This window comes from Arthrobacter sp. HMSC08H08 (assembly GCF_001807575.1).
GTDB lineage: Bacteria > Actinomycetota > Actinomycetes > Actinomycetales > Micrococcaceae > Pseudoglutamicibacter > Pseudoglutamicibacter albus.
The window spans coordinates 1-57,671 of the sequence record NZ_KV789379.1; the positions used below are offsets into that span (position 1 = coordinate 1).

The window sequence follows — 57,671 nt, forward strand, 5'->3', positions numbered from 1 at the left end:
AAACCCAAAAACTCTAGAAATTTGAAATAAAGTTAAACGCAGTGTAATGGGTTCATTTCGTGCCGCAACTGGGATGGGAACTTATCTGGCGCAGCCACATCCTTCACCCGTTTGTCACGACATCCCCCGCGTGGAGACAAAGGTCTAACTGGTGCGGAGACGTAGCCCACGTTGAGGCGGGGCGGGGCAGAAGCTACCTGTCATAGCGGCCGCAAACAATAGATACAGATGAGGCGACACATCAACGCCCCGGAGCATAAAAAATGTCGGGACATCGTGTGAACGATGTCCCGACCACATTACAAACGTGCGCGGAGGGGTATTTGGTTTCACGACATCGTTCACCCCTCACCGCCTCAACCCACCCACAGATCTCTCACGACACCCTTCCAACCATGTCTCACGACATCCTTCACCCATGTGTCACGACATCGTTCCCACCACTGCATGACGCGACCGGTCTGCCGGCGTTATCCACGTCGAGACAGAGGTTGCGCAGAAATGCGCTTGTCCCGGCGGCCATGAGCCGCCACAACACCGGTGAACAGCAGCCGTAGCGGCAGCAGAATAGCCCCGGGAACACCGGGGAGCCGCCAGACGGCAGGTATGTTGCCGGGCCGCCTTGGCCGCATCAAAAAAGCGGAACGATGACCCGACACATCCACCAAAAAAGCGGAACGATGACCCGACACATCAAAGCCCCTGGACATAAAAAATGTCGGGACATCGTATGAACGATGTCCCGACACATTACAAACGTGCGCGGAGGGGTACTTGAACCCCCACCCTCTTATGCGAGGACTAGCACCTCAAGCTAGCGCGTCTACCTATTCCGCCACCCGCGCGAGCGGCTTTGGCCAGTCTATTGTGTTGCACTGGCCGAAGACAACAGGAAAGACTCTACACATGGATTTCGAGAATGCCAAAACGAGGGGGCCTCTATATGTCACGTGGATGGCCTGCCAGTTACCTCGCGTGAGCTGCTGGCTCTAGAATGAAAGCCGTTCCATGGGCTTATTTGCTGGCTTTAAGCGAGCTAGGTTCCGCTCGTGCCCCTGTTTGGTTTGTTCCCGTATTCCGCCTGGAGTGTGACTAAATGCACGTTGCTGTGATCAGTATGCACACCTCGCCGCGTGCAACAGCAGGTGGAGGGGACGCCGGTGGTCTCAATGTTTTCGTCGATCAAACGTCGCGTGCCCTCGCGGCCGCCGGCGTGAGGGTTGATGTTTTCACACGAGGTGAGACGGGAAGCATCGAGGTGACCCCTGGCTACCGTGTCCACACCCTACCGGCCGGGCCAGCCGGCGCATCGAAAGAAGACCTACCGCAGTACACGGATGAGTTCGCGCAACAGTTATCTCAGCATCCAGCTTTTATGGCCGCAGATGTGGTTCACGCCCACTATTGGCTCTCAGCCGACGCCGCCCTCAAAGCCGCTCACGGCAAGCCGGTTATCGCAACCTTTCACACCACCTCCGCGCGGAAGCGGCATCACGGCCACACCCGGACTGCCGTGGAAACCTTCCGTGAGCAGACGGAACAGCGCATCGCCGCCGAAGCGTACGGGCTCACAGCAAATACCGTGACAGACCGGGCGGAGCTCAGTGACGACCTACGGGTCCAGCTTGAGAAGATCACGATCGCCCGTCCCGGGATCGACCGCAGCGTGTTCCACCCAGAAGGGCCTACGGCTTCCTGGCCAGTAGAGCCCGGAGCACACCGGAGCGGGCTCAAGATGTTGTTCGCTGGCAGGTTCCAGGACTATAAGGGCCCGGATGTCGCGCTAGATACCCTGGCTGCGCTGAAAGATGCGGGGTGTGAAGCGAGCCTGGTCATGATCGGGGATCAGTCTGGGCCCGGTTCGATGGACCTAGCGGCACGGGCACGCGCGCGAGGCGTCGAGGATCGGGTTGCGTTCAAACCCCCGATGCCCCAGGAGCTTCTCGCGTTGATGTACAGGGCCGCTGACGTTGTTGTGGTGCCATCTCGCCACGAGACATTCGGTCTTGTAGCGGCCGAGGCACTGGCTTCCGGTACCCCTGTTGTAGGGCATGCCGCGGGTGGCTTACTTGATTTGATTGACGACGGCGTTGACGGCTTGCTGATTCACTCACGTGATCCACATGAGTGGGCGCAGGCGTTGGCTCCTTGGGCTAAGGGCGGTGTCCCCCACGAGGTAGCGCTCGCGGCCGCAGATCACGGCCGGCACTTCTCGTGGGAGTCCACCGCCTCAACGCTTCTGGGTCTCTACCGTCAGGCGGCTACACACCCAAGGGGCGCACGTACCCTGTGAAGTGGATCCGCGGCTTCTTCCGGGTACTGAATCCGGTGAAGCCAACAAGCCCCTCAACTTCCTCTCCCGTGTTTCCCTCACCAAAATCTGCGTTCTTCACCGCAGTCTGGTTGAAGCTGATGCGGGATGGGATCGGAACGGGCGCACCGAATTCGATGTGCCACTCATAGCCGCCGCAAGCAGTTGCATCAGCCGGTTCAACAGCAGCCAGCGCGTGTGCTGCGAGGTCCGCGCCGTGAACGATCGCGGTTTTCATGCCCAACAGTTTCGCGCTCACGTTGGAGAGGTGGATCGGGTTGTAATCCCCCAGGATCCCGGCCCACCTACGGCCCTCCCCCGGAGCAAAGCTCCATTGAGCGTTCATCTGTGGAAGGTCAGGCGCTTCCCGCTCAGGCCGTTCGGGCTTCTGCGCGTCCTCGAGGGTGACCCCCTTAGCGAGGAACACACCCGTCCCCGTCCAGACCACGTCGCCGCCGTCATCGAGCACACGCGTTTCGATTTCGCACGCCACACCGGCGTGATGCGCATCGAGTGAAAGCGGCCGGACCTCGAAAGTGAGCTTCTCCCCTGGCACGATGGTGCGGTGATGCTCAACCGTGTTGGTCAAGTGGATCATCCCGAGCATCGGCAACGGGAACTCCGGCTGCCGCATGAGCTCGATCAGTAATGGGAACGCTGTACCGAACACGACGATGCTCGGTACGGAATCTCTGGTGGGCGCCCCGACGTGACGGTTGACGGCGTTGACGGTTTCCCGGGAGATCGTGACCCCACGCACGCCGAGCCCATCACTCGGGAGGCTATCTGCAGAGACCTTCTTTGGCCGCTTCTTAAGCGCCTCGGTACCCGCTTGCGCATAGATCTTCCCCAGGCTTGGTAGCGCGTCGAGATAACGGATGGACATACTCACGCTCCGATCAGGCTCTGGCCACATACACGCAAGGTTTGGCCGTTGACACCACCCGCGCCGTCGGATGCGAGGAAGCTGATCGCTTCGGCAACATCCACGGGCAAGCCTCCCTGTTGAAGGCTTGGCATCACGAGCCGGCCCACCACACGCGGGCCGAGTGGGATCTTGGCTGTCATGTCAGTTTCGATGAAGCCCGGAGCGACCGCGTTGATCGAGCCACCGTGGGCCGCGAACCTCTCGGCTTCAGCCGCAACCATCGCGATCACGCCAGCTTTCGATGCTGCATAGTTAGTTTGGCCTCGGTTACCGGCAATACCGGAGGTTGAGGCGAGTGTCACTACACGCAGGCCATCGAGCCCCGCCTCCTGGAACTGCTTGTTCATGCGCAACTGGGATTCCAGGTTCACTGCCATGACGCTGTTCCACCGTGACTCATCCATGTTGGCCAGCAACTTATCGCGCGTGATGCCCGCGTTATGGATCACGATGTCGAGGCCGCCGTGTAGCTGGCGTGCATGCTCGATAATGCGCTCGCCAGCGTCTGCAGCCGTGACGTCGAGCTGGAGCGCGGTTCCCTTGATCTCGTTGGCCACTGTGGTGAGCGATTCGGATGCCCCTGGCATGTCGATCGCGATGACGCGTGCGCCGTCGCGAGCCAAAACCTTAGCGATCGCGGCGCCGATGCCACGGGCCGCACCGGTGACGGCTGCGACTTTACCTTCTAGTCGTTTCTCCGGGTTCTCTGGCAGTGTTCCAGCGGCACTGCTGACTTCGATGAATTGGCCGTCAACGTAAGCCGAGCGACCCGAAAGTAAGAAACGTAGCGCCGCCTGGACGCTCGTTGCATCCACATCGACGGAATTATCTAACACGATGCCGTTGCCGGTCGATCCCCAACGGAGCTCGCGAGCGAGCGAACGCATCATGCCGGTTACGGCGCCGCGGGCGCTAGCTTGGGCTGTGGATGTGGCTTGATCCGCTCGGCGCATGAGGGCCACAACACGGCCGGTGCGTGCGAGCTTCTTGACCAGCGGGGACGCGGTCATCGCTATGCTGCTCAGCTCTTCTGGGGTATTGATTTCTTCGGTGCACAGGATGATGGCACCGATCTCACCGCGCACAGAATCAGGGTGGGTTGTGGCGTTGACACCCCACGTTCCGAGTAGGTCGGCGATCCGTTGGACGCTTTTGCTCCGGGTTTCCAGTTGTGTTTCCACCCCGAGCACGACCGCCGTGCCAGGCACGAGCGGCGCACCTTCCTCAAAGCGGCGCAGCGTGGTTGGCCGGGGTAGCCCGAGCTTCTTGCTCAGGAATTTACCGAACCCTGCTTGGGTGAATTGCATGTACTGATCAGCCATATTAGAAAGCCTCCACGATAGCTACAGCGCCCTGGCCGCCTGCCGCGCACACGGATACGAGCGCGCGTGCCTTGCTGCCCTTGGCGTGAACCATCTTGGCGGCCGAGGCGATGATGCGCCCGCCGGTTGCTGCGAACGGGTGGCCGGCTGCCAGGGAGGATCCGTTGACGTTGAGCTTGGAACGGTCGATCGAACCGAGCGGGGCCTTCAAGCCGAGCTTGGTGGTGCAGAACTCTTCGTCTTCCCATGCCTTCAGGGTCGAGAGCACGGTACCGGCGAAGGCCTCATGGATCTCGTAGAAATCGAAGTCCTGAAGCGTGAGGCCGTTACGCTCGAGCATGCGTGGGACGGCGTAGGCAGGAGCCATGAGGAGGCCCTCTTCACCACCAACAAAATCCACGGCACCGAGCTCGTAGTCAACGAGCTTGGCCAGCTTCGGCAGGCCCTTCTCATCAGCGTATTCAACCGAGCTCAACAGAACAGCTGATGCGCCGTCGGTCAGAGGGGTCGAGTTACCGGCGGTCATCGTTGGTTCCGATTTCAGGCTCTTGCCGTAAACGGTCTTGAGCTTCGCGAGCTTCTCAACCGTGGAATCCGGGCGCATATTGTTATCGCGAGTGAGCCCCTGGAATCCGGTGATGAGGTCGTCGAAGAAGTTCTCGTCGTAAGCTTTCGCGAGGTTGCGGTGGCTTGCAGCGGCAAGCTCATCCTGGGCCTCGCGAGTAATTCCCCAGCGTTCGTTCGTGATCGCCTGGTGCTCACCCATCGACAAGCCGGTGCGAGGCTCGGCAGTGCCCGGCGCAACTGGCTTGAGGTGGGATGGTCGGATCGATGCGATCGCCGCGAGCTTCTGCTTGACGGTCTTCGCTGTCGTGAGGCGCACCAGGATCTTACGTAGCCCGTCCGTGACAACGACCGGAGCGTCGGAGATGCTGTCCACCCCGCCTGCCACGCCGACGTCGATGCGGCCGTGAGCGATCTTGTCGGCTACGGAGCCGACGGCTTCAACGCCGGTCGCGCACGCCATCTGAACATCGTGGGCAGGCGTTGCCGGGTCAAGCTGGGAGCCCAGAACGACCTCGCGGGTCAAGTTGAAGTCCTTTGGGTGCTTCAGTACGGCACCAGCGGCCACGGCGCCAAGCCGTTCCCCTTGCAAACCAAAGCGGGCAACGAGCCCATCGAGGGCGGCAAGCATCATGTCTTTCTCAGACACATCGGCGTATGCGGTGTAGGCGCGTGCGAACGGAATGCGGTTACCACCAACAATCGCAACCTCACGAGGCGCAGATACACCTGGGTTCTGCGGCTTAGGCTCAGCTTTACTTACTGCTTCTGCCTTGTTTGCCGGGGAGTTTTCTGGGGACTTGTTCACGGACTTGTGTCCTCTCTAGTGGAGTCTCTATTCGAGCTTGAAGCTAACAGTGCCTCATGTGATTCAACCAATACTCAGCGTACCTGATACGATCGGTATCGTGAAACACCTCACACAGTATTCAATGCGTTACAAGCGAGGCTGACCCATGCACAGCGATCAAGCCGAAGGCTCACTCGCCATACATGATGATGAGCACCGCACAATTGATGAACACCAAACTGATGAGCGCAGTGCTGACGAGCGCGAAGGCGACGGACGCGCAACACGTTGGGAGGACCACCGCAGGCAACGGCGCGAAGAACTCCTCATAGCCGCCCGCCGAGCCATCCACCACGGCGGCCCACAGCTATCGATGGACGAGATCGCAGCAGCCGCGCAAACATCCAAGTCCGTCTACTACCGATACTTCGGCGACAAAGACGGTCTACGTGCTGCGATTTCCCAAAAAATCATCACGCGTGTGAGGGCACACGTGATCGACGCTGGCCGCCGAGCCACCACACCCGAAGGCGGACTCACAGCGATGATCCGCGAATACCTCGACCAAGCACAAAGCTCCCCCGCGCTCTATGCGTTCGTGATGCACCCCGAAAACGCTGCCGGCGTCATGCCGACCAGCAGCTCAATCGAGACCGATGTAGCGGCCAAGGCCCGCAACGACATCACATCGCTCATGACGTCCGGGCTACGCCAAATCACCCCGCATCACAGCAGCGAGCTCTTTGACACCCTCTGGGCTGAATCCGCGCTCGGATTCATCCTCTCCGCAGTTGACCACTGGCTGACCCACCAAAACGAAAACAGCACCCCAGCTGCACAACTAGCTCAGGCAATCAGTACGTGGCTCACCCACGGGGTCCTCTCCCCCATCGACATGGACAACCAAACCGAAACACCCGCCGCAGCACTAGGAAAGGCACACTGACCATGAGTAGCACCAGCATCAACGTAGACCGCTTGAATCAGTACCTCTTGGGCAGCTTTGCCGAAGCACGCACTGAAGCACGCGAACGCGTCAAAGACACACGTCTGCACAAGATCGAGGGTCAGGTCCTAGCTGACCAGCGCCAGCACGTTTTCAACAACCTCAAGATCCTGGTTGAACAAGACGCGATCTCCCGCGCGTTCCCAACCGAGCTCGGCGGCCGTGACGACCACGGCGGCAACATCTCTGCTTTCGAGGAGCTCGTCATCGCTGACCCTTCGATGCAGATCAAAGCCGGCGTTCAGTGGGGCCTGTTCGGCTCAGCCGTGCTGCACCTTGGGACCGAGGAACACCATCGTAAGTGGATCCCACAGATCATCAGCCTTGAGCTCCCCGGTGCGTTCGCGATGACCGAGGCTGGCCACGGCTCAGACGTTGCAAGCATCGGCACCACCGCAACCTATGACGAAGATGCCGAAGAGTTCGTGATCCACACCCCGTTCCGGGCGGCTTGGAAGGACTACCTCGGTAACGCAGCTCTGCACGGCCGTGCAGCCACCGTCTTCGCTCAGCTAATCACCAAGGGTGTCAACCACGGTGTGCACTGTTTCATGGTTCCGATCCGCGATGAGGACGGCAACCTGCTTCCAGGCGTTGGCGCAGAAGACGATGGCGTCAAGGGTGGCCTCAACGGCATCGACAACGGCATGCTGCACTTCACGAACGTGCGCATTCCACGCACCAACTTGCTGAACCGTTACGGCGACGTCGCGGCTGACGGCACGTATTCTTCAAGCATCGATTCCCCGGGGCGCCGCTTCTTCACGATGATCTCAACCTTGGTTCAGGGCCGAGTGTCTCTCGATGGCGCTTCGATCGCCGCGTCCAAGGTCGGCTTGGGTATTGCGGTGACGTACGCGAATCAGCGCCGCCAGTTCGCTGCCGCCGGCAACCGCGAGCAGCTGCTGCTGGATTATGGCCGCCATCAGCGCCGCTTGATCCCTCTTCTGGCCAAGGCTTATGCCGGAACGTTCGCCCACGATGAGCTGCTACTCAAGTTCGATACGGTGTTCTCCGGCCGCGAAGACAACGACGAAGCCCGTCAGGACCTCGAAACGTTGGCTGCGGCGTTGAAACCGGTCAGCACATGGGATGCGATGGATACACTGCAAGAATGCCGCGAAGCATGCGGTGGCGCGGGGTTCATGGCCGAGAACCGATTGACCTCCCTGCGCGCAGACCTGGATGTTTACACGACATTCGAAGGCGATAACAACGTTCTGCTTCAGTTGGTGGGCAAGCGCCTACTGACCGAATTCGCCGGCCAGCTCAAGGGTATGGAGCCGCTGGGCTTGGCGACCTTCGCCGCGAAGTCTCTGGCGGAGAACTTCTATTCACATTCCGGTTTGCGCAACGTTGTTCAGGATGCCCTGGATACCGCATCAGAGCGCCGCACAGCTAAGAACCTCAAGGATCCGCAGGTTCAGCACGCATTGCTCTCAGCACGCGTTCGCATGGCTGTCGAAGAGATCGCGAAAGCGCTCAACGCGGTACGCAAAGCCTCCCCTGGCGATCAAGCCGATGTTTTCAACCAGCATCAGAACAGCCTCGTGCTTGCCTCCAAGGCTCACGCCCGCTTGCTTCAGTGGGAGGCATTCACTCGCGCGATCGAGGCGTTCGAAGAAAAACACGGCGAGTCGTGGGACGGCACCGCGCAGGTTCTGACGTGGGTACGCGATGTTTTCGCGCTCACCGTGATCGAGGAGGAGCTCGGCTGGTACATGATGCACGGCCTTATTTCTCCTCACCGCGGCCGCACCCTGACCGAGTACCTGGATCGTTTGATCACCCGTCTGCGCCCGCACGCTCAGGACCTGGTTGATGCGTTCGGTTACACACAAGAGCACTACCGCGCACCGATCTCTTCTGGCCGCGAGCAGGAACGTCAGGACGAAGCGCACGCCTACTACGAGAAGCTGCGCAAGGACCCGGACGCCCCGGTGTCAGAGAAAACGCTGCGCGCTAAAGAAAAAGCCGCCAAGTAAGACCACGCTGAGCCGAGCCAACTCAGCCAACTAACGCCGCGTATGGCCTGCGCCGATGGGTGCAGGCCATACGCGGTTATAGCTGGTTAAAGGTCTGCACGCTAATGATGTTTGAATATTCACATGAGTAATCTGCGTGCTTCCAACGAAAATCTGTCCCGCAACGACGCGCAGCAACGTTCGCGCACCGTGCAAGCCCACACGTACCAGTTGCATCTTGACTTCATGAGTGCGGTGAGTGAGAACCCCACACACTTTGGGCTCACAACCACCTTGCAGTTCACAGCAGTTGCCGGTTCCGAAACGTTCCTAGACTACGTCGACGGGATCGTTGAGCAGATTACCCTCAACGGCCGCGAGGTTCCGGTCAATGATGCTGTCGATGGGGCACGCATCTACCTGCGGGGCCTTGAAGCCGAGAACACGGTGACGATCCGTTCGAAATCCGCCTACTCACGCTCGGGTGAAGGCGTCCACTACTTCAAAGACCCAACCGATGGCCAGGTCTACCTGTACTCCCAGAATGAGCCAGCTGACTGCCGCCGCATCTATCCGTGCTTTGACCAGCCGGATCAGAAGGCCCGCTTCAGCGTATCCATCACCGCGCCAAGCGACTGGCATGTGGATGCTAACGGTTCGCTCGAGGCAACCGAGGATCACGGCGACGGTAGCGCGACCCGCTCCTTCACCACAACCGAGCCGATGTCGACCTACATCACGACGTTCCTCGCCGGGCCGTACGCGACCTGGCAGGACCACTACAACGGGACCACCGCATCGGGCGTTGAAGTCTCTGTTCCGTTGCAGTTGGCGTGCCGCGCGTCCATCGCTGAACACCTGGACCATGAGGAACTGTTCACGCTCACCAAGCAGGGGCTCGACTGGTTCCATACCCACTTCGACTACGCATACCCGTGGGGTGACTATCACCAGGTGTTCGTACCGGAATACAACCTCGGCGCGATGGAGAACCCGGGCCTGGTGACGTTCACGGAAGCCTATGTTTTCACCTCGGCGCCGACGCTGGCTCAGCACGAGGGACGCGCGAACACGATCATGCACGAGATGTCACACATGTGGTTCGGCGACCTCGTGACGATGACGTGGTGGGATGACCTGTGGCTCAAGGAATCCTTCGCGGACTACATCGGCACCCTCGTGGTCGATGAAGCAACCCGCTTCGCAACCGCCTGGACGACGTTCGCCTCGCGCCGCAAGGGCTGGGCCTACACACAGGACCAGTACCCGACGACCCACCCGATCATGGCCGACATCGTGGACCTTGAAGCCGCGGATCAGAACTTCGACGGCATCACGTACGCTAAGGGCGCCTCGGTCCTGAAGCAGCTCGCGGCTTACGTGGGTCAGGATGCGTTCCTGCAGGCATCGCGCACGTACTTCCAGCGCCACGCGTGGGGCAACACGACCCTCGACGATTTCCTCGTGATCCTTTCCGAGGCGTCCGGCCGCGACATGCAGGCGTGGGCTGAGGCGTGGCTCAACACGTCGGGCCCGTCAAGCCTGTGGGTTGAAACGGAAACGGATGCCGATGGGGTTGTCACCTCCGCTGTTGTGAAGCAGCAGGGAACGGACCCGGTGACGGGCAAGGAGGTGGTGCGTCCGCAGGTGCTCAAGGTTGGCTTGTTCGAGGCTGGCGACGCCGCTGATGCTGATGCGGTTGAGCAGGCTGCCGAACCTGCACGTCTGGTTGAGGCGTTCGAGGTTCGCCTTGAGGGTGAGTCCGCACCAGTTCCTGAGTTGGTGGGCCGCACCTTGGTTGCGGGCCGTAGCGCCGTGTTGCCGAACCAGGGTGACCTCACGTATGCGAAGGTCCGCCTGGAGGGCGCTTCGCTTGATGTCGCTTTGACGGTTGGTTTGGATTCCGAGCTGGACCGTGCAACCGCGCTTGCTGCCGCATGGAACATGACCCGTGACGGCGACCTACCTGCCGAGCGTTTCATCGATGGCGTAGTCGCTAACTCCGCGTTGATCGAGGACTCCGGCGTCTTGGCTACCGTACTGGGGCAGGCGGGTATCGCTGTTCGCGGCTACACGACCAAGGACCAGCGCGCCGAGATCGCACAGCGGTGGCTCACGTTCTTGCTGACTCAGGTTCTTGAAGAAGAGGTCGGCTCTGACCGCCGCCTCGTATTCACTCGTTCGCTGCTCTACACGGCTGCTCGGGTTTCCGAGCTTCCAGAGGGCCTGCTCGACGTGGTTGAGTCCTGGCTTCAGGACAAGGAGACCCTGGGCGAAGAGCTGACGTGGGCCTCGCTGACAGTGCTCGCCGCGCACGGCCGCGCTACCGCTGAAGACATCGAGGCTGAGCACCACCGCAAGCCAACTCAGGATGCTGCATGTGGTTTGCGTGAGGCGCTTGCCGCCCGCCCGGATGCTGAGGTCAAGAAGGAGATCCGCGCGAACGTGTACGTAGGCAAAGAATCCGACGGCACGGTTCTATCCAACGACTACCTGCAGGCCTACGCAGACGGTCTGGGCATCGACCCGGCCCACAAGGATCAACCTGAACCGGCCGAGTACTGGGAGCGGATCGAGAGCGTGTGGGCTTCGATGTCGCAGGGCCAGGCGACCCGCGTTGTTGAGGGCCTCTTCCCTGGCGCGGTTGAACTGGCCGACGGCGACCTCAAGTACAACCCTGAGATCATGCGTGCACGTAGGTGGCTTGATGGATCCAAGGACGCGCCAGCTGCGTTGCGTCGCCTCGTTCAAGAAGAGCTTGATGATGCTGAGCGTCGCCTAGCCGCGCAAGCAGCTAGCTCGAAGGCATAGAAAAACAGAGGCTTAGCACAGCCTCTCTCACATAAAATAGTGGGCACGTCACCAAGAGCTTGGCGACGTGCCCACTATTCTACTGCTTCCTTCACTGGCCGAAAATGCTTACTGGGTTCCTGGCTGGGTTCCCGACTGGTCGATTAGCTCGGAGCAATCTCCATCAAGGAGGCTTTCAAGCTCCTGGTCCGCTTGGAGTGCCGCCTTGTCAGCGTTGGTCAGCGCGGTCTTGATCTCTTCGCCGTTAGCTGGCCAATAACCGGCTTCTTCTGCCTGTTTGAGGTTGTTGAGCCCGGCCTGTGCTGCATCGCGGGCTTCACCGTTAATGTTGCGGGCCGACTGAAGTGGCTTCACGACCCCCGAGAGATCAGTCAGCTTGTCGTTGTATGCATCGGTGGTTTCAGCTACCGCATCAGCGGCTTTCTTTTCCGCCTCCTTGGCTTCGTCACCTGAGATCTCTCCATTTTCTATCTTCTCAACGATCGCATCATAGGCCTGGATGGCCTCGTCACGGTCTGCTTGAGCCTTGGACACAGCCGCATTCAGGTCTTCGAGGCTTCCGTAATCCTCCTCCGCGATCTGCAGAGCCGAGGAGACCAACGTCTTGGCCTTTTCGCTCTTGACATGAGAGAGCTCGATATTTTTCTTCAGGTCAGCCGAATAGTTGTTGGACTGGTAGTCCTCAGCGAGGAGTTTCTTCTCCGCTACGTTGAGATTGCCCAGCGTAGCTTCGATGTTCTGCTGGATAGTTAGAGTCTGCGTGTTTGCTTCTGCAAAGCACGAAGCGGCACTCGCGCCCTTCTCTGGCGCTACGGTGCTAGCTGGGCTGGCAGTGGCAGTTCCCCCAAGTGCGAGCCCTCCGATGAGTAGTCCGGTTGCGGTTGCTGTTGCAATATTCCTTACGGTCTTCATGTGAACCTCCAACATGATGCATTGTCGCCATTGCTGGTTGTTTCTAGACGTACCGCGACGATTCTCGTCCACGGCTCCTTATCCGGTTCTCTTGCAACACAGGCACGGGTTATTTGATTCTCGCTCTTCGGGAGCTATAAGTCACCGGGCCTGACATTTCTAACGGTAAGCACATGTAAAGGCCCGTGTAAAGAGGCTGCCCTCTACGGCAAACGAGCCGTCCACTCTGGATCCTGGAACTTCTGCTCGGCCAGGCTCCGCGCCTCCGCCAGTGTTTCCTCATCCAAGTGGACGCGCCGAGCCCCATACTTTCGCTCGAAGGCACTCATCATGACCTCAAGAATGTCTTCACGGGCAGTGTTGCCAGTCTGACGTTTCAGCGGGTCAACTCGTTTCTTCGCCGAAGCAATCCCCTTATCGGAGATCTTCTCCCGCCCAATGCGTAAGACCTCCATCATTTTCTCAGCGTCGATGTCATAACTCATCGTCACGTGATGCAGTAAGCCACCGCCAGCCAACCGTTTCTGGGCAGCGCCGCCGATCTTCCCTTGCTCGGTAGCAATGTCATTCAAAGGAACGTAGCGCGCCTCGACCCCCAGCTCGCTCAACGCTTCCATGACCCACGCATCCAAAAACGGATACGAGTCAGCGAAACTCATGCCATCAACCAAGGTCGCCGGCACAGTCAGCGAATAGGTCACACAGTTACCCGACTCCATGAACATGGCTCCACCGCCACTGATGCGACGCACCACAGTGACACCATGCCGCTCGGCTGCTTCAACATCGACTTCATTCGAAAGCGACTGGAAAGAACCGATCACTACTGCCGGCTCATTCCATTCCCACAAACGCAACGTAGGTTTACGCTTGCCTGCAGCCACCTGACGGGTCAAAACCTCATCGAGTGCCGTGTTCCACGAGATCGGATACGCGACCGGCTCAAGAATTTCCCACTCGTGATCAGCCCACGTTGTTGAATGGCCCAGGGCCCGGCGGACCGCCGTCGCAACCGCGTGAGCATCGAAACCGAACATGACCGCGTCCTCGCGCAGTCCAGCCTCAACCGCTTTAACCAACTTCGAGTGGCTTACATCTGCCGCCAGACCAGTGAGCGCATGATTGATGTCAGCTAACGCCTCATCAGGTTCCAGGAAAAAGTCGCCGTTGATCATTGCTTGCTCGATGCGTCCGCCATCAACTACAAGGTCGGCAACCACAAGTTTTCCGCCTGGAACCTTATATTCGCCGTGGTGAGTAAAGGCTGGCCCACGATTGCTGTTCACGATGTTACTCATGCTTCTACCCTAACGCTGGCAAGCTAAATGGGGCTGACACCCGTAGGTGTCAGCCCCATTGAATGCGCGCTGCACAGTGTGCGCGCCGCAATGCTTGCGATGCAGAACTTAGCGCTTGCCGCCGAAGCCCTTGAAGCGCTGGTTGAAGCGCTCCACACGACCAGCGGAGTCCATGATGCGCTGCTTACCCGTGTAGAACGGGTGCGATGCCGCAGAGATTTCAACGTCAACAACCGGGTAGGTGTTGCCGTCCTCCCACTCGATGGTCTTATCGGAAGTCATGGTCGAGCGAGTCAAGTACTTCTCGCCGGAAGCCAGGTCACGGAAAACCACGGCCTCGTACGTTGGGTGAATTTCAGCCTTCATATATCTGCACCTTTAAAGATCTAGTGCGCCTGGATTTTGCCAGTCGCGATGGTTTCGGTGGCGTTCAGGCACGCGCACGTGCGTGAACAGCTTTTCAAGTCTACATGCTCAGCTAGCAGATAGCACACTCAATCTGAGCGCGTTGCCTATACGAAGAGTTTGATGAGCATCGTGACTACAGCCACCGAGCCGATCACCACAATGGTCCCGCGCAGGATCGTGGGGGACAGTTTGCGCCCCACTCGCCCACCGATCCAACCGCCTACGGTTGAGCCTGCCGTGACCATCAGAACCACGGGCCACGAAATCCTGTCCCAGGCAAACAAGAGATAGCTCAACGCAGCAACGATATTGACCGCCAAGGTCAGAACCACCTTGAGCGCATTGGATTGCTGCAAAGAGCCGAAAAGCATGACTCCGAAAATCGCGAACAGAATCACGCCCTGCGCCGCGGTGAAGAACCCCCCATAGATACCCGTAAGGAATACGAGTACGTACAGAAACGGTGACAACTGCTGATGATCAGGCGTACGCAACTGCGTTGAACCGGTACGGGCTTGAACTAGGGCAGAGAGCCGCGGCTGGAAGACAACCAAAAACAACGCGAACAGAATGAGGGCAGGTGCAACCCAATCGAACACGTCGTCAGGAACGTTCAAAAGTAACGCTGCACCGCACAACCCGCCCGCAACTGAGGCAGGCAGAAGCCGCAGAAACGTGCGCGGAACAGTCTTCAGCTCTTCGCGGTAACCATAAGCGCCAGAAAACCCGCCGGCCACCAGCCCCATCGCGTTAGAAACCACCGCATTCACGGGGTTCATACCCATCGACACCAAAACAGGGAACGTCACCAACGTGCCCGAACCCACAACCGTGTTGATGGTTCCAGCCCATAAGCCAGATAGAAAGATCAGCCCTAGCTGCCAGAGTTCCCACTCACCCACAGGAGCCGGACCTTCTAGCGTGCAAACGCGCTATAGCGGCCCTGCTCGGTCCGGGTCAGCTTAACGTCCACGCCGAACGTCTTCTTCAGGTTCTCTTCGGTCAGCGTGTCTTCGATCGAGCCCTTCGCCGTAACCTCGCCGTCTTTGAGCATCAAAACATGCGTGAAACCAGGAGGGATCTCTTCAAGGTGATGCGTCACCAAGATCAGGGCGGGCGCGTACGGGCTATGCGCGAGCTCGGACATACGCGAGACTAGATCTTCACGCCCGCCCAGGTCCAAACCATTCGCTGGTTCATCCAGCAGCATCAGCTCAGGGTCAGTCATGAGGGCACGGGCAATGAGAACGCGTGCCTTTTCGCCGCCAGACAACGTGGCAAACCTGCGTGACATCAATGTCCCGGCACCCCAGTCCTGCAATAGCTGGAAGGCGCGGCGCTCATCGTCCCTATCATATTTTTCACGCCAACGGCCCGCCATACCATAAGCAGCAGAAACCACCAGATCCAGGGCCTGCTCGCGCTCCCGCACCATCGACGCAACCGAGCTCGATGCCAATCCGATCGATGGCCGCAGATCCGCAACGTTAACGCGCCCCAAACGCTCACCCAGAATGTCCACTGTGCCGGCGGAAGGGAACATCTGCGTTGCTGCGATTTTCATCAACGTCGTTTTACCTGCGCCGTTCGGACCCAACACAACCCACCGTTGGTCTTCGCTCACCTGCCAATTAACGTCTTTAAGCAGGTACTTCCGGCCGCGCCACAGGCTGACATCTTCCAGGTTCAAAACGGAGCTCATGCACACCACTTTAGGACACATCGGCGTCATTCTTATGCCACAGATAAGCAACATCGGCCCAAGATTCGAAACAATGCCATCATGAGCATTCCACTCTCAGCCTCCCCCACCGTGATTGTCGTCGCGCCACAAGGCTTTCTCGCGTCCGCACGCAGGCAGGTTGCTGACCTTTTGGGGTCACTCATAGTCCAGGAGAAGCCGGCGCCTCGAACCGCACCTGATCTTGGCGCTGCTGCCTGGACGTTGGCCTCCAACAATGCGGTAACTGTTGCGCGCACACGCTTGCGGGACTGGGTCGTCGCTGACGGCCCGGCACAGACTACCGACACCGAGGCCGCGGACAGGGAGACCGCGGACAGTGGGACCGCGGACACCGAATGCGCATGGGCCGCGTGGACGAGCGAACAGATGGCCGCATGGAACGAGCCAGCCGGGGCGATCGTGACAGACGTCGATTCAACACTGATCGAACAAGAAGTGATCGAAATGCTCGCCGCCCACATCGGCCTTGAAGAACAGGTCGCCGCAGTCACCGAACGCGCCATGCGCGGCGAACTCGACTTTGAACAGAGCCTGCGCGAACGAGTCGCGGTACTCAAGGGGCTAGACGCCCAGACCATCGAGAACGTCTCAAAGAAAACTACGCCAACAGCGGGCGCACAACTCTTGATCGAAACCGCTCATGCACGCGGCTGGAAAACCTATGCGGTATCCGGCGGGTTCCAACAAATCCTCGACCCGCTCGCCGCCAGACTCAACCTTGACGGAGCCGTAGCTAACCACCTCGAAGTCAACGATGCCGAACTCACCGGCCGCGTGACAGGGCCGATTATCGACCGCCAGGCGAAAGCCAAGCATCGTGCACAATGGACATCGAACAACCAGTTGCCTTCGCTCGGGCTCGGAGACGGCGCGAATGACATCGACCTCCTCACAACCGCAACCGGCGGTCTCGGGCTGCAACCCAAGCCAGCCCTCAAAGCCGTCGCTGACGGCACCCTCTCGCTCCGCCGGCTTGACGCCGTAGCCGCGCTGCTTGGCTGGGACGTTGCCACCGAGCAGCAACACTAAGACGCAGGCAACATCACGAGTACAGCACGAGAGGTACACCACAGCTGTTGACCGCAAGCCCGCTCAAGAAACCTTGTGAAAAGACTTAGAATGTTGGGAGGCTTTCAACAGTATTCCAACAGGCGCATGCGCCCGTGTGCAGCACAGAAGGGTTTTCATGAACGCAAAGCTTGGATCCGACGAGACCCCCGAAGACGAGACGCCTCAGGAGCAGACTGCCGAAAACGAGGCGCCTCAAGAGGAGACTACTCAGGAGGAGGCGGCGCAGGAAGAAACCTCGCAGGAGGAAACTCCCGAAGACGAGACGCCTCAGGAGGAATCGACTCAGGACCAACCGGCTGAGGACGAGGCGCCTCAGGATGAGACGCCGCAAGAGGATGTCTCTCAAGAGGAGACTCCTCAAGACGAGACCATTCGGGACGAGTCAGCTCAGGAAGAGACGGCTCACCAAGAGCAGGAACCCGCCGCGGCTTCCACCGAATCGGTCCCTGAGCCTTCCACTGAGCCTTCGACGGAGCCTTCCTCGGAATCTACCGGTGACTCCCCCGCTGAATCCTCCGCTGAGCCCTCGGCTGAGGCTTCGGCTGAGGCTTCGGGTTCAGCCTCGGCCGCAGCTTCGGCATCGTCGACCGTTTCGCCGTCCGCTGCCTCGGCTGAGAAAGGCGGCCGCAAGCGAAAACGTCGCGGCCTCGTCGCAGGTTCCATCGTCGGTGGCGTTCTTTTACTCGCGGCTGGCGCCTACGCCGGAACCGTCTGGTTCACCTCAGATAAGCTCCCTGCCCACATCACGGTGAGCGGGGTCGATATCTCTGGCCTTTCCAGCCAGGAAGCCGCCGTGAAACTAGAGAAAGAGCTCGGCGGCAGGCTCACCAAGAAGCTGACGCTCACCGCTGGGTCCGCGACAGCGTCGGTGACCCCCGCTCAGGCCGGTGTCGGAATCGACGTTGAGGCGACACTTGCAGATCTGTCTGGGTGGACGTGGAACCCGAAGATCATTCTCGAACGTTTATCCGGAACCCAAGAGCTCGAGGTCAAGCAGACCCTCGATGAAGAAGCCCTCACGACCAGCGCAGAGAAGATCTCTGATGCACTCACTAATGACCCGGTCGAAGGAAAACTGAGCCTCACCGAGGGCGGCCCTGAGTTCACTCAACCGAAAGACGGCCACGACGTCAGCGAGCAGCTCGCCCGGAATAGCATCACCAAGAACGCGTTTGCCGAAGAACGCAAAATCGAGGTCGCATCCAACGTCATCGAACCCGACGTCACCACCGAAGAATGGAACGAATTCATTAAAACCACGGTGGACCCATACCTCTCTGGCCCAGTCACGGTGAAAGCCGGAGGCGAGCGGGCCAAACTGGGCGTGGCTACCCTCGCTCAGGCTACCGTCGTAGACGTCAAGGACTCCTCCCCCGAACTGAAAACGGACGATGAGGCGTTGAAATCCGCGGTAGAAAAAGCCAACCCTAAGCTCAACACCACGGCACAAGACGCAAGCCTCAAACTGGTCGGGACAGGCTCGAACGCGAAAGCGGAGATAGTACCGGGCAAAAGCGGTAAAGGACTAGATAGTGAGGAGCTAGGCAAAAAGGTCCGCGAAGCCGCCGCATCCACGTCTGATCGCATCGCGGACGTGCCGTTCAAAGCCCAGGAACCATCCGTAACCACCGCGCAAGCGAAAAAGTGGAACGTTACCAAGGTCGCTGAGTTCGCAACACCGTACCCTTATGACCCAACCCGGACTAAGAACCTCGAAGCCGGTTCACGACGCATCAACGGTAGCGTCATCCTGCCCGGTGAGTCTTTCGATCTTGCCACCAAGTTCGGCCCAGTTACGGAAGCAAACGGCTATTACTCATCCGGTGTGGTGGTCAACAGCGTCTCGACCAAGGCAGTCGGTGGGGGCCTTTCACAGATCGCGACGATGGCGTATAACGCCGGATACCTCGCAGGCATGGACATCCAGGAGTGGAGGCCACACAACCGTTGGTTCGACCGCTACCCAGCTGGACGTGAATCCACATATTGGGAAGGCTCGATCAACGTCAAGTGGAAGAACAACACCAAGGCTCCCGTCGTGGTCGCGATGTGGCTGGAGAACAACAAGGTTAACACCGCCGTGTTTGGCCATAAGACCTGGAAAGTGAAAACCACCACGAGCGACTTCTACGACTACACGTCTGGCCCAACGCTGACCTCGGACGATCCGAACTGTATCCCGGAATCCAGCGGCAAGAAGGGCTTCACCGTTAATGTCACGCGAACTCGCACCAACGTTGATACCGGCGAAGTTCTCGAGGACTCCCAGACCACACGTTATGAGGGCTGGCCTAACGTAACCTGCAGCAAGGACTAGGCTGTAGCACAAGATAGGCAGCCGCAACGAGCTCAGCAAGCAGTCCTGCGGAACAGCGTGAAGGGGCGACCACTTTGGACAAGTGGCCACCCCTTCACATGTGCTAGCCCCTACGTTGAGGCCTAAGGGCCTTCGTCAGCGGTTATCCCTTAGAGGTTAAAATCTTTATCGAGGAAGCCTTTAGCGCCGCCGACGTATTCGGTGTGCATGTGCTCGACGTCATCCATAGCCATCCGAGCAACCTCTTGAGCGAACTCAGCAACCGAGTACAAGCGGCCAGCTTCCTCGCGGCGCGCTTCGATCGCACCTGGCTCAACGCGGTCCAGAAGCGTTGCGGTGATGGTGCCTTCGATCATGTCCCCCGAGACCACCACGAACGTGATATCGGCTTCAGCGAACTCGTGTTCACGCTCTCTCAACGCGGTCTCACCTGCGCGCTTCGACTTGGCAACCATCTCGTAGGCCGGAAGCGTTGGGTGGGTTTCGATGAAGTGGGCCTGATTGCTGGTCACGAACACTACGCGGCCGCCCGGGCGGATCGACGGGAACGCGGCATCGAGCATACCCACCTGAGCGTCACGGTTCAGGCGCATCGCGTAGTCTTCGCCACGGTCGGACTCCATACCGCCCGATGCGTTGAGCACGAGAATGTCGAGGTGGCCGAAGTTCTCTACAGCGGCTTTCACGAGCGCCTCACGATCCTCTGCGACCGTGAGGTCCGCCTTGACCGCTACCGCGCGGCCACCGGCTTCCTCGATGGCTTTGACAACCTTATTCGCCCGCGGCGCTTTATCGCGGTAATTCACCACGACAGCGGCACCTTCAGCCGCGAGAATCTTCGCGGTATCCGCACCGATTCCACGGCTGGAACCAGTAACGATCGCTACCTTGCCTTCAAGCTTGGACATGCAAACCTACTTTCAGTAAAACGTCTCAGAGCAAAGAGAATCTAGGCCGGGGCCTAGTGCCCCATCCCCAGCCCGCCATCGACGGGTACAACCGCGCCAGAGATATAGCCGGCGTCTTCCGATGCCAGCCACACTGCGACCTTGGCTACTTCTTCAGAGGAAGCGAAACGGCCCGCTGGGATCTGTTGCTTGTACTGCTTCTTCAGATCCTCGTCAAGAGCCTCAGTCATGTCTGTCTCGATGAAGCCGGGGGCGATCACGTTCGCGGTAATGCCGCGCGAACCCAGTTCACGAGTAACGGAACGCGCAATCCCGACGAGCCCGGCTTTCGATGCTGAATAGTTGACCTGGCCTGCCCCACCCAGCAAACCAACAACAGAGGATATGAGGATCACGCGGCCGAAACGAGCCTTGACCATACCTTTCGTGGCGCGCTGAACCACACGGAACGCACCCGTGAGATTCGTGTCCACAACATCGGTGAAGTCGGATTCGCTCATCCGCATCAAAAGAGTGTCGCGAGTAATACCTGCGTTGGCAACCACCACGGTGATCGGGCCGAGTTTCTGCTCAACCTCAGCCATCGCGGCATCAACGCTGCCGCTATCGGTCACATCGGCCTTGACAGAAAGAATCCCCTCAACCGGTGCAGGCTCAGACCGAGTTGTCACCGCCACCTGGTAACCGGCTTTGAGGAACTGCTCAGCGATCGCCAAACCAATCCCCCTGTTACCACCGGTCACTAATACAGTGCGTGCGGGTGTATCCGTGGTTTTCGTGGTCGCGGCACTCGCGCTCATGCATCTCCTTGAGCAGGTCAGCGCACACCCGTTCCCTGGGTGTGCAATAAGCCAATGTGATGTACGTGTTCAGTCTACCGAGTGCGGTGCGCAAGCTGGCAGGAAGCCAACACCCGTGATGCGTACCTAGGATGCCGGCATCGAACGAGTGGGAGTCCATAATAGATACGATGGCTAAAAAGGATGCGACCGTAGCTGCGGAATACTCGATCACCGACGCCCAAGAGGCGGCGTCGCTTGAGGCACGCCATCGTCACCGTATGTACGCGCTCAAGATGACTCTGCGCGTCATTTGCTTCCCGCTCGGCGGTATCATCGCCTACTACGGGAACCTATGGGTGGGCCTTGGTCTTCTACTGTTCGCTACCGTGATCCCCTGGTTCGCCGTCGTGAGCGCGAACGCGATCCAGCCTTCCGACACCGCTGACCCCACGTGGGCAGATCAACAGGCACCTACTGAGTTGCCGAGCACCTACGTCGAAGACCAAGAGGATAAGGCCTCCGAACAGGTCATCCAGGTTCATAGCGAGCAACACCAACGTTCACAAGCGGCTGGAAACAACGATGCGGGGCATGCCTGATTATGGATGTGCTCGGTTTTCTATCAGGTCAGCACAAAGACGATGATGCAGCGGCGCAGGAAGCCTCAAAACTCACGTGCTCCCGCAAAGGCTGTAAGGCGGAAGCGAGCTATGTGCTGGAGTGGAACAACCCGAAGGTCCACTCCCCTGACCGCCGCAAACAATGGCTTGCGTGCAATGAGCACCGCGAGTATCTCAGCGAATTCCTCAACGCTCGCCTATTCCTCAAAAACGTTGTCCCTGTAGCGACATTGTACACAGCGCAGCTGCACGCCTCGAATGAAGACTCAGCGACTCAGAGGGAGGAGCCCTAGGTGTATAAGTTTTTAGCTTCCACTCGCTGGATCGGCTGGCTTCTGATGGTCCTGTTCTTCGCAGCGATTTGCGCTGGGTTGAGCTGGTGGCAGTGGGACCGCCGGGCCGATGTCGCGCAAACGAACCGGCTCATCGAACAGAACTGGAACGCTACCCCGATCGAGCTAGCCCCTGATAGCCCGTGGCTTGAGTCCCTGCCAGAAGACAAGCAGTACACTCCGGTTAGGCTCGAGGGCCGCTACCTGAGCGATCAACAGCTCATGGTGCGTATGCGTTCTGGCAACGGTCGGGTCGGTATGGAGCAACTGGTTCCATTCGAAACCAATGACGGCGTGATCCTCGCTGTTGACCGCGGTTGGATGCCCAACGGCGACGGCCCTGACCAGCACCCCGACAACGTGCCTGCACCTCCCCGAGGCGAGGCGAGCATCGTGGTTCGTTTGGTGCGTGGTGAACCTAATATTGGCAGGGATGCCCCTGCCGGGCAGATCGCCTCAGTTGATCTGGTTGGGGCCGCCCAGCTGACGGGACTGGATATCGCCCCGGGCGCCTACGGTTGGCTTGCTTCGGAAGAGCCGAGCGTTGAAACTCCAGCGCTACTGCAAGAGCCGTCCGAAGACGAAGGCATGCATTGGTCCTATGCCTTACAGTGGATGGCTTTCGGCCTCTTGTTCTTCATCGGTTTCGGATATGCGGCACGACAACAGGCCAAAATCAACGCTGAACGCAAGCAAGCCCAAGCCGCCGGTGCTACAGGGGCCGATGGCGAGGGCACGTCTGAGCCGATGTTCCAGGCCCGGCGGGTGGCTCAGAAGAAACAGCGCCGCCCGCGCCGTGACGGTTCGGCACACGATGAAGACATCGAAGACGCCTACCTCGACGCGCAAGGTTATGAGGATGAAACTCCCCTAGCCGAACCGCAACGAGAAGACCACACGTGGATGTCGGATAAGACCTAGCCCTCCGTTCAAGAGCTAGGCGTCCGTTCAAGAGCAAACGCATCCAGTTGTTTCTTCTCTATGCTAAGGAAACGAGCTCGAGGTATTCGTCGTTGAACAAGTCCTCGGTGCCATCTGGCAAGAGCAGGACCCGTTCAGGGTTGAGCGCGGCTACCGCTCCCTCATCGTGGGACACCAGAATCACCGCACCCTCATAGGTGGCCAGCGCACCGAGGATCTGTTCACGGGAGGCCGGGTCAAGGTTGTTGGTGGGCTCGTCCAGGAGCAATACGTTCGCATGCGATGCCACGATCATCGCCAAAGCTAGGCGGGTTTTCTCGCCACCCGAGAGTACGCGGGCCGGTTTGTCCACGTCGTCACCGGAGAACAAGAACGAACCAAGAATCGAGCGGACTTGTGCATCCCCGAGGTGGCTCGGTGCGGTGCGGCGCATGTTCTCCAACACGGTTTTCTCGCCATCGATCGTGTCGTGTTCCTGAGCGAAATAACCGATCTTGCATCCATGCCCGTAAACGACCTGCCCAGAGTTCGGTTCGTCAACCCCGGCGAGCAGGCGCAGCAGCGTGGTTTTACCGGCACCGTTGAGACCCAACACGACCACACGGGAACCACGGTCGACCGCAAGATCCAGGCCAGTGAAGATCTCGAGCGAACCGTAGGAACGGCTCAAACCTTCCGCTGAGATAGGAACTTTCCCGCACGGGGCCGGGTCCGGGAAGCGAAGGGCCGCAACCTTATCGGCTTGCCGTTCAGGCTCGATGCCCCGCAGCATGCGTTCCGCACGTTTGATCATGGACTGCGCCGCCACAGCCTTGGTCGCTTTAGCACGCATCTTATCTGCCTGAGCTAACAACGCCGAGGCCTTCTTTTGAACGTTGGCGGCTTCACGGCGGCGGGCCCGCTCGTCGGTTTCCCGCTGTTCCAGGTATTTCTTCCACCCGAGGTTATATTGGTCGATCGTGGCACGGTTGGCGTCCAGGTGGAACACCTTATTCACAACCGCTTCCAGCAAGTCCGTATCGTGGGAAATGATCACGAACCCGCCCTCATAGGCCTGTAGGAATTCCCGCAACCAGATGATCGAGTCTGCATCCAAGTGGTTGGTTGGCTCGTCCAATAGCAACGTGTCGGCTTGTGAGTACAGGATGCGGGCAAGCTCAACACGGCGGCGTTGACCACCCGAGAGCGTGCCGATCGGTTGCGCCAAGACCCGCTCAGGTAGGTCGAGGTTATTGCAGATGGTTGCCGCTTCCGATTCGGCCGCATAACCTCCCGCGGCTAAAAACTGGGCCTCCAAGCGGTCATAGCGGCGCATCGCCTTCTGCGCAATAGCCGGGTCATCACTCGCCATCTGTGCTTGCGATTCACGCAACTTGGTTATGACGCTATCGAGGCCACGAGCCGATAAGATGCGGTCGCGAGCCAGCTGCTCCATATCCGGAAGATGGGTGTCCTGCGGAAGATAGCCGATCTCTCCGCGGCGTTCGATGGTGCCCTCGGCCGGGAGCCCCTGACCGGCCAACACCTTCGTTAACGTTGTTTTGCCCGCGCCGTTACGCCCCACTAAGCCGATCTTGTCTCCGCGGTCAACCCTGAACGAGACCTCGTCCATGAGCAGGCGCGCGCCCACGCGCAGCTCCACATTGTCCACGGAAATCAAGACAACCCCCAATACGGCTGAAAACGAACTTTCCTAGTCTACCCAGGCGTTAGCACGAAAACGCTGTGCCCCTCACCGCGCGGGCACCTTCACGCGTGGCTTCCTCATCGCTGCTAGTTAAAACTGTGCGGGGTTGAGCACCTTTCAGGTGCTCAACCCCGCACAGTTGTAGCTCAAGCGAGAGACTCTAGATAACGCTCTGCTTAGATGTTGAATCCGAGCGCGCGCATCTGGTCGCGGCCGTCTTCGGTGATCCGCTCAGGACCCCAGGGCGGCATCCACACCCAGTTCACGCGGTATTCGTCAACCATGGTGCCAATAGCGGAGTCGATCTGATCTTCAATCACATCGGAGAGCGGGCAGGCCGCCGTGGTGAGCGTCATGTCGATCACGAGCGCACCCTCGTCGTCATATGCCATGCCGTAGAGCAACCCGAGGTCAACCACATTGACGCCAAGCTCCGGGTCAATCACCTCATGCAACGCCTCGGTGACATCCTCGATGGGTGCCAGATCTTTTGCGTTCTCAGCCATGAGGGATCACGCCTTAGCGAGGTACTTGTCGTACCCCTCTTCTTCAAGCTTGGTAGCGAGCTCTGGGCCGCCCTGATCAACCATGTGGCCGTCAACGAACACGTGCACAAAGTCAGGCTTGATGTAGTTCAGGATGCGGGTGTAGTGCGTGATCAGCATGACACCCATGTTGTTGCTTTCCTGGACACGGTTCACACCTTCGGAAACGATGCGCAGAGCATCGACGTCCAAGCCGGAGTCGGTCTCGTCAAGTACCGCGTACTTCGGCTTGAACAGTTCCATCTGGATGATTTCTGCGCGCTTCTTCTCGCCACCTGAGAAGCCTTCATTGATATTGCGGTTCGCGAACTCTGGATCCATCTTGAGCGCTTCGAAAGCACTCTTGACGTCCTTAGCCCACGTGCGTAGCTTCGGTGCCTCGCCGTCGAGTGCAGTCTTGGCGGTACGCAGGAAGTTCGTCATAGTGACACCCGGCACCTCGACTGGGTACTGCATCGCGAGGAACAATCCGGCCTTAGCGCGCTCATCAACTTCCATCTCCAAAACGTCCTCACCGTCGAGGGTGATGGAGCCGCCGGTCACGATGTAAGACGGGTGGCCTGCGATGGTTGCAGCGAGCGTGGACTTACCGGAGCCGTTAGGGCCCATGATCGCGTGGGTCTCACCTGGCTTGATGGTCAGGTTGACTCCTTTGAGGATTTCCTTGAATCCCTGATCGGTCTCGATGCCGACCTTCAGGTCTTTGATTTCAAGAGTGTTCATGAAAAGTCGATTCTCCTTATGAGAAGTGAAGGTCAGTTATCGTTGACGGCCAGCTCGGCCTCGATGGTCGTGTTGAGGGAATCCTCAATCTCTGGAACATCGATCTTCTGGATGATTTCGTTCAGGAAGCCACGGACCACCAAGCGGCGCGCCGTTTTCTCGTCGATACCGCGGGCCATGAGGTAGAACAGGTGCTCGTCATCAAAGCGACCCGTGGTTGCCGCGTGGCCTGCACCTTCGATGACGCCGGTCTCGATTTCGAGGTTCGGCACCGAGTCGGCGCGTGCGCCTTCGGACAGCACGAGGTTACGGTTGGCTTCGTAGGTTGTGGTGCCTTCACCGGCAACCGGGATGAGGACGTCGCCAACCCACACCGAGTGCGCACCGTCGCCCTGCAACGCACCCTTATAGAGGGCATCGGACGTGCAGTTGGCGGATGCATGGTTGATGAACAGGCGGTGTTCTTGGTGCTGGCCCGCGTCGGTGAAGTACAACCCGTAGACGTAGGCTTCGCCTCGTTCACCCGCGAAACGTACCGATGGCGTCAGGCGGACCAGGTCTCCACCGAAGGTCACCACCACGTGCTTGAGTTTGGCCTCAGCGCCGAGGCGTGCCTGCATGTTCGCAGCATGCACGGCGTCGCCTTCCCAGTTCTGTAGCGAAACGATGGTCAGCTCAGCGCCGTCCTTGACGTCGTATTCGATGTGCTGGGTCAGAACCGCCGAACCTACGTGGTCAAACACGACGGTTGCCTTGGAGCCGGGCTCGGCTACAACCGTGATGTGCTGGCCTGCCGGGTCCTGATGCTCACCACGTAGCGTGAGCTTGGTGACGAGCCCGTCGGTTTCAGCGGGAACTGTCACGAGATCCACGTGTTTGGCGGCTGCGTAGGCGTTCGCCGAGAGCCGGTCTTCTGGCTCCATGAAGGAAACGGCCGCGTGATCCTGGGCGACCTGTTCGATGCGGACCTCGCCGGTACCGGTGAGGACCTCTTGGTTCAGGCTCGGTGCAGTACCTGTCAGATCATCCTTGTGGAGGCCTTTCAGGCGGCGCAGTGGGGTGAAGCGGAAATCCTCTTCACGGCCGGTGAGCTGCGGGAAGTCTTCAACGTTGAAGCTCGTGGCGCGGCCGGCACGCGAAGAATCGTTAGCGCCGCCCCAGCCCTCGGCTGCCCCGCCGTGGGAGTGGCTCTTCACGGCAGCCCCTGCGATGGGGCTACCGCCGTGAGCCTGATCAGCGTTCATCGGGGATAGGTCTTCGCCTTCCTCCGTGAAGCCCGCGATCAGTGGTGCGCCCTGTGGACGCTGTGTGGAAGTCGTCTCAGACATATCAGCCAACAGATCCTTCCATCTGAAGTTCAATTAGACGGTTGAGTTCAAGCGCGTACTCCATCGGGAGCTCGCGGGAGATCGGCTCGACGAAGCCGCGAACGATGAGCGCCATCGCTTCGTCTTCAGGAATACCGCGGGCCATGAGGTAGAACAGTTGGTCTTCGGAAACCTTCGAAACTGTGGCTTCGTGGCCCATCTGTACGTCGTCCTCACGGATGTCGATGTACGGGTAGGTGTCCGAACGCGAGATCGTATCGACCAAGAGCGCATCACATTCGGTGTTGTTCTTGACACCGTGGGCACCTTCACGCACCTGCACGAGGCCGCGATAGCCGGAGCGGCCGCCGTTACGGGCGATCGACTTCGCGACGATCGAGGACGAGGTGTTTGGTGCGATGTGCACCATCTTCGAGCCGGTGTCCTGGTGCTGGCCGGCACCAGCGAACGCGATCGAAAGGGTCTCGCCGCGGGCGTGTTCACCAGTGAGGTAGACAGCCGGGTACTTCATGGTGACTTTGGAACCGATGTTGCCATCGACCCATTCCATGACCGCGCCTTCTTCGCATACTGCGCGCTTGGTGACGAGGTTGTACACGTTGTTCGACCAGTTCTGGACGGTCGTGTAGCGAACGCGGGCACCCTTCTTCGCGATGATCTCAACCACAGCGGAGTGCAGGGAGTCCGACTTATAGATCGGGGCCGTGCAGCCTTCAATGTAGTGAACGTAGGAATCCTCGTCAGCGATGATGAGGGTGCGTTCAAACTGGCCCATGTTCTCCGTGTTGATGCGGAAGTAGGCCTGCAGCGGGATCTCGACGTGTACACCCTTCGGGACGTAGACGAAGGAACCGCCGGACCACACTGCGGTGTTGAGTGCCGCGAACTTGTTATCGCCAGCTGGGATCACGGTGCCGAAGTACTCTTCGAAGAACTCCGGGTGCTCTTTCAAAGCGGTGTCAGTGTCAAGGAAGATGACACCTTGTTCTTCAAGGTCCTCGCGGATCTGGTGGTAGACAACCTCGGATTCGTACTGGGCGGCAACACCGGCTACGAGGCGGTTGCGTTCTGCCTCTGGGATACCAAGCTTTTCGTACGTGTTGCGGATATCTTCTGGAAGGTCTTCCCAGGTTTGGGCCTGGCCTTCGGAAGCACGGACGAAGTACTTGATGTTGTCGAAGTCGATGCCGGAGAGGTCTGGGCCCCAGGTTGGCATCGGTTTGCGTTCAAAGTACTTCAGTGCGCGCAGACGCCTGTTGAGCATCCATTCGGGTTCGTCCTTCTTAGCCGAGATGGAGCGCACGCGGTCTTCGTCGAGGCCACGCTCTGCGTCCTGTCCGGCGGCGTCGGAGTCAACCCAACCGTATTCGTAGTTACCAATACCCTCGAGTTCCGGGTTCGCCTCGAGGATTTCGGCGATTACACCTGGATCCTTTGCGCTAGGCGCCTGTTGATCCGTCATCGCGTCCTCTTCTCTGCTGGCACTCGCCAGCGTCGGGTCACTGATGTTTGTTCCAATGAGATGTTTTCCTCTGACGCCGATACCAGTGCTCGGCGTCTGCGCCCAGATACGCTGTCAACGTTGAGCGCGCGAGTTGCCATTGCGGTACAACGGTGGCGGTGTGGGATTTATTCCGCCCCGCAGCCCAAAAAACTGAATTACCGAAGTTAACTGTTGCGTTATTCGGCATCTGCGTCAACTAAGCCACACCTCAGTTCATTCATGGGATATACCTACCGCGATCCGCTGTGCTGGCGACCACTATGCTCGCGATTCGCTGTGGTCACGATCCGTCATGCGCTGTCCAAGGCCTACTTATCACCCGATGGGCGCCGCGGCCCAGCCACGCGGGTGACTTTCTCCCGCGGAACGGGCGTACCCCTACCGGCAGAGCCGCGCTCAACAGGCACGTGGGTGGTGCAGACGTGCCCGCCGGCCGCCATCGTCGACAACCGCCGCACATCCACACCTAAGACCCGCTGGAACATTTCCGTTTCCGCATCACAAATCGCGGGCACCGCCGCTGCGATATCCACCACCGGGCAGTGAGCCTGGCAGATCTGTTTAGCCCGCATCGGGGTCCTGCCGGCAGGGATCGAGACGTCCCGTGTGAATCCCATGTAGCCGTCGGCGGCGAGCGCGCGGGCTAGTGCCTCGATGCGCTCGGGCCCTTTTTCGGTGCCTTCAAGCATCGCGGTGTAGCGGGCTTCTTGTTCGAGTGCGAGTTCGCGTGCGAACTCTTCTACTGCGCGTTCCCCGCCTAGTGCGTATAGACGGGATATGGCTTTGATCGCTACATCCGCGTTTCGGGAGCCCCACTGGGATTGGCCTTGTGGGTTGACCACGTAGTGGCGTGCGGGGCGTCCGGCTCGGGATGGCTTGTGCCCCATCTCTTTGACTTCGATGAGGCCTTCTTCTTCGAGTTTGTCGAGGTGGCGGCGGATCGCGGCTGCGGTGTGGCCTAGTTCTTTGCCGAGTTTGGCCGCGGTGATGGGGCCGTTCATCATGACGCTATGCAACACGCGGTCGCGCGTGGATTCTTCCGGGGCAAGGTGCGGCTCGCGTTCAGCGGCCCCATCCCGCGTATCGCGATCAACAGCATCGTTGCTCGTCTGGGCAGAGTTGCTAGCTTGGGCAGAGTTGCTGGACTGAGCAGAGTTGCTGGACTGGGCAGACATGAACGTTTGCCACCTTTCCTCGTTGAGGGTTAACGCAACTGTCCACCATCGTAACTACTCGATCCGGGATCGCGCGCGTGGCTCGATACGATGGCACCGTGGCCCAACATCATTTACCCCAGGTTTCCGCGCCCGAAACGCAGGCTGCGGATGTTGCCCTCGAGGTTTCGGGGCTTGCGAAAACTTTCGGTTCGAAAACCCGCCCTATCAAGGCAGTTCAAGGCGTGTCCTTCACCGCGACGCGTGGGCAGGTGACGACCCTGCTCGGAACGAACGGTGCAGGTAAATCCACAACACTCGCGTGCTGCCAGGGCTTGCAAAAGCCTGACGCCGGAAAGATTTCTTTGCTGGGCCAGAACCCTTGGGGTGCGTCTGCCACATTGCGCTCCCGTGTAGGCGTCATGTTGCAAGACGGTGGACTACCACCAGCACAGACCCCACTACGTCTGCTCAAACACGTTGCGGGCCTGTTCCAGAATCCCCGCCCGCTGCCTGAGCTCATGGAGCAACTCAACATCGCGCACCTCGCGCGCCGCTCCATCCGGCGCCTCTCAGGTGGCGAGAAACAGCGGGTTTCCCTCGCGATGGCGATGCTGGGGCGGCCCGAAGTTCTCTTCCTCGATGAGCCAAGTGCTGGGCTTGACCCACAGTCACGCCTGCTTGTCTTCGACATCATCAAAGAACTCACAAGCGATGGCGCGGCGGTTGTTCTCACAACCCACCTGCTCGAAGAGGCCGAACGGCTCTCCGATTACATCCTCATCATGGACCGCGGACGCGTCGTGAAGCAGTCGAGTGTGTCTGACCTCTTAGACGCCGACTCAACGGCAAGCCTCAGTCTCACTCTCCCCGAGGCCGTTGACCTCGCACGCATCCTTGACCAAACCGGCGTGCACCTCACCGCAACCAACACAAGACCAGGCGCATGGACTATCGAGGATGTGACGGCTCCCCAGCAGCTGCGCGAACTAGCATCTGCGCTCGAGAAGGCAGACCTCATGCCCACCAGTATGCACCTGGGACGCCGTAGCCTCGAGGACGTTTTCCTTGAGGTCGCATCGCAATCCACCGAAGGCGAGGCCTGACATGACTACGACTGCAAGCCTTCCGGCTCCCGCGCTCACCCGGATCCTGCGCCATGCCGGCTACGAAACCCGGATCATCGTGACCAATGCGGAACAACTCCTGGTCTCCCTCATCCTGCCGCTACTCGCACTCGGGGCTCTGACCACCACATCGGTACTCGACGGCATCGCGGACACCCGCATCAACGCTGCAACCCCGGGCGTGCTCGCCCTCGCACTCGTGAGCGTGGGCTTCACTGGGCAAGCGATCCAAACCGGCTTCGACCGACAGTACGGCGTGTTGCGTGCGCTGGCCACAACTCCCCTCGGCAAGTCAGGGCTCATCCTCGGCAAGATCACGGCCGTCGCCATAGTCGCGTTACTCCACGTGGCCGTGCTCAGCACCGTCGCGGTGTTCCTCGGATGGCAACCAAAAGCAACCTTCGGATGGGCCGTTCTCATCGGGGTTCTTGGCGTCATCACATTCACTGCTCTGGGCCTGCTGATCGCTGGAACCGTACGAGCACAAGCAACGCTCGCCATCACCAACATCGGCCTCGTTCTGATCGCTGCGATCGGCGGCGTGCTCATGCCCCTGACCCGCCTGCACGATGCGCTCGCAGGTTTCGTACAGCTCTTGCCTTCCGCAGCGCTCGGCGAAGGAATGCGCGACGCGCTTGCACACGGCCACATCAACATCCAAGCCACGATCGTGCTCGCCGGGTGGGCCCTGATCCTCGTCGCGGCCGCAATACGCAACTTTAGGTGGGAGAATTGACGGTGCGGCATTGCGCTTCTTGATGATGAGCCTGCCCCATTCGAGCCCACAACCGAACCTCACACCGAGCCCCAGAAAGGAACCGTCATGACAGCGACCACCTCGTCGCCAACCCAGCCGACTGGCTCACAAGCCAGCGGCTACCAGCCGGTGACGAAAACCGCTCACGGTCTAGCAATCGCTTCCCTGATCTCACAGATCGGGATCATCGTGACCGGTGGTGCCGTCCGGTTGACCAAATCCGGCCTCGGTTGTTCAGAGTGGCCCAAGTGCACGCCTGAAACCATGACCCCTACCCCGGAAATGGGTATCCACGGTCTCATCGAATTCGGTAACCGCACCCTGACCTTCGTGCTTGCGGCGATCGCAGTCGCGATGATCGTTGCCGCGTGGCGTTCCCGCAAGGCTCACAAGAACATCTTCGTGCTGTCCTGGGCGCTTCTAGGCATCATCCCGGCACAGGCTGTGATCGGCGGCATGACGGTTCTCACCAAGCTCAACCCCTGGGTCGTCTCACTGCACTTCCTTGCATCCGCCGCGTGCGTGGCTCTCGCGGTTCTGCTCGTCAACCGCACCGGCCGCGCCTACCGCAACCCAGGCGTCGAAAGCTCTGTAGCCCTCAAGGAAAACGTGCCGTTCACTCCGCAGCCAGTGTTTGGCCCGCTGCGTGTGGTCGCAGCGACTGCGTGGGCTCTGGCCGCTTGGATCATCGTGATGGGAACTACCGTGACCGGCACCGGCCCGCACGCAGGTGACGAAAGCGCGCCACGACACACGTTCAACGCCCTCATCGTGACTCGGATGCACACCATCCCCGTCTACGCGATGACGTTGCTGATCATCGTTGGCCTTGTCATTGTGATGGGTCGCAACATCTCGAGCCTCAAGAACGCCTACCTCATGGCGATCGGCGTGATCCTCATCCAGGCAGGCATCGGCTATTGGCAGCACTTCTCAGGCCTTCCGATCGGCCTGGTTCTGGCACATATGCTCGGCTCGGCACTACTGCTCTCCGCGGTGACCAACGTGTGGGACCGCACCGTCAACTAGGTGGCACCAGCCGCACGGCAACACCAGCCAGGCGGAACCCAACCAAACGAAAGAGCCGCACTTCACTCAGCGAGTGAAGCGCGGCTCTTTCTGTAAGTGAAACTTGTTCTAGCCCAGAAGTGGCGAGCCGACGAACGGGTCGATCGCCAGGCCAATGAACAGAAGCGTGAGATACATGATCGAAAGGTGGAACACGCGCATCGCCTTGCGGTTGAGACTCTTCGCGCTGTGATCCTGTGCCGCCTCACGGTGGAGAATATGGGATTCCCAAATGAACCATCCACCCGAGGCCAGCGCAACCACTGTGTAGACAATGCCGGCGTCGCCCATCGGGATCAGCAACAGCGAGCACGCGACCGTAGCCCACGCATACACAACAACCTGCGCCGACACCGTGCGGCCTTGGGCCACAGCACCGAGCATCGGCACGTCAGCGCGTTCGTAGTCCTCCGAGTACTTCATGGACAGCGGCCAGTAGTGCGGCGGGGTCCACAAGAAGATGATGAGGAACAAGACGATGGCAGGCCATTCGATCGTGTTCTTCACGGCTGCCCACGCGATCAATACGGGCATGCATCCGGCGATGCCACCCCACACGATGTTTTGGGTGGTCTTGCGCTTAAGAATCAGCGTATAGAGGACCACATAGAAGAGGATTGCGGCAAGCCCCAACGCGGCAGTCAGAAGGTTGGTTCCAGCCCACAACACCGCGATCGAGGCAACACCTAGGATCCACCCGAACACCAGCGCGGCGCTCGGCGTGATTTCCCCGGTCACCAGTGGCCTGTTCTTCGTCCGGTTCATGACCTTGTCCATGTCCCGGTCGAAATAGCAGTTGAACACGCCAGCGCTACCGGCAGCCATCGCGCCACCGATATTGGTGGCCAGCATCGCAACTAGGTCCGGCCAGCCGCGTTGAGCGAAGATCATGGTCGGCAACGTGGTCACAAGCAACAGCTCGATCACGCGCGGCTTGGTCAGAGCCAAGTACGCTTTAGCCTTGCGCGAGAGGAAGACGCCACGCGTCTCGCCGGGCTGGCGCTGATGGCGCGGCACGGCGGGAGTAGACGTTTCCTGATGGCTCAAGGTGGACATTGACTGTTACCTCATGACGTTGGGTCGCGCCATACCACGGGGCGCAGTGATGCGGGGCACAGGAAGAGAGGATTCCTGCATTCTTCCACCTATTCTACCGCCCTATGCGCTCGATTCCCTGACATCTGCGGGTAGGCTTAGATACAGCCTCGATACGTCACCGATCATCAGCGTTAAGTGACCGTTCTGTTAGCGAGTAGTTCGAAAGGACCATTAATGCCTTCGGCGAGCCAGACCTTCACCTGGACACAAGAAGATGCCGCCGCGGTAGATACCGCACGAGTTTTGGCCGCTGATGCGGTTGAGAAGGTGGGCAATGGTCACCCAGGCACCGCCATCTCGCTCGCACCCGTAGCCCACCTGCTTTTCCAGAAGCATATTCGCCACAACCCTCAGGACCCTCAGTGGGCGGGCCGCGACCGTTTCATCCTCTCCCCTGGCCATACTTCGCTGACCCTCTATACTCAGCTGTTCATGACCGGCTACGGTCTGAGCCTTGATGACATGAAGGCTCTTCGCACTTGGGATGCTTTGACCCCGGGCCACCCAGAGTACGGTCACACTGCAGGCGTTGAATTCACCACGGGCCCACTGGGCCAGGGCTTGGCTTCGGCTGTTGGTTTCGCTTACGCTCAGCGCCGCATGCGTCGTCTATTCGATAAAGATGCCCCTGCTGGTGAGTCGCCGTTTGACCACCGGATCTATGTGATCGCATCCGATGGCGATCTGCAGGAAGGCGTTACATCCGAGGCGTCTTCCCTGGCTGGTCACCAGCAACTGGGTCAGCTCGTGGTGATTTGGGATGACAACGAGATCTCTATCGAGGACGACACGAACGTCGCTTTCACTGAGGACGTCGAGGCCCGCTACCGCGCTTACGGCTGGCATACCCAGCGCGTCGACTGGTTGCGCACTGGCGACTACGTCGAGGACATGAAGGCACTGAACGAGGCGATCGAGGCCGCTAAGGCAGAAACCGACCGGCCTTCGTTGATCGCTTTGCGCACCGTAATCGGTTGGCCTTCCCCTACCAAGCAGAACACCGGCGGTATCCACGGCGCCAAGCTCGGCGGCGACGAGGTCGCTGGTTTGAAGAAAGCGGTGGGTTTTGACCCTGAGCGCAGCTTTGTTGTTGACGATGCAGTGCTTACCTACACGCGCAAGGCTCAAGAACGCGGTGAACAGTTGCGTAAGGAATGGGACGCCGCGATGGATGCGTGGCGCGCGCGCTCCGAGGGTGACACTGTAGCGCTGTATGACCGCCTTGAGAAGGGCGAGCTGCCTGAGGGCTGGACTGAAGCCCTGCCTCACTTTGAGACCGGTGAGACGATCGCTACCCGTGCCGCCTCCGGCAAGGTCATCAACGCACTGGCCCCTGTGCTTCCCGAGCTGTGGGGCGGCTCAGCGGACCTTGCAGGTTCGAACAACACGTTCATCAACGGCGCTAAGTCTTTCAACCCGTCCACGTGGGCTACCGGCATGTATGAGGCGTGCCCGGGCGGGCGCAACCTGCACTTCGGTATCCGTGAGCACGCTGCCGGTGCGATCGTCAACGGCATCGTGACCTCCTCCCCGACCAGGGCCTACTCAGGCACGTTCCTGATCTTCTCCGACTACATGCGCCCTGCAGTGCGTTTGTCCGCGCTGATGGGTATCCCCGCGATCTACGTGTGGACGCACGATTCGATCGGTTTGGGTGAGGACGGCCCGACCCACCAGCCGGTCGAGCAGCTCGCTTCCTTGCGCGCGATCCCGAACCTTGATGTGATCCGCCCAGCGGACGCCAACGAGGTCTCAGTCGCGTGGAAGAAGATGCTTGAGACCACCGATCACCCGACCGCGATCGTCTTGACCCGTCAAGGTGTAGAGACCCTGCCGCGTGAAGAAGATGGTTTCGCCGCAGCCGAGAATGCTGAACGCGGCGCATACATCCTGCGTGAAGCGACCCGCGACGGCGAGGACGTCACCCCGGATGTCATCCTGATCGGTACAGGCTCCGAGGTTGGCCTCGCCGTGGAGGCACAGAAGACGCTGGTCGAACGCGGGATCGCCGCCCGCGTGGTTTCGATGCCGTGCATCGAATGGTTCCGCACCCAGGATGCCGAGTACCGCGAAAAGGTCCTGCCATCTGAGGTCACTGCGCGTGTAGCGGTGGAAGCGGCTCACCCGATGAGCTGGTACGAATGGGTTGGTAGCAACGGCCGCATCGTTGGCTTGGATCACTTCGGCGCCTCCGCGGACGGTGACACGCTGTACCGTAAGTTCGGTATCACTTCTGAGGCTGTTGTCGAGGCTGCAGAAGCCCTCGCTGCCCGCTAACGATGGAATAACGTGTGTGCGCTCGCCCCGCGAGCCGCAAGCACGCCCGAGAGGCACGCGTGTGTGCCGGGCGCTCACCGCTGTTTTTACACTTGAACTGTTCTTGATTCAGGAGTTGTCCCCGTTCATGTCTAACGTTCATACGCAGGCCCTTTCCGATGCCGGTGTTTCCATTTGGCTTGATGATTTGTCTCGTCACCGCATCACGAGCGGCTCGCTGGAATCTTTGATGCGTGAGGTGAACGTCACCGGTGTGACCACTAATCCTGCGATTTTCGCCTCCGCGCTTGCTGATTCGGAAAGCTATGCCGCTGACATCGCTGAGCAGGCCGCTCAGAACGCTTCAGTCGACGATGCGGTGGTTGCGATCACTTCGAAGGACGTCGCGCAGGCCGCTGACTTGTTGCGGCCTATCTATGATGCGACGGACGGCGTGGATGGTCGTGTCTCGATCGAGGTGGATCCACGCCACGCTTTCGATACGCAGGCAACGATCGATCAGGCAGTAGCGTTGTGGGAGTCCCTGAACCGTCCCAACGTCATGATCAAGATCCCGGCAACGGATGAGGGTCTGCCTGCCATCACCGAGTGCCTTGCCCGCGGTATCAGCGTCAACGTGACCTTGATTTTTGGTCTGCAGCGTTATCGCGAGGTTCTCTCCGCTTTCTTGCGTGGCCTTGAGAAGGCCCGGGATACCGGGCTGGACCTGGCCAGCATCCATTCCGTTGCGTCTTTCTTCATTTCCCGTCTGGATACGGAGGTGGATGCGCGCCTGGATGCGATCGGTTCCCCTGAGGCTCTTGCGCTGCGAGGTAAAGCGGGGCTGGCTAACGCGCGTTTGGCCTACGAGATTTTCCGTGAAGTATCGCTGACCCAGCGGTGGAAGACACTCGCGGCTCAAGGTGCGCATCCGCAGCGTCCCCTGTGGGCTTCGACCGGGGTCAAGAACCCCGACTACGCAGACACGCTCTACGTGGATGAGCTCGTTGCCGCTCAGACTGTCACGACGTTGCCTGAGGCCACACTCAACGCGGTAGCTGATCACGGCGGTGACGGTAAGGACACAGTGAGCGGAACCTACCGTGAGCAAGACGTGATCCTCGATGAGCTCAGTGAACTCGGAATCGACTACAACGAGGTCATCGCAAAGCTGGAGACCGAAGGCGTCCAGAAGTTTGTTGCAGCATGGAAGGACCTGCTGACGCGGCTCGAGGCTGAACTTCAGGCTGCATCGGAACGCTAGAGATGACGATGCTTTCGACAACCGCCCACCTCGAAACCGAGGAGGCGGTCAACGCTTTAGTGCCTCAGCTGGTCAAGGACCGTGTGGCTTCCCGCCTTGCGGCTAAGGACTCTTCCCTGTGGGGCAAGAAAGCCGCACTCGAGGCTGTGCATCGGCTTGGCTGGGCGAACCCTTTTCCTGCGTCTGGCCCGCTCATTGACCCAATCATCGAGTTGCGGGATGAGCTGAAAGAACGCGGCATCAAACGGATCATCCTGGCGGGCACGGGTGGTTCCACGCTGGCTTCAGAGGTTGTGTCTCGCGCAGCAGGTGTGGAGCTCAGCGTGATCGATTCAACCGATCCTGGGATGCTCGCCGCAACACTGACACACCTTGATTCGACGCTGATGATCGTGGCCTCTAAATCCGGAAGCACCCTTGAGATGGACGTTGCTTTCCGGGTTTTCAGCGAGGCCGTCCAGCGGGCTGGTTTGAGGCTCACTGAGCACGTTCTGGTCATTACTGACCCTGACTCCCCGCTTGAGCAACTAGCGCATCAGCACAGGCTCACGATGTTCACCGCAGACCCAACGGTTGGTGGTCGTTTCTCTGCTCTGGCTGCTTTCGGGCTCGTGCCAACCGGTCTCGCCGGCGTCGATGTTGAGCGCCTACTCGATGAGGCGATGGCGGCGCAAGCCGAATGCATCCGGGATCATCGCGAGAACCCCGCACTCATCTTGGGCGCGGCTTTAGCGGGCCAGCATCCACAGCGAAATAAGCTTGTGATCCATGATGACACCACCCACCTGCCAGGATTCAGTGCGTGGATCGAACAGCTCGTAGCCGAATCCACTGGCAAACAGGGTTTGGGGCTTGTGCCCACCGTACAGTTGGCCTCATCAGCCGAGGATGCGCTACTAGATGAGGCAGAGGATGTTCTGCACGTCTACTTGCAAGGCACCAACGATGGCGCCCACACGCCCGCGGGCCCAGGCATCACCGTCACGGGTTCGATCGCTGCACAATTCATGGTGTGGGAGTACGCGGTCGCGGTGGCGTGCCGTCTGATCGGCGTCAACCCATTCGACCAGCCGGATGTCGAGACCTCCAAAGTGGCAGCTCGCAGCCTCCTAGCGGGCGAACCCGGCAACGCTCAGACTCCCCCGAACATCGCTGACGGTCCGGTCCGTATCGCCGCATACGGCGATTGGGCGAACAACGCGAACATCACCGACCTTTCCTCGGCTATCGAGGAACTCGGTGCCGCCTCCACATCGCGTAGCTATGTTGCGGTCAACGTGTTCGCTGACCGCAACAAGCACCGTGAGATCGCCGCTACCTTGCAGACGGCCCTCTTAGAGATCTTCAAACGTCCAACCGCATTCGGTTGGGGGCCCCGTTTCCTGCACTCGACCGGACAAGCCCACAAGGGCGGTCCAGCGGAAGGTATCTTCATACACATCCTCGCCGGAACCGTCAACGACATCGACATCCCTGGCCTGGACCATACCGGCGGTGAACAGCTTGCAGCACAAGCCACCGGAGACGCACGCGTGCTCGCCGGGCGCGGACGTCCCGTCCTCATGATCAAAGCCGACGACCCAGCGGTGGGATTACCGTACATCGTGGACAAGCTCACCGAGATACTCAAGCGCTCCTGAACACTGAATCACATCTAGAAGCCCAAGCGAGCCTCAGTACCCAAGCAACCTCGATATCCAAGCGAGCCTGCCGCGGCGGGCTTAAACACGTTGGAGACGGACCGAAATGGTCCGCCTCCAACGTCTATGTTGCTCAGGCTGTCTAGGCCTCGACGTTCAGCCGCATCAGAAGAGCAAGCAGAACGATGCACACAGCCCACACGATCGAGATCGTAACGGTGATCTTGTTCAGCGTTCGCTCAGCACTACCGGAAGACTGCATCGATGAGGCCATACCGCCGCCGAACAGATCCGAGATGCCGCCGCCACGGCCCTTATGGAACAGCACCGTCATAATCAGCAGGATGCTGGTAATAAGTACAAGGATCTGCAGGGTGACCTGCGAGGCGTTGATCAAACCCGACATGATCTCCTCGAGCTTCTAAATACGTCAAAACTGATTCAAAGTGTTCGCTTCGCACTCCGCGTCTATGCGTAGTGCTGTTCGAACCTAGCAATATTAGCAAATTCCACGGCATCGAGGCTTGCGCCTCCCACAAGAACACCGTCAACATCGGCTTCTTGCATGATCTCCGCGACGTTAGTTGCTTTCACTGACCCACCGTACAGGATACGTACGCCGTTAGCGGCATCCTCGCCGTGGATCTGGTTGACACACTCCCGGATAGCGTGAGCCATCTCCTGGGCGTCTTCCGGTCCAGCGACCTCGCCGGTCCCGATCGCCCACACCGGCTCATAAGCGAGCACGAGCTTCGAGACCGTGTGCACATCCAGCGAGCTGATCACGGCTTTGACCTGTTCAAGCGTGTGCTCAACGTGTTGCTGCGCTTGGCGTACCTCAAGCGGTTCACCTACGCACACCACAGGCGTGATCTCGTGGCGCAGCGCCGCGGCTGTCTTAGCGGAAACTACCTCATCGGTTTCCTGATGCAGTGTGCGGCGTTCCGAGTGGCCCACGAGCGTATAGGTGCACCCCAGGGAGTCCAGGAACTGCCCGGAAATCTCGCCCGTGTACGCCCCCTCGTCATGCTCGGAGATGTCTTGAGCGCCATAGACCACCGGGAGATCGTCCCCCGCAACCAGCGTCTGAACGCTACGCAGGTCAGTAAACGGCGGGAAGACCGCTACCTCGACTCGATCAAAGTTATGGTTCGCGTCCTGCAACGTCCACACCGTTTTTTGAAGCAACGTGATGCCCTGGCGATGATCCATGTTCATCTTCCAGTTGCCGGCAATCAGTGGACGGCGAGCGAATTCACCGTTGGTGATGTGTGCCATCTAGTTGCTCTCCTCCAGAACAGTCAGCCCTGGAAGTTCCTTACCTTCAAGGTATTCAAGGGATGCGCCACCACCGGTTGAGATGTGCCCGAAATCAGCATCGTGATGGCCCAGGCTACGAACCGCAGCAGCCGAGTCGCCGCCACCCACGACCGTGAACGCCTCAGAGCGCTCCAGCGCGCTCGCTACAGCGCGCGTACCCGCAGCGAATGCCGGGAACTCGAACACGCCCATCGGGCCGTTCCAAAACACCGTGGCTGCGGTGACAATCTTCTCTCCGAAGGTTCCAGCGGAAACCTGGCCAATATCCAAGCCCATGCCGGCCTGCCCGATGCTGCCGCCAGTCAGGTCTTCAACCGAGCGGGTTTCGTGGGCGGCATCAGCAGCGAAGGAATCAGCCATCACGATGTCGCTTGGAAGGATGATCTCGGCGTGCCCTTCGGTTCCGGAACGGTCAAGGTAACCCTTGACCGTCTCAAGCTGATCCTCTTCAACCAGCGAGCTACCGATCTCATAGCCTTTAGCCTTCAAGAACGTGAAGACCATTCCGCCGCCCACCAGAATCTGGTCAGCAACGGTGAGCAAACGCTCGATCACAGCGAGCTTGTCAGAGACCTTCGCCCCACCCAGAACTACAACGAAGGGGCGCTGAGGCTCAACCGTCAAACGCTTCAAGACCTCAAGTTCATCACGAACCAGGTCCCCCTGGTACGCCGGCAGAAGGCGTGCGATATCGAAAACCGAGGCATGCTTACGGTGCACCGCACCGAACGCATCGTCCACATACGCGCCGTCCTCGCCGGCAAGTGCGGCGTAGCGCTTCGCGAGTTCCTCACGCTCGGCGTCATCCTTGGACGTCTCGCCAGCTTCAAAGCGAACGTTCTCGATCACCAGAACCTCACCATCGGCAAGCTCCTGTGCCAAGGACTGCGCGGACTCCCCTACAACGTCTTCAGCGACCGTGACGTTCAAGCCGCTCAGCTCAGCGAGCTTTTCAGCTGCCGGGCGGATCGAAAGCGCCGGATCAGGCTCCCCTTTCGGCCGACCCAGGTGTGCCATCACAATCACGCGCGCACCAGCGTTGCTCAGACGCGAAATCACTGGAATCGAGGCCTTAACGCGGCCAGCATCGGTGACGTTGCGGTCATCGTCGAGTGGAACGTTCAAATCGGAGCGCACAAGAACCGTACGGCCCTTGACGCCTTTGGACATCAAATCCTCAAGAGTAAAGGCAGGCATACATCTAAGCCTACGGGATAACGCCCGCGTTAACGATGTTCGCCGCTCTCATCCGCGACGAAGCGGACGAGAGCGGCGAGACACTCACGCTCTAGTTGCGTTGATTAGGCGCCTGGCAGAACCAGCTTCGATGCGCCTTCCTTAGCTACTGCGTAGCGCTCGGAGACGTTGTCCCAGTTGACGATGTTCCAGAACGCATCAACGTAGTCAGCCTTGACGTTGAGGTAGTCGAGGTAGAAAGCGTGCTCCCACATATCCAGCATCAGTAGTGGCTGGGTTGCTACTGGGACATCACCCTGCTGGTCATGCAACTGCTCGATCAGCAACTTGCCGCCGATACCTTCATAGGACAAAAGAGCCCAACCGGAGCCCTGGATGCCCAGTGCTGCGGCGTTGAAGTGCTTCTTGAAGTTCTCGAAAGAACCGAAGTGCTCGTTGATGGCCTCAGCAAGTTCACCGGTTGGCTCGCCGCCACCCTCTGGGGAGAGGTTCTTCCAGAAGATCGAGTGGTTGGTGTGACCACCGAGGTTGAACGCGAGGTCCTTGGTGAGCTTGTTGACGTTGGACAGATCACCCTTATCGCGTGCTTCTGCCAGCTGTTCGAGGGCGGTGTTGGCGCCCTTGACGTAGGTTGCGTGGTGCTTGGAGTGATGCAGCTCCATGATCTTGCCGGAAATGTGCGGCTCAAGTGCACCGTAGTCGTAGTCCAGGTCCGGAAGCGTGTACTGAGTCAAGTTAACCTCCATGCGTTCAACCAGCAGGAATCTCCATGCCGGTCATACAGATGTACTCTTGCAACGCCTCTACTCCCCTGACGTCTGGGCAGTGCGAGTAGGGGTAGCGCAAACTGTTGGGAGCCATCCCTGAGGACGCCCTCATCCGGGTGTAACCAACACAACCCCGCTCTTATTCCCGGGCCGCGCTTTATCTTGCGCGTTGCGGTGTCATCCTGTTCCGCACGCCGGGATGGACGGCCCCACCTGGGTTAGTCGTCGAGGATATCCGCAGGAACTGCGGTTGTGGTGTTCGGGATCCTGCGTTCATCAGCAACGCGATCGGCCATCATCAGCAGGCGGCGAATACGGCCAGCGATCGCGTCCTTCGTCAGCGGCGGGTCCGCTAGCCGGCCAAGCTCATCGAGGCTTGCTTCCTTGTGCTCGATGCGCAAGGTACCGGCATCCCGGAGGTGTTCCGGTACCTCATCACCGAGGATCTCCAGGGCGCGCTGAACGCGTGCACCAGCAGCGACCGCGGCTTGCGCGGAGCGGCGTAGGTTCGCGTCATCAAAGTTCGCTAGACGGTTCGCGTTGGCACGCACTTCTTTACGTGCCCGGCGCTCCTCCCAGACCTTGACTGCTTCCACGACACCCATTTTTTGAAGCATGAGACCGATCGCTTCACCGTCACGCAAGACAACGCGATCTTGCCCGCGGACCTCGCGCGCTTTAGCGGTGATGCCCAGGCGGCGTGCGGCCCCCACGAGCGCTAACGCGACTTCGGGTCCGGGGCACACGATCTCTAACGCGGAGGAGCGGCCAGGTTCGGTGAGTGAGCCCGCCGCGAGGAACGCTCCGCGCCACACGGCCGCCGCATCAGCGACCGAACCGTTGACGATCGAAGGGGGCAAGCCACGCACCGGGCGGCCCATGCCGTCAACCAAACCTGTCTGCCGAGCCAGCGATGCTCCATCGCCCAGAACCTGCATCTCAACACGCTCAGAGTTGCGTAGCCCGCCACCGCTGACGAGCCGCATGGCGCATCGAACGTTGAAAACCTCACCTAGGGTCTTCTGGATACGGCGCGCAATCGCCTCGCCACTTACCTCTGCCTGAACCGCGATCCGCCCGGCAACCAGATGCAAACCACCAGCCAAACGGAGCATGGTAGCTACCTCGGCACGGCGCTGGGACGTCACCGTAACGTCCACGGCAACCAGCTCGTCTCTGACTGCATTCGTCAATGCCATGAAAGCTGACATCCCCTTCGGATTACACAGACCATACAAAAATAGGTCTTACAAAAACCATAAGTCTAACCGGAGACACCCCCGGACTCGAAGTGCGAAAAAACATCCTTATATGCGGCCGCGAGCCGCAATGGATCATGCACAGACTCTTTAGCCTTCGATTCGACACGGTCGAAGAACACCTTAGTGCCCATGTTCTCTGCGACCTGGCAGAAATACGCTTCATCATCGAGGGTCGATGGATCAGCGAGCACCGCATCGATGTGCAGCTCAGGAGCGTAGCGGCGCAGAATCTTGAGGTGATCAGCAGACCTCAGCCCGGAGGCCTCAAACGTTGAAGACGACAAGTTCATCGTCACAAGCGTGCGGGCTTGCGATTCAGCGAGCGCCCGCCGGCTGTCATTGAGCAACAGGTGCGGCATAACCGACGTGTACCACGAGCCTGGCCCCAGCACATTCCAGTCCGCTTCGCTGATGGCTTCCACAGCCTGCGGGGTCGCGCTCGCATCTTCAGGAAGCAAGCAGATATCGGTCACGGAACCACGGTGCGCCGCTTTCGCCAACGCAACCTGGCCCTCATACACCTCAGCTATCGGCTGACCATCTTGTTCCCTCACAACGGTGCCTTTGATGCGCAACGGATCGGTCGACATCGGCAGGACCCTGCCGCGGGCACCAAGCAACTGGCCAGCCCAGTTCAGGCCTTCGACCGCATCCCCCAGCATCTCCCACAAGGTCACGATGAGGAAGTTACCCAGAACGTGACCTTCCATACTGCGAGGAGAATCTGGAAGCGTTGTGAACCTGTGCTGCATGACCCGGGCCCAGGTGCGGCCCCATTCGCTGTCATCGCACAGCGCCGAAAGCGCCATCCGCAGGTCCCCTGGCGGCAGCACACCGAACTCGTCACGGATCCGGCCTGAAGAACCTCCGTCATCGGCAACCGTCACGATGGCCGTCAGGTCAGCATCAAGCAAACGCAAAGCCTTCAGCGAGGCATGCAGTCCATGCCCGCCGCCGAGTGCGGTGATCTTCCACCGCGAGCGACGCTGGCTAGGACGCAAACGCGGAGCGACCAGCGGGATCGCATGTGTCGGTATATCCATGCCTATTCCCTCCCCAAGTCCCGGTGTGAAAGAACAACCTTCAGATCAGGGTTCTGATCAAGACGGCGAGCAACCTCGGTTGCAATCGCCACCGAACGGTGTTTACCACCCGTGCACCCGATCGCGATCGTCGCATAATGCTTCCGTTCCCGGCGGTAGCCATCAAACACCGATTCGAGCGCACCCACGTAGTGCTCAATGAACGTTGTTGTGCCCTCCGCTTGCAACACATACTGCGAAACGTCATGATCCTGACCGGTGAGTGGACGCAGTTCAGGAACCCAGTGCGGATTAGGAACAAAACGGACATCAGCCATGAAGTTAGCGTCCATCGGGACACCGTATTTGAAGCCGAAGCTGATCACGTTGAGCGTCAAAACCACGGGGCCTTGCTCATTGAACAGGTCGTGGACGGAGCGGCTGAGATCATGCACGTTCATCGTTGTGGTGTCAAGCGTGAAATCGGCCCGCTCACGCAGACCCGCCGTTAGGGCGCGCTCGGCCGCGATCCCGTCAACGATGCGCCCGCTACCTTGCAACGGGTGCGGGCGGCGGCCCTGTTCAAAGCGGCGCACGAGTGTTGCATCGTCACAGTCGATAAACAGGAGCTGATACTCCACGCCGTCAGTGTCCATCTGCGCGAGCGTGCTACTCAGATCATCCAGAACCTGCTGGGACCGGACGTTTACGCCAACCGCGATCTTGAACTCTTGGCTACGCGATCGCGACAAGACATCTACGAGGGTCTGCAACATCTGTGGCGGAAGATTATCCACCACGTACCAGCCCATGTCCTCTAAAGCATGGCCTGCCGTAGTGCGGCCTGCCCCAGACATGCTGGTCATGACAACGATCGTGTTCTTCTGCGGTACCTCAGCCGGCTGCTCAATCTGCATAACCCAAGGCTACCCAACCGCCGTCCCTAGCGTGCCTCGGTCTCATCAGCATGAAGCGCATCGTAGATCTTCTGAGCCAACGCAGGACCAACGCCCTTAGCGCTTTGAAGCTCCTCAACGCTCGCGGCCCGCATCTTCTTCAGCGACGGAAACGCATCCCGTAGAGCCTTTTGCTTGGCGGGGCCGAGCCCATCCACCGTATCCAACATGGACTCAAGCATCGACTTGCCTCGGCGTTCTCGGTGGAACGTGATCGCGAAACGGTGTGATTCATCACGCACGCGTTGTAATAAGAACAACCCTTCAGATTGCCGAGGCAGAATCACCGGGTAGTCGTCCCCGGGGACCCACACCTCCTCAAGACGCTTAGCCAACCCGACCACCGCGATGTCCGTGATCCCCAAATCCAGTAGAGCCTGCTGGGCAGCCGCCACCTGAGGTGGGCCGCCATCGACCACAACCAGCGAGGGCGGGTAGGCAAACTTAGGGGCCTGACCCTTCACGGCTTCTTCGGCAGTGATCTCACCAGAAGTGTGAGTCTCGGCCTCCGCAAGGTCTTCGAGGTAGCGCTGAAAACGGCGCGAGATGACGTCATACATCGAGGCCGTGTCATCACGGGCAGCGTCACCTTTGACCATGAACCTGCGGTAATCAGACTTCTTCGGCAGCCCGTCTTCGAACACGACCATCGAACCCACAACATTGGTTCCGGACGAATGAGAGTTGTCATAGCCCTCAATGCGTAGCGGTGGCTCAGCAAGCCCGAGAGCTTCTTGGAGTTGTTGCAGGCCAGCTGAACGCACCGTGATGTCCCCGGCACGTTTGATCTTGTGAAGTTTGAGCGCCTGGATGGCGTTCTCATGCACGGTCTCAGCGAGTTCACGCTTGGTTCCGCGCTGGGCAACGCGCAAAGAGACTTTCGCGCCGCGCAACTCAGAGAGCCAGCCGGTCAGCGCCTCGAAACGCGTAGGCAGTTCAGGGACCAATACTTCACGTGGGATCCGGTCGGCATCATCATAAGCGCCATAAACCTGTTCCAACAGCTGCTCAACAAGCCGCGGCGGTTCGAGGTCTTCAACCTTCTCCATGACCCAGCCTCGCTGGCCTGTGATGCGCCCGTGGCGGACGTGAAACACCTGGACTGCCGCTTCCAGGTCGTCTTGTTCGATACCGAAAATATCCGCGTGCGTCGATTCATCCAGCACAACAGCGTTGCGTTCAAAGACCTTCTGAAGCGCCTGGATGTCATCGCGATGCCGTGCGGCAGATTCGTAATCGAGCTCAGCGACGGCTTGCCTCATCTTCGCTTCGAGCTCGCGGATTGCGGGCTTGCCGTCGCCGCTCATGAACCGAATCAAGCCGTTGACAAGCTCACGATGCTCCTCAACGCTGACCCGCCCCACACACGGGGCGGAACATTTGTCGATATATCCGAGCAGGCACGGGCGCCCCGAGCGCTCTGCCCGGCGAAAAACGCCCGCTGAACAGGTACGCACCGGGAAAACACGAAGCAACAGATCGAGGGTTTCACGCACCGCACGCGCCGGGGAAAACGGCCCGAAATACTTGGTCCCCTTACGCCTGTCACCACGCATCACTTGGGCGCGCGGGAACTTCTCAGAAACCGTGACGGCCAGGTAAGGATAGGACTTATCGTCCCGGAACATGATGTTGAAACGTGGATTGAACTGTTTGATCCACGTGTATTCAAGCTGCAGCGATTCCTGTTCGGAACCCACCACCGTCCATTCAACAGACGATGCGGTGTGCACCATCGTGTACGTCTTAGGCGAGAGCTGTTCCGGGGCCACAAAGTAGGAGTTGAGCCGGTTCCTCAGGTTCTTGGCTTTGCCGACATAGATGATGCGGCCAGCAGGGTCTCGGAAACGATAGACGCCCGGACTCGTAGGGATCTGAGATGATTCGGGGCGGTACGATGCCGGATCGGCCACCTGATTCACCTCGCCTAGGTCACTACTGCGGTCACTACTTAGGGTTCGCTATTGGTGGTTCGCTACTGGAACGTCGGAGCTTTACTGGGATGCTGGGGGCTTTACTGGGATGCCGTGGCCCTATTGGGCTGTTGGGGCTTTGTTGTACTCCCCCACGCGTTCTTGCCCCGTGATCTGTGCGATCGCATCGACCACCTGATCAGTTACTTTACGGCGTAGCGGCAACGGGTGCTTAGCGCCAGGATGTTCGAAAGCAAGCGGCGCACCCACGTGGAGTTCGAATTTATGGCGCCGGATCCGGTTGGATCCGGCAGGCTGGAGCTTATCTGTACCAATGAGCCCTACAGGAACCACTGGCGCTCCGGTGGCCAGGGTCAACCAGCCTACGCCAGTGCGCCCCCGGTACAGGCGGCCGTCACGGGAGCGGGTCCCCTCCGGATAGATACCTACTCCGGAGCCTTTGTCGAGGATCTCAACGAGCTTATCCAGCGCGGCCACTGAGGCAGCCTGTTGCCCGCGTTGGACCGGGATCGAGCCAACCGAGGTGAAGAACGCTTTCATGATCCGACCTTTAATGCCCGGAGTCGTGAAGTATTCGGCTTTAGCGAAGAACGCGACCTTGCGCGGCATCAACGCCTGGATGATGACCGAGTCGAAGAACGACAAGTGGTTCGAAGCGACGATGAACGGTCCTTCTTTGGGAATGTTCTCAAGGCCTGTGATGGTCGGCCTGAAGACAAGCTTGATAGCCCGCGCTACCACGGGCTTGAAGAAATCGATGCTTGCCATCCTGGATTCGTCACCTTATCTGCATGCCTTGAAAGGCATGCTTTTCTTATTGCTCTAGAAGTTTTCCGTTTGCAATTGTGCCACGGATGGCCCGCCTTTTGTTTATCACAGCGGAGCATTACAAGGCGCAGGTTCATGCCGATTCCGGCATGCTTGGCCGCACCTAGCAGGCGCAGGCACCCGGGCGGGTTAGTTCAGGATCTCGTTGAGGAAGAAGCCCGTGTGGGACTCGGAAACCTTTGCCACGTCCTCCGGCGTTCCTTCCGCGACGATTGTCCCGCCACCAGAACCACCTTCGGGGCCTAAGTCGATAATCCAGTCCGCAGACTTGATCACATCCAAGTTGTGTTCAATCACAACCACCGAGTTGCCCTTATCCACCAGCCCCTGCACCACGCGCAGAAGCTTGTTGATGTCCTCGAAGTGCAGGCCTGTGGTCGGCTCATCCAAAACATAGATACTGCGCCCGTTCGAGCGCTTCTGCAGCTCGGAGGCGAGCTTGACGCGTTGAGCCTCACCACCCGAAAGCGTGGTGGCGGGCTGGCCGAGCCGCACATAACCGAGCCCCACATCGACCAGCGTGTCGAGGTGGCGAGCGATGGGCCTGAAGGCGGAGAAGAAGTCAGCGGCCTCCTCGATCGGCATATCAAGCACATCGGAAATGGATTTGCCTTTGTACTTGACCTGCAGCGTCTCGCGGTTATAACGGGCACCGTGGCAGACTTCACACGGAACATAGACGTCCGGCAGGAAGTTCATCTCGATCTTGATGGTTCCATCGCCCTTGCACGCTTCGCAGCGCCCACCCTTGACGTTGAAGGAGAAACGCCCCGGCAAATAGCCGCGCATCTTCGCTTCCGGGGTTTCGGCGAAGAGCTTACGAACATGATCGAAGACACCCGTGTAGGTGGCCGGATTGGAGCGCGGCGTCCGCCCGATCGGGCTCTGGTCTACGTGGATCACCTTATCGAGGTGTTCAAGGCCCTCGACGCGGGTATGGCGGCCCGGAACGAACTTCGCTTTGTTGAGCTTGGTCGCCAAGACCCGATACAGAATGTCGTTGATGAGCGTGGACTTACCCGAGCCAGAAACACCCGTGACAGCGGTCAGCATGCCAAGCGGGACGTTCACGGTCACGTTCTTGAGGTTGTTCTCACGTGCCCCAACAATCTTGAGTTGGCGCTTCCTATCGCGTTTGCGGCGCTTCTCCGGAACCGCGATGCTTCGACGGCCAGCAAGATAAGCGCCCGTAACCGATTCGGTGCTTTCCTTCAGCTCGGCGAGCGATCCCGAGTGCACGATCTGCCCGCCGTGCTCGCCAGCGGCTGGCCCCACATCGACAATCCAGTCGGCTTCTTCGATGGTCTCTTCGTCGTGCTCAACCACAATCAGCGTGTTGCCGAGATCGCGTAGGCGCGTCAGGGTCTCGATGAGGCGGCGGTTATCGCGCTGGTGCAAACCAATGGATGGTTCGTCGAGCACGTACAGCACACCGACCAGTCCTGAACCGATCTGGGTCGCCAAACGGATGCGTTGGGCCTCACCGCCCGAAAGCGTGGCGGAGGCGCGGGAGAGGTTGAGGTAGTTCAAGCCGACATCGAGCATGAACTTCAGTCGAGCGCGGATCTCTTTGAGAACCTCGGTTGCGATCTTAGCTTCACGCTCGTTGAGTTCGAGGCTCGCGGCGAACTCATAAGCCTCATCGAGCGCCATTTCTGAAACTTCTGCGATCGATTTCCCACCGACCAGCACGGCGAGCACCGCAGGGTTCAGGCGAGCGCCGTTGCACTCCGGGCACGGGACGTTGCGCATGTACTCTTCGTAGCGTTCACGAGCGGTATCGGATTCGGTTTCGCCGTGCTTACGTTTGATGTATCCGAGCACACCTTCGAAACCCTGCGTGTAGCGGCGTTCGCGGCCAAAACGGTTGCGGTAGGCCACGGTGACCTTATAGTCCTTGCCGTGCAGTAGCGCTTTCTGAGCCTTCTTCGGTAGCTTCTCAAAAGGCGTATCGACGTCGAAGCCGAGTTCTTCACCCAGCCCAGCCATGACGCGCACCCAATACTTGGCAACCGAGCTGCCGATGGCCCACGGCGCGATCGCGCCTTCAGCCAGGGTTGCGGATGGGTCTGGAACCACGAGGTCAGGGTCCACTTCGAGCTGATGCCCGATGCCGTCGCAGCGTTGGCATGCACCGAATGGGTTGTTGAAGGAGAAGGTGCGTGGTTCGATCTCTTCAAGCTGCACCGGATGGTCGTTGGGGCATGCGAGGCGTTCGGAGAACGTACGGGTGCGGTCGGCTGCATCCGCGTCGCGGTCCACGAAGTCGATCATCACGCGGCCGTCGGCGAGCTTGAGCGCGGTCTCAACCGAGTCGGTGAGGCGTTGCATCGCGGATTCTTTGATCGCGATGCGGTCCACGATGACTTCGATCGTGTGTTTGTACTGCTTGGCGAGCTTAGGCGGATCAGAGAGTTGGATGGTTTCGCCGTCCACGCGGGCGCGGGCGTAACCGTCTTGGGATAGTTGCGCGAAGAGGTCCTGGAATTCGCCTTTACGCTCCCGAACCATGGGGGCCATGACGGCGATGCGAGTCTTGTCTTCTTCCCGCATGAGTTGATCCACGATCTGCTGCGGAGTCTGAGCCGTGATTTTCTCGCCGCACTCTGGGCAGTGTGCGATTCCGACGCGCGCGAACAACAAGCGCAGGTAGTCGTGAATTTCTGTCACGGTGCCAACCGTGGAGCGCGGGTTCTTTGAGGTTGATTTCTGGTCGATCGAAACCGCCGGTGAAAGGCCTTCGATGAAATCGACGTCAGGCTTATCAACCTGGCCGAGGAACATGCGGGCATAAGCCGAAAGAGACTCGACGTAGCGGCGTTGGCCTTCCGCGAAGATCGTGTCAAAGGCCAGGGAAGACTTACCGGATCCAGACAATCCCGTGAAGACGATCATGGCGTCGCGCGGCAGCGTCACATCGACGTTTTTAAGGTTGTGTTCGCGGGCTCCCTGAACAACAACGCGGGTTCTGTCAGGGCGAGTGCTGAAAGGTGTGGTCACAGAAGAAGTCACAGCTCCAATGGTAGTAAGTGTCAGTTGCGCAACTGGTTGCGTCGCGGTCGCGCACCGCGCACTCCGCGCGGCTGAACCCCGGTTAGTTCAATGCTGAGGCCCGGCTAGTTCAATACTGGTTAGTTCAATACTGCGTGGCTGGCTATTTATTAGATGGCCAGGCGGCGCGTACGAGGTCGAGGGCCGCTTGAAGGCTCAGGCCTGCGCCTTCGGCTGAGCGAGCGAACCATGTTGCATTGGATGCGATTTTCGCTGATGTTCGCCCGGCTCCGGGTGTCACGATCGTGCCAGCGCGCCCTCGGCCTTCCACGAGGCCGAGTTCTTCGAGCTCCTTATAGGCTCGGGCAACAGTGTTGGTCGCGAGGTTGAGTTGGGCGGCGAGTGAGCGGACTGTCGGTAGTTTCGTTCCGACGGCGATCGTGCCTTCTCGGATGTCTTGGGCAATTGCGCGGCGCACTTGGCGGTACGGCGGGATGTCTTCACTGCTGACCGTGAAGTCGGCGAGGATCGTCATAGTCATCTTTCCGGCGGTTTTAGTGCCTTTGACACAACACAATACGAGATATGTATCAGGGTATACTACTGGGCATGGCTCCAGCATCTCCACGTAACTCTTCGCAAGGATCAAAAGCACAGGTTATTGCCTCGGATGACAAGACTCGGCTCAGCATGGTCGCGGTGTCCGATATGGATAACCGCGCCTATATTCTGCAGTCGCTGACTGATCCGCAGGATGTGTTGCTCATCGATGTCCCTGCTGAGCCTGAGACTTTGCGCGCGGCCGTCGGTGCTGATGCCGCGCCGAGCATCGTGATTACGCATCAGCACCATGACCACACTGGCGCTTTGCCGGAGCTGACCGGGGAAAGTACCCGGCTCGTCGGGCATCCGCTGGATATTCCTGCGGTTGAAGAGATGCGGGGCGTCACATTCACGGAGACTGTGGATGATGGTGACACGGTGGACGCTGGCGGGGTCACGTTGGATGTGATCTGGTTGCGTGGACACACCCCTGGCTCGATTGCGTTGGCCACTACGATCGATGGGGTTCAGCACCTCTTCACGGGCGATTCCCTCTTCCCTGGTGGCGTGGGTAATACATGGAATGATCCGGAGCGTTTCGCAACGCTGATTGACGACGTTGAGTCCAAACTGTTCGGCCGTTATCCGGATGAAACGGTTGTTTTACCGGGTCATGGCGATGGCACCACGCTAGGTGATGAGCGTGCGAGCTTGCCTGAGTGGCGTGCCCGCGGCTGGTGATGAACGTGAACCTGTCTGATCTGGTCCCGAATGCCTCGGAGACGAACCTTCCGGAGGCCATCTACGATGCGTTCCTGAAGTGGGTTTCAAACCGTGGGTTGACGCTGTACCCGGCTCAGGATGAAGCGGTCATGGAGCTTGTTGAGGGTAAGCATGTAATTCTTGCGACCCCCACGGGTTCGGGTAAATCGATGGTTGCTATCGCGGCGCATTTTGCGGCTTTGGCCCGCGGTGAGCGTTCGTTTTATACAGCCCCGATCAAGGCGTTGGTTTCTGAGAAGTTCTTTGACTTGATCAAGGTTTTCGGTGCCGAGAACGTGGGCATGCTCACGGGTGAGGCGAGCGTGAACCCAAAGGCACCGATTATTTGCTGTACCGCGGAGATCCTCGCGAACATGGCGTTACGCGAAGGCGAACACGCTGATTGCGGTGTCGTGATCGCCGATGAGTTCCACTTCTATGCTGACCCGCAGCGCGGCTGGGCGTGGCAGGTTCCACTGTTGGGTTTGCCGCAGTCGCAGTTCTTGTTGCTTTCGGCAACGTTGGGCGATACGACGTTCTTTGAAGAGGACCTCAAACAACGCACGGGCCGGCCTGCTGTGACGGTTTCAGGCTCCGAACGCCCTATTCCCCTGCACCATCATTACGGCATGGAGCCGATCGGCGAGACGCTCAAGGAACTGGTCGAAACTCACCGCGCCCCGGTCTATGTTGTGCATTTCTCTCAGCGTGAGGCGATCGAGCAAGCTCAAGGTTTGCTTTCGCTCAATGTTGCTAGCCGCGAGGAGAAGGACCGTATCGCGGTTTTTCTGGGTGGCTTCCGTTTCGCTTCGGGTTTTGGGCAGACTCTGAAGAAGATGATTCGTGCCGGTATCGGGGTGCATCACGCAGGGATGCTCCCTAAGTATCGTCGGCTCGTTGAACAGCTTGCCCAGGCTGGTTTGCTCAAGGTCATTTGCGGTACTGACACGCTCGGTGTGGGCATCAATGTGCCGATCCGTACTGTGGTTTTGACCGCGTTGTCTAAGTTCGATGGTCAACGCACCCGGCATGTGAACGCGCGGGAGTTCCATCAGTTGGCTGGGCGTGCAGGCCGGGCAGGTTTTGACACTGCCGGTGATGTGGTGGTGCAGGCCCCGGAGCATGAGATCGCTAACGCGAAGGCTATGGAGAAAGCCCGTGCTCGGCACGGGGATGATCAGAAGAAGCTGCGCCAGGTTAAGAAGCAGTCTCCCCCTGATGGCTTCGTGTCCTGGAGTGAGAAGACCTTTGAGAAGCTCGTGGCCTCTCAGCCGGAGACGATGACCTCGTCTTTTCAGGTCTCCCACGCGATGATCTTGAACCTGCTCGCTTATGAGGGCGATGCGTTCAGACATGCTCGCGATATCTTGACGCAGAATCACGAACCACCCATCCGTAACCGGGAGCACGTCAAGAAGGCTTTAGGGATCATCAAGGAGCTACTGGCGACCAATGTTTTGGAGCGCGGCGAGCCAGATGAGTACGGCAACCGGCTTCACCTCACGGTTGATTTGCCGGAAGACTTTGGCCTGAATCAGCCGCTCTCTAGCTTCGCTATCGCCGCGTTAGAGATGCTGGATCGCGATTCACCTGATTACGCAGTCGATGTTGTCTCCATTCTTGAGGCGACCCTTGAGGATCCGCGCCCTATTATCGGGGCACAGGTCAAGAAGGCCAAGAGTGAGGCGATGGCGCAGATGCGTGCCGATGGCCTCGAATATCACGAGCGTATGAATCGGCTTGATGAGATCACGCACCCACAGCCTTTGCGGGAAGACCTTGAGGTGGCTTTTGAACGTTACCGGCAGGGCGCTGGCTGGTTGGCTGGCTATGAGCTCTCCCCTAAGTCAGTGGTCCGTGAAATGTATGAGACGGGTCAGAGCTTTGGCGAGTATGTACGCAATTATCAGGTGACGCGGGCTGAGGGGATTCTGCTGCGCTATCTCACGGATGCGTATAAGGCCCTGCGTAGCTCGGTGCCGGATTCAGCTGTAACTGAGGAGCTTGAGGACATCACCGAGTGGCTAGGTCAGATGATCGAGCAGGTCGATTCTTCGCTGTTGAGCGAGTGGGAGGCCTTAGCTTCGGGTGAGGTGCCGCAGGATCAGTCGATTCAGCAACCGGCCGAGCCGCCGCGCTTGTCACAGCAGAAGCGTGCTTTGCGGGTCATGGTGCGCAACGCGATGTTCTCTCGCGTCAAACTGTTCGGGGCTGAGAAGGATATTGCTCTGGGTGAGCTGGATGGCGAATCTGGTTTCGATGCCGATGCGTGGGCTGATCTGATGGATGACTACTTCGCTGAGCATGAGGACATCGACGATGGCCCGAGCGGCCGCTCCCCTGAACTGTTGCAGATTGTTGAGGCGACAGACCCCGATGGTCGGCCGATCTGGAAGGTCAGCCAGACGTTCGCTGACCCGGAGGGTGATCACGACTGGGGTTTCGATGCGGTTGTTGATTTGGATGCTACGGATGAGCGTGGCGAATTAGCGCTCACTGTCACGGCGATCGGCCGCATCGACGGCACAGGCGAACGCCGGTGAACATGTCAAACATAAATTAGCGATAGAATGGTTCCCATGTCACGACTTTCCACTCGCACTGTTCGCGCAGTTGCGCTCTTGGCGCCTGCATCGTTGGTAGTTGCTTCCCTGGCCGGTTGTGCCCCTAAGCACCCAACGACCCTTGATTCCCCAACCCCAGAGTCCTCTCAGTTCCATCAGAAGGACGGCTCTGTTGAGGGTGAAAACACTCAGGCCGAACCAACGTCGGAAGCAGCCTCGGGCGAGGCTTCCTTGACGGAGTCCGGCAAGGACTCTGGCGTGTCCGCTCTTGGTTTCTCTGAGAACACTCACTTGACCGTGAAGTCTTTCACTGTCAAGGGCGCTGTGTCTGAAGCGAAGCTGGGTGGCTTCATGTTGACCCCTTCGGGCTCCGGTAAGGGCACGTTGGCAGTGATCGACCAGTGCGCTAACGAAACCTATGACGTCGATGTTCAGGGTTCTGATGCAACGGTGACGCAGTCTTACAGCAATGTCACCAACTGCCAGGGCGAAGCTCTCACCGCCGCTGAGGCCCTGGGGGATTTCTTGACCTCCGGTAAGCTGCGTATTTCCGAGGCGACCAACGGTGTTGAACTGACCAATGGTCAGGACAAGCTCGTATTGCGTAAAGCCGACTAATTTCTATCAGCGCGGTGAGCATCTCTTCACCGTGAGCATCTCTTCACCGTTCGAGCCAACCGAAGGTCAGCACTGTTTTGACTCCTTTGACGCCTCGCCCCGCTAAGCTTCTTCGCCGTGATGATGCGGCTGCTTGGCGGGGCGCTGTCGTGTCTTCGGTTCTATACGAAGTACCGCTCGTCCACGGAACCGAGCACTTAGCTGCTAACTCGTCGACGCACAGCTCTGGAGCGTCACTCGATGCTCAGAGCGTGACGGTGCGGGCGCGTGAGGTTCGTTCAATCGATGCGGATGCGGAACAGCGGCCGTGGCTTGTTTATTTACAGGGCGGCCCAGGCTTCGAAGCTCTGCGTCCCGTTAATCCGTCCTCCGGCTGGCTTGGTGAGCTGCTACCGCACTTCCGCGTGTTGTTGCTGGATCAGCGCGGTACCGGCGGTTCCTCTCCGATCAGCGCTGCGACGCTGAATGCTATCGGTTCGGGCGAGCCTGAGCCGCAACAGATCACCCGACAGATCGAGTTCTTGTCTCACTTCCGGGCCACTGACATCGTTGCTGATGCTGAGGCGATCCGCCTGGCTATGGGTGTTGATTCTTGGTTCACGCTGGGCCAGTCCTACGGTGGCTTCATCACGATGAGCTACCTGAGCTTCGCCCCGGACGCGTTGGCTGGTTCGATGATCACCGGCGGGCTTGGGCTCATCGAAGGTGATCCGAAGCGGGTCTATGACGCAACATACGCTCGTACTGCTGAACGTCAGGCCGAGGTCTTCGAGGCTTGGCCGCATGCCGCAGCGCAGTTGAGAGATCTGTACGCTGAAGCGCGCCGCGCTCGCGATGCCGGGCATCCGTACCGCTTAGCTAACGGCCATGTCGTGACCGAACTGACTATCCAGCGGCTCGGGATGCTATTGGGCGGTAATTCGCGTGTTCAACAGTTGCGTTTCGGGCTAGAAGACGCCCTCTCGCATGGTGGCATCTCCCCTGTGATGCTCTCGCTTCTGGGTTCCCAGGTGGATCACGCACGCAACGCGATCTATTGGCTCTTCCAAGAAGCGATCTACACGTCCGGCCCTGCGACACGGTGGGCGGCTTCGCGTTCGCAACAGCAGACACACCCTCAAACGTTGCCTAGTGCCGATGTTCCGCAGCTGATCGGTGAGGCAGCGTTGCCTGAAGATTTCGAGCAAGACCCGGCTCTGCAGCCGCTTGAGCAACTCGCTCATGCGCTGCATGAATACAGCGGATGGAACCCGCTCTACAATTACGAGCAACTGGCGAACAACACGGTTCCCGTCGCCGCCGCGGTCTATACCCCGGACATTTATGTGGACCGTGAGCTCTCGCTTGAAACGGCTTCCAGAATCCGCGGCATCAACGTGTGGGAATCAGCGGATCACCACCACGATGGCCTCTCCGACGACCCGGCAACAGTGCTCGGGGAGCTCAGAGAACGCATCGGCCGCTAGCGTTTCAACAGTTCAACACCGCAGGGTTTTAGCGTTTCTCTTTGAGTTCTTCTTCGATCACGGTCGCGGTCTCTTCATAGTCCACGAACGCGTCACGGATCTCGGATAACGGCATCGCGTGCGCTGGTGCATCTTGGTCGTGATCGGCAACATCGCGCAGTGTTTCGCGGGCCTGGATCGAGGCAGGGTCGTTAGGTACCCGTCCGCCCTGTTCGAGGTCCACACCGAAGAGCGTGTGGACAGCGGACATGAACTTTTGACCCTCGCCTTCCCGCGCGAGT

At 59.4% G+C, this 57,671-nt stretch carries 48 protein-coding genes and 1 tRNA gene (1 of these 49 running past the window's edge); 19 read left to right on the plus strand and 30 right to left on the minus strand.

Annotation, left to right across the window (positions count from 1 at the left end; all coding sequences use genetic code 11):
* Positions 1–759: 759 nt before the first annotated feature.
* A tRNA-Leu gene (locus HMPREF3175_RS02915) sits at positions 760–845 on the minus strand.
* Between the two features lie 251 nt (positions 846–1,096).
* On the opposite strand from HMPREF3175_RS02915, the gene HMPREF3175_RS02920 reads away from it, so the two are divergent.
* Positions 1,097–2,293 carry a glycosyltransferase gene (locus tag HMPREF3175_RS02920; RefSeq protein WP_070490616.1) on the plus strand — a complete coding sequence of 399 codons (1,197 nt, stop codon included), beginning with the start codon at positions 1,097–1,099 and terminating at the stop codon, positions 2,291–2,293.
* Here the strand turns inward: HMPREF3175_RS02920 and HMPREF3175_RS02925 are convergent.
* From HMPREF3175_RS02925 to HMPREF3175_RS02935, 3 genes are read right to left on the minus strand one after another with little or no spacing between them, the layout of a single operon-like run.
* Complete coding sequence (locus HMPREF3175_RS02925; RefSeq protein ID WP_176745116.1) at positions 2,262–3,197, minus strand: MaoC/PaaZ C-terminal domain-containing protein; 936 nt, start codon at positions 3,195–3,197, stop codon at positions 2,262–2,264. The two genes, HMPREF3175_RS02920 and HMPREF3175_RS02925, sit on opposite strands and share 32 nt — an antisense overlap.
* A 2-nt stretch (positions 3,198–3,199) precedes the next feature.
* Complete coding sequence (locus tag HMPREF3175_RS02930) at positions 3,200–4,561, minus strand: 3-oxoacyl-ACP reductase (protein WP_070490618.1); 1,362 nt, start codon at positions 4,559–4,561, stop codon at positions 3,200–3,202.
* Position 4,562: 1 nt separating this feature from the next.
* Positions 4,563–5,933 carry an acetyl-CoA C-acetyltransferase gene (locus HMPREF3175_RS02935; RefSeq protein WP_083285617.1) on the minus strand — a complete coding sequence of 457 codons (1,371 nt, stop codon included), beginning with the start codon at positions 5,931–5,933 and terminating at the stop codon, positions 4,563–4,565.
* 148 nt (positions 5,934–6,081) lie between these two features.
* On the opposite strand from HMPREF3175_RS02935, the gene HMPREF3175_RS02940 reads away from it, so the two are divergent.
* From HMPREF3175_RS02940 to pepN, 3 genes are all read left to right on the plus strand, one after another.
* Positions 6,082–6,861, plus strand: coding sequence for a TetR/AcrR family transcriptional regulator (locus HMPREF3175_RS02940; RefSeq protein WP_070490619.1), 780 nt, complete (start codon positions 6,082–6,084; stop codon positions 6,859–6,861).
* 2 nt (positions 6,862–6,863) lie between these two features.
* On the plus strand, positions 6,864–8,906 hold the full coding sequence (locus HMPREF3175_RS02945; RefSeq protein ID WP_070490620.1) for an acyl-CoA dehydrogenase family protein: 2,043 nt from the start codon (positions 6,864–6,866) through the stop codon (positions 8,904–8,906).
* Between the two features lie 123 nt (positions 8,907–9,029).
* The gene (gene pepN / locus HMPREF3175_RS02950; RefSeq protein WP_070490621.1) at positions 9,030–11,696 is read left to right on the plus strand and encodes an aminopeptidase N; all 2,667 of its coding nucleotides are present in this window, start codon (positions 9,030–9,032) and stop codon (positions 11,694–11,696) included.
* A gap of 108 nt (positions 11,697–11,804) precedes the next feature.
* On the opposite strand, the gene HMPREF3175_RS02955 is transcribed toward pepN, so the two are convergent.
* The 5 genes from HMPREF3175_RS02955 to HMPREF3175_RS02975 all read right to left on the minus strand — a co-directional run bounded on the left by HMPREF3175_RS02955 (position 11,805) and on the right by HMPREF3175_RS02975 (position 16,016).
* Complete coding sequence (locus HMPREF3175_RS02955) at positions 11,805–12,608, minus strand: hypothetical protein (RefSeq protein WP_141742453.1); 804 nt, start codon at positions 12,606–12,608, stop codon at positions 11,805–11,807.
* A gap of 203 nt (positions 12,609–12,811) precedes the next feature.
* Positions 12,812–13,906 carry a lipoate-protein ligase LplAB gene (locus HMPREF3175_RS02960; RefSeq protein WP_070490623.1) on the minus strand — a complete coding sequence of 365 codons (1,095 nt, stop codon included), beginning with the start codon at positions 13,904–13,906 and terminating at the stop codon, positions 12,812–12,814.
* A 108-nt stretch (positions 13,907–14,014) separates the two neighbouring features.
* Entirely contained in the window at positions 14,015–14,272 is a 258-nt protein-coding gene (locus HMPREF3175_RS02965) for a type B 50S ribosomal protein L31 (protein ID WP_035755666.1), read from the minus strand.
* A 146-nt stretch (positions 14,273–14,418) separates the two neighbouring features.
* Positions 14,419–15,216, minus strand: coding sequence for a sulfite exporter TauE/SafE family protein (locus tag HMPREF3175_RS02970; RefSeq protein WP_070490624.1), 798 nt, complete (start codon positions 15,214–15,216; stop codon positions 14,419–14,421).
* Between the two features lie 14 nt (positions 15,217–15,230).
* Positions 15,231–16,016: an ABC transporter ATP-binding protein gene (locus tag HMPREF3175_RS02975; protein ID WP_070490625.1), complete on the minus strand. Its 786-nt coding sequence runs from the start codon at positions 16,014–16,016 to the stop codon at positions 15,231–15,233.
* Between the two features lie 81 nt (positions 16,017–16,097).
* Here HMPREF3175_RS02975 and serB point away from each other — a divergent pair, with 81 nt between their 5' ends.
* Both serB and HMPREF3175_RS02985 read left to right on the plus strand, forming a co-directional pair.
* On the plus strand, positions 16,098–17,087 hold the full coding sequence (gene serB / locus HMPREF3175_RS02980) for a phosphoserine phosphatase SerB (protein WP_070490626.1): 990 nt from the start codon (positions 16,098–16,100) through the stop codon (positions 17,085–17,087).
* Between the two features lie 157 nt (positions 17,088–17,244).
* Positions 17,245–19,446, plus strand: coding sequence for a VanW family protein (locus HMPREF3175_RS02985; protein ID WP_070490627.1), 2,202 nt, complete (start codon positions 17,245–17,247; stop codon positions 19,444–19,446).
* A gap of 149 nt (positions 19,447–19,595) precedes the next feature.
* Here the strand turns inward: HMPREF3175_RS02985 and HMPREF3175_RS02990 are convergent, their stop codons facing one another.
* Together HMPREF3175_RS02990 and HMPREF3175_RS02995 are read right to left on the minus strand one after the other, a co-directional pair.
* Positions 19,596–20,354, minus strand: a complete 759-nt coding sequence (locus HMPREF3175_RS02990) for an SDR family oxidoreductase (RefSeq protein WP_070490628.1) — start codon at positions 20,352–20,354, stop codon at positions 19,596–19,598.
* A 53-nt stretch (positions 20,355–20,407) separates the two neighbouring features.
* Positions 20,408–21,154 carry a beta-ketoacyl-ACP reductase gene (locus HMPREF3175_RS02995; RefSeq protein ID WP_052048374.1) on the minus strand — a complete coding sequence of 249 codons (747 nt, stop codon included), beginning with the start codon at positions 21,152–21,154 and terminating at the stop codon, positions 20,408–20,410.
* Between the two features lie 170 nt (positions 21,155–21,324).
* Here HMPREF3175_RS02995 and HMPREF3175_RS03000 point away from each other — a divergent pair, with 170 nt between their 5' ends.
* The 3 genes from HMPREF3175_RS03000 to HMPREF3175_RS03010 are packed head-to-tail and all read left to right on the plus strand — an operon-like array spanning position 21,325 to position 23,009.
* Positions 21,325–21,735: a DUF3099 domain-containing protein gene (locus HMPREF3175_RS03000; protein WP_035755655.1), complete on the plus strand. Its 411-nt coding sequence runs from the start codon at positions 21,325–21,327 to the stop codon at positions 21,733–21,735.
* Positions 21,736–21,737: 2 nt separating this feature from the next.
* A complete protein-coding gene (locus HMPREF3175_RS03005) occupies positions 21,738–22,049 on the plus strand; it encodes a hypothetical protein (RefSeq protein ID WP_070490629.1) in 312 nt (103 codons plus the stop codon).
* Positions 22,050–23,009, plus strand: coding sequence for an SURF1 family cytochrome oxidase biogenesis protein (locus HMPREF3175_RS03010; RefSeq protein WP_070490630.1), 960 nt, complete (start codon positions 22,050–22,052; stop codon positions 23,007–23,009).
* Between the two features lie 58 nt (positions 23,010–23,067).
* On the opposite strand, the gene HMPREF3175_RS03015 is transcribed toward HMPREF3175_RS03010, so the two are convergent.
* The 6 genes from HMPREF3175_RS03015 to HMPREF3175_RS03040 all read right to left on the minus strand — a co-directional run bounded on the left by HMPREF3175_RS03015 (position 23,068) and on the right by HMPREF3175_RS03040 (position 29,971).
* A complete protein-coding gene (locus tag HMPREF3175_RS03015; protein ID WP_370991813.1) occupies positions 23,068–24,621 on the minus strand; it encodes an ABC-F family ATP-binding cassette domain-containing protein in 1,554 nt (517 codons plus the stop codon).
* 251 nt (positions 24,622–24,872) lie between these two features.
* Positions 24,873–25,202 (minus strand): metal-sulfur cluster assembly factor, encoded by a 330-nt coding sequence (locus HMPREF3175_RS03020; RefSeq protein WP_035755651.1) that lies wholly within the window; start codon positions 25,200–25,202, stop codon positions 24,873–24,875.
* 6 nt (positions 25,203–25,208) lie between these two features.
* Complete coding sequence (gene sufC / locus HMPREF3175_RS03025) at positions 25,209–25,964, minus strand: Fe-S cluster assembly ATPase SufC (protein WP_035755650.1); 756 nt, start codon at positions 25,962–25,964, stop codon at positions 25,209–25,211.
* 32 nt (positions 25,965–25,996) lie between these two features.
* Positions 25,997–27,292: a Fe-S cluster assembly protein SufD gene (gene sufD / locus HMPREF3175_RS03030; protein ID WP_070490631.1), complete on the minus strand. Its 1,296-nt coding sequence runs from the start codon at positions 27,290–27,292 to the stop codon at positions 25,997–25,999.
* Position 27,293: 1 nt separating this feature from the next.
* Positions 27,294–28,754 carry a Fe-S cluster assembly protein SufB gene (gene sufB, locus HMPREF3175_RS03035; RefSeq protein ID WP_035755647.1) on the minus strand — a complete coding sequence of 487 codons (1,461 nt, stop codon included), beginning with the start codon at positions 28,752–28,754 and terminating at the stop codon, positions 27,294–27,296.
* Positions 28,755–29,104: 350 nt separating this feature from the next.
* Positions 29,105–29,971: a helix-turn-helix transcriptional regulator gene (locus tag HMPREF3175_RS03040; RefSeq protein ID WP_070490632.1), complete on the minus strand. Its 867-nt coding sequence runs from the start codon at positions 29,969–29,971 to the stop codon at positions 29,105–29,107.
* A 98-nt stretch (positions 29,972–30,069) separates the two neighbouring features.
* Here HMPREF3175_RS03040 and HMPREF3175_RS03045 point away from each other — a divergent pair, with 98 nt between their 5' ends.
* The 3 genes from HMPREF3175_RS03045 (at position 30,070) to HMPREF3175_RS03055 (ending at position 32,863) form a co-directional block, all read left to right on the plus strand.
* A complete protein-coding gene (locus HMPREF3175_RS03045) occupies positions 30,070–31,056 on the plus strand; it encodes an ABC transporter ATP-binding protein (RefSeq protein WP_070490633.1) in 987 nt (328 codons plus the stop codon).
* Position 31,057: 1 nt separating this feature from the next.
* Positions 31,058–31,813 (plus strand): ABC transporter permease, encoded by a 756-nt coding sequence (locus tag HMPREF3175_RS03050; RefSeq protein WP_070490634.1) that lies wholly within the window; start codon positions 31,058–31,060, stop codon positions 31,811–31,813.
* Positions 31,814–31,900: 87 nt separating this feature from the next.
* Entirely contained in the window at positions 31,901–32,863 is a 963-nt protein-coding gene (locus HMPREF3175_RS03055; RefSeq protein ID WP_070490635.1) for a COX15/CtaA family protein, read from the plus strand.
* A 108-nt stretch (positions 32,864–32,971) separates the two neighbouring features.
* On the opposite strand, the gene HMPREF3175_RS03060 is transcribed toward HMPREF3175_RS03055, so the two are convergent.
* Positions 32,972–33,958 carry a heme o synthase gene (locus HMPREF3175_RS03060; protein ID WP_083289367.1) on the minus strand — a complete coding sequence of 329 codons (987 nt, stop codon included), beginning with the start codon at positions 33,956–33,958 and terminating at the stop codon, positions 32,972–32,974.
* A gap of 216 nt (positions 33,959–34,174) precedes the next feature.
* On the opposite strand from HMPREF3175_RS03060, the gene tkt reads away from it, so the two are divergent.
* From tkt to HMPREF3175_RS03075, 3 genes are all read left to right on the plus strand, one after another.
* Positions 34,175–36,277, plus strand: coding sequence for a transketolase (tkt, locus tag HMPREF3175_RS03065; RefSeq protein WP_070490636.1), 2,103 nt, complete (start codon positions 34,175–34,177; stop codon positions 36,275–36,277).
* Between the two features lie 127 nt (positions 36,278–36,404).
* The gene (tal, locus tag HMPREF3175_RS03070) at positions 36,405–37,520 is read left to right on the plus strand and encodes a transaldolase (RefSeq protein ID WP_070490655.1); all 1,116 of its coding nucleotides are present in this window, start codon (positions 36,405–36,407) and stop codon (positions 37,518–37,520) included.
* An 8-nt stretch (positions 37,521–37,528) separates the two neighbouring features.
* Entirely contained in the window at positions 37,529–39,160 is a 1,632-nt protein-coding gene (locus tag HMPREF3175_RS03075; protein WP_070490656.1) for a hypothetical protein, read from the plus strand.
* A gap of 142 nt (positions 39,161–39,302) precedes the next feature.
* Here HMPREF3175_RS03075 and secG read toward each other — a convergent pair whose 3' ends face one another.
* The 11 genes from secG to HMPREF3175_RS03130 all read right to left on the minus strand — a co-directional run bounded on the left by secG (position 39,303) and on the right by HMPREF3175_RS03130 (position 51,978).
* Positions 39,303–39,554, minus strand: a complete 252-nt coding sequence (gene secG, locus HMPREF3175_RS03080) for a preprotein translocase subunit SecG (protein WP_141739900.1) — start codon at positions 39,552–39,554, stop codon at positions 39,303–39,305.
* 74 nt (positions 39,555–39,628) lie between these two features.
* Complete coding sequence (tpiA, locus tag HMPREF3175_RS03085; RefSeq protein ID WP_070490637.1) at positions 39,629–40,438, minus strand: triose-phosphate isomerase; 810 nt, start codon at positions 40,436–40,438, stop codon at positions 39,629–39,631.
* Entirely contained in the window at positions 40,439–41,677 is a 1,239-nt protein-coding gene (pgk, locus tag HMPREF3175_RS03090) for a phosphoglycerate kinase (protein WP_070490638.1), read from the minus strand.
* Between the two features lie 104 nt (positions 41,678–41,781).
* Complete coding sequence (locus HMPREF3175_RS03095; RefSeq protein ID WP_070490657.1) at positions 41,782–42,411, minus strand: superoxide dismutase; 630 nt, start codon at positions 42,409–42,411, stop codon at positions 41,782–41,784.
* A 251-nt stretch (positions 42,412–42,662) separates the two neighbouring features.
* Positions 42,663–43,643: a DNA-binding protein WhiA gene (whiA, locus tag HMPREF3175_RS03100; RefSeq protein ID WP_070490658.1), complete on the minus strand. Its 981-nt coding sequence runs from the start codon at positions 43,641–43,643 to the stop codon at positions 42,663–42,665.
* Positions 43,644–43,708: 65 nt separating this feature from the next.
* The gene (gene yvcK, locus HMPREF3175_RS03105) at positions 43,709–44,749 is read right to left on the minus strand and encodes a gluconeogenesis factor YvcK family protein (RefSeq protein ID WP_035755630.1); all 1,041 of its coding nucleotides are present in this window, start codon (positions 44,747–44,749) and stop codon (positions 43,709–43,711) included.
* Positions 44,750–44,751: 2 nt separating this feature from the next.
* On the minus strand, positions 44,752–45,645 hold the full coding sequence (gene rapZ, locus HMPREF3175_RS03110; protein ID WP_070490639.1) for an RNase adapter RapZ: 894 nt from the start codon (positions 45,643–45,645) through the stop codon (positions 44,752–44,754).
* A 26-nt stretch (positions 45,646–45,671) separates the two neighbouring features.
* Positions 45,672–47,597, minus strand: a complete 1,926-nt coding sequence (gene uvrC, locus HMPREF3175_RS03115; protein ID WP_070490640.1) for an excinuclease ABC subunit UvrC — start codon at positions 47,595–47,597, stop codon at positions 45,672–45,674.
* Positions 47,598–47,717: 120 nt separating this feature from the next.
* Positions 47,718–48,386 (minus strand): lysophospholipid acyltransferase family protein, encoded by a 669-nt coding sequence (locus HMPREF3175_RS03120; protein WP_052048370.1) that lies wholly within the window; start codon positions 48,384–48,386, stop codon positions 47,718–47,720.
* A 189-nt stretch (positions 48,387–48,575) separates the two neighbouring features.
* Positions 48,576–51,458, minus strand: a complete 2,883-nt coding sequence (gene uvrA, locus HMPREF3175_RS03125; RefSeq protein WP_070490641.1) for an excinuclease ABC subunit UvrA — start codon at positions 51,456–51,458, stop codon at positions 48,576–48,578.
* A gap of 142 nt (positions 51,459–51,600) precedes the next feature.
* Positions 51,601–51,978 (minus strand): GntR family transcriptional regulator, encoded by a 378-nt coding sequence (locus HMPREF3175_RS03130; protein WP_198020637.1) that lies wholly within the window; start codon positions 51,976–51,978, stop codon positions 51,601–51,603.
* Between the two features lie 68 nt (positions 51,979–52,046).
* On the opposite strand from HMPREF3175_RS03130, the gene HMPREF3175_RS03135 reads away from it, so the two are divergent.
* The 4 genes from HMPREF3175_RS03135 to HMPREF3175_RS03150 all read left to right on the plus strand — a co-directional run bounded on the left by HMPREF3175_RS03135 (position 52,047) and on the right by HMPREF3175_RS03150 (position 57,390).
* The gene (locus tag HMPREF3175_RS03135) at positions 52,047–52,721 is read left to right on the plus strand and encodes an MBL fold metallo-hydrolase (protein ID WP_083289369.1); all 675 of its coding nucleotides are present in this window, start codon (positions 52,047–52,049) and stop codon (positions 52,719–52,721) included.
* A complete protein-coding gene (locus HMPREF3175_RS03140) occupies positions 52,721–55,285 on the plus strand; it encodes a DEAD/DEAH box helicase (protein ID WP_070490660.1) in 2,565 nt (854 codons plus the stop codon). Before HMPREF3175_RS03135 ends, HMPREF3175_RS03140 begins: the two co-directional genes overlap by 1 nt.
* A 36-nt stretch (positions 55,286–55,321) precedes the next feature.
* Positions 55,322–55,924: a hypothetical protein gene (locus tag HMPREF3175_RS03145; RefSeq protein ID WP_070490642.1), complete on the plus strand. Its 603-nt coding sequence runs from the start codon at positions 55,322–55,324 to the stop codon at positions 55,922–55,924.
* Between the two features lie 77 nt (positions 55,925–56,001).
* The gene (locus tag HMPREF3175_RS03150) at positions 56,002–57,390 is read left to right on the plus strand and encodes an alpha/beta fold hydrolase (RefSeq protein ID WP_070490643.1); all 1,389 of its coding nucleotides are present in this window, start codon (positions 56,002–56,004) and stop codon (positions 57,388–57,390) included.
* 28 nt (positions 57,391–57,418) lie between these two features.
* Here HMPREF3175_RS03150 and HMPREF3175_RS03155 read toward each other — a convergent pair whose 3' ends face one another.
* Positions 57,419–57,671 carry the end of a glutamyl-tRNA reductase gene (locus HMPREF3175_RS03155; protein ID WP_070490644.1) on the minus strand. 1,205 nt of this gene lie beyond the right edge of the window, so the window shows 253 of its 1,458 coding nt (coding positions 1,206–1,458); its start codon lies beyond the right edge, outside the window; the stop codon is at positions 57,419–57,421.

Coding starts and splice junctions, on each gene's coding strand:
- HMPREF3175_RS02920 (WP_070490616.1), top strand. CDS start 1,097: ATGCACGTTGCTGTGATCAGTATGCACACCTCGCCGCGTGCAACAGCA.
- HMPREF3175_RS02925 (WP_176745116.1), bottom strand. CDS start 3,197: ATGTCCATCCGTTATCTCGACGCGCTACCAAGCCTGGGGAAGATCTAT.
- HMPREF3175_RS02930 (WP_070490618.1), bottom strand. CDS start 4,561: ATGGCTGATCAGTACATGCAATTCACCCAAGCAGGGTTCGGTAAATTC.
- HMPREF3175_RS02940 (WP_070490619.1), top strand. CDS start 6,082: ATGCACAGCGATCAAGCCGAAGGCTCACTCGCCATACATGATGATGAG.
- HMPREF3175_RS02945 (WP_070490620.1), top strand. CDS start 6,864: ATGAGTAGCACCAGCATCAACGTAGACCGCTTGAATCAGTACCTCTTG.
- pepN (WP_070490621.1), top strand. CDS start 9,030: ATGAGTAATCTGCGTGCTTCCAACGAAAATCTGTCCCGCAACGACGCG.
- HMPREF3175_RS02955 (WP_141742453.1), bottom strand. CDS start 12,608: ATGAAGACCGTAAGGAATATTGCAACAGCAACCGCAACCGGACTACTC.
- HMPREF3175_RS02960 (WP_070490623.1), bottom strand. CDS start 13,906: ATGAGTAACATCGTGAACAGCAATCGTGGGCCAGCCTTTACTCACCAC.
- HMPREF3175_RS02965 (WP_035755666.1), bottom strand. CDS start 14,272: ATGAAGGCTGAAATTCACCCAACGTACGAGGCCGTGGTTTTCCGTGAC.
- HMPREF3175_RS02975 (WP_070490625.1), bottom strand. CDS start 16,016: ATGAGCTCCGTTTTGAACCTGGAAGATGTCAGCCTGTGGCGCGGCCGG.
- serB (WP_070490626.1), top strand. CDS start 16,098: ATGAGCATTCCACTCTCAGCCTCCCCCACCGTGATTGTCGTCGCGCCA.
- HMPREF3175_RS02985 (WP_070490627.1), top strand. CDS start 17,245: ATGAACGCAAAGCTTGGATCCGACGAGACCCCCGAAGACGAGACGCCT.
- HMPREF3175_RS02990 (WP_070490628.1), bottom strand. CDS start 20,354: ATGTCCAAGCTTGAAGGCAAGGTAGCGATCGTTACTGGTTCCAGCCGT.
- HMPREF3175_RS02995 (WP_052048374.1), bottom strand. CDS start 21,154: ATGAGCGCGAGTGCCGCGACCACGAAAACCACGGATACACCCGCACGC.
- HMPREF3175_RS03000 (WP_035755655.1), top strand. CDS start 21,325: ATGGCTAAAAAGGATGCGACCGTAGCTGCGGAATACTCGATCACCGAC.
- HMPREF3175_RS03005 (WP_070490629.1), top strand. CDS start 21,738: ATGGATGTGCTCGGTTTTCTATCAGGTCAGCACAAAGACGATGATGCA.
- HMPREF3175_RS03015 (WP_370991813.1), bottom strand. CDS start 24,621: ATGGACGAGGTCTCGTTCAGGGTTGACCGCGGAGACAAGATCGGCTTA.
- HMPREF3175_RS03020 (WP_035755651.1), bottom strand. CDS start 25,202: ATGGCTGAGAACGCAAAAGATCTGGCACCCATCGAGGATGTCACCGAG.
- sufC (WP_035755650.1), bottom strand. CDS start 25,964: ATGAACACTCTTGAAATCAAAGACCTGAAGGTCGGCATCGAGACCGAT.
- sufD (WP_070490631.1), bottom strand. CDS start 27,292: ATGTCTGAGACGACTTCCACACAGCGTCCACAGGGCGCACCACTGATC.
- sufB (WP_035755647.1), bottom strand. CDS start 28,754: ATGACGGATCAACAGGCGCCTAGCGCAAAGGATCCAGGTGTAATCGCC.
- HMPREF3175_RS03040 (WP_070490632.1), bottom strand. CDS start 29,971: ATGTCTGCCCAGTCCAGCAACTCTGCTCAGTCCAGCAACTCTGCCCAA.
- HMPREF3175_RS03050 (WP_070490634.1), top strand. CDS start 31,058: ATGACTACGACTGCAAGCCTTCCGGCTCCCGCGCTCACCCGGATCCTG.
- HMPREF3175_RS03055 (WP_070490635.1), top strand. CDS start 31,901: ATGACAGCGACCACCTCGTCGCCAACCCAGCCGACTGGCTCACAAGCC.
- HMPREF3175_RS03060 (WP_083289367.1), bottom strand. CDS start 33,958: ATGTCCACCTTGAGCCATCAGGAAACGTCTACTCCCGCCGTGCCGCGC.
- tkt (WP_070490636.1), top strand. CDS start 34,175: ATGCCTTCGGCGAGCCAGACCTTCACCTGGACACAAGAAGATGCCGCC.
- tal (WP_070490655.1), top strand. CDS start 36,405: ATGTCTAACGTTCATACGCAGGCCCTTTCCGATGCCGGTGTTTCCATT.
- HMPREF3175_RS03075 (WP_070490656.1), top strand. CDS start 37,529: ATGCTTTCGACAACCGCCCACCTCGAAACCGAGGAGGCGGTCAACGCT.
- tpiA (WP_070490637.1), bottom strand. CDS start 40,438: ATGGCACACATCACCAACGGTGAATTCGCTCGCCGTCCACTGATTGCC.
- pgk (WP_070490638.1), bottom strand. CDS start 41,677: ATGCCTGCCTTTACTCTTGAGGATTTGATGTCCAAAGGCGTCAAGGGC.
- whiA (WP_070490658.1), bottom strand. CDS start 43,643: ATGGCATTGACGAATGCAGTCAGAGACGAGCTGGTTGCCGTGGACGTT.
- yvcK (WP_035755630.1), bottom strand. CDS start 44,749: ATGGATATACCGACACATGCGATCCCGCTGGTCGCTCCGCGTTTGCGT.
- rapZ (WP_070490639.1), bottom strand. CDS start 45,645: ATGCAGATTGAGCAGCCGGCTGAGGTACCGCAGAAGAACACGATCGTT.
- HMPREF3175_RS03120 (WP_052048370.1), bottom strand. CDS start 48,386: ATGGCAAGCATCGATTTCTTCAAGCCCGTGGTAGCGCGGGCTATCAAG.
- HMPREF3175_RS03130 (WP_198020637.1), bottom strand. CDS start 51,978: ATGACTATGACGATCCTCGCCGACTTCACGGTCAGCAGTGAAGACATC.
- HMPREF3175_RS03135 (WP_083289369.1), top strand. CDS start 52,047: ATGGCTCCAGCATCTCCACGTAACTCTTCGCAAGGATCAAAAGCACAG.
- HMPREF3175_RS03140 (WP_070490660.1), top strand. CDS start 52,721: ATGAACGTGAACCTGTCTGATCTGGTCCCGAATGCCTCGGAGACGAAC.
- HMPREF3175_RS03145 (WP_070490642.1), top strand. CDS start 55,322: ATGTCACGACTTTCCACTCGCACTGTTCGCGCAGTTGCGCTCTTGGCG.